This is a genomic window from Streptomyces sp. NPDC048182, from assembly GCF_043202555.1.
In the GTDB taxonomy this organism is placed as follows: domain Bacteria; phylum Actinomycetota; class Actinomycetes; order Streptomycetales; family Streptomycetaceae; genus Streptomyces.
The window spans coordinates 477,859-533,342 of record NZ_JBIDAQ010000004.1; the positions used below are offsets into that span (position 1 = coordinate 477,859).

General features: G+C 72.6%; 53 protein-coding genes and 6 pseudogenes (2 of these 59 only partly in view). 34 read left to right on the forward strand and 25 right to left on the reverse strand.

Annotation, left to right across the window (positions count from 1 at the left end):
• From ACGFZL_RS10915 to ACGFZL_RS10935, 5 genes are all read left to right on the forward strand, one after another.
• On the forward strand, positions 1–835 hold the 3' portion of the coding sequence (locus ACGFZL_RS10915; RefSeq protein WP_393690532.1) for an acyl-CoA dehydrogenase family protein. It extends 314 nt beyond the left edge of the window; the window shows 835 of its 1,149 coding nt (coding positions 315–1,149); the start codon falls outside the window, past its left edge; its stop codon occupies positions 833–835.
• Positions 832–1,911: an enoyl-CoA hydratase/isomerase family protein gene (locus ACGFZL_RS10920; RefSeq protein WP_393690533.1), complete on the forward strand. Its 1,080-nt coding sequence runs from the start codon at positions 832–834 to the stop codon at positions 1,909–1,911. Before ACGFZL_RS10915 ends, ACGFZL_RS10920 begins: the two co-directional genes overlap by 4 nt.
• Complete coding sequence (gene mmsB / locus ACGFZL_RS10925; RefSeq protein ID WP_393690534.1) at positions 1,908–2,804, forward strand: 3-hydroxyisobutyrate dehydrogenase; 897 nt, start codon at positions 1,908–1,910, stop codon at positions 2,802–2,804. Before ACGFZL_RS10920 ends, mmsB begins: the two co-directional genes overlap by 4 nt.
• Entirely contained in the window at positions 2,801–3,592 is a 792-nt protein-coding gene (locus ACGFZL_RS10930; protein ID WP_393690535.1) for an enoyl-CoA hydratase, read from the forward strand. The genes mmsB and ACGFZL_RS10930 overlap by 4 nt, the downstream gene beginning before the upstream one ends.
• 90 nt (positions 3,593–3,682) lie before the next feature.
• Positions 3,683–3,952 carry a hypothetical protein gene (locus ACGFZL_RS10935; protein WP_393690536.1) on the forward strand — a complete coding sequence of 90 codons (270 nt, stop codon included), beginning with the start codon at positions 3,683–3,685 and terminating at the stop codon, positions 3,950–3,952.
• A 13-nt stretch (positions 3,953–3,965) separates the two neighbouring features.
• Here the strand turns inward: ACGFZL_RS10935 and ACGFZL_RS10940 are convergent, their stop codons facing one another.
• Positions 3,966–5,408 carry a short-chain fatty acyl-CoA regulator family protein gene (locus ACGFZL_RS10940; protein WP_393690537.1) on the reverse strand — a complete coding sequence of 481 codons (1,443 nt, stop codon included), beginning with the start codon at positions 5,406–5,408 and terminating at the stop codon, positions 3,966–3,968.
• Positions 5,409–5,611: 203 nt separating this feature from the next.
• On the opposite strand from ACGFZL_RS10940, the gene ACGFZL_RS10945 reads away from it, so the two are divergent.
• From ACGFZL_RS10945 to ACGFZL_RS10955, 3 genes are read left to right on the forward strand one after another with little or no spacing between them, the layout of a single operon-like run.
• Positions 5,612–7,120: an MmgE/PrpD family protein gene (locus tag ACGFZL_RS10945; protein WP_393690538.1), complete on the forward strand. Its 1,509-nt coding sequence runs from the start codon at positions 5,612–5,614 to the stop codon at positions 7,118–7,120.
• A complete protein-coding gene (gene prpB / locus ACGFZL_RS10950) occupies positions 7,120–8,028 on the forward strand; it encodes a methylisocitrate lyase (protein WP_393690539.1) in 909 nt (302 codons plus the stop codon). Before ACGFZL_RS10945 ends, prpB begins: the two co-directional genes overlap by 1 nt.
• Positions 8,029–8,060: 32 nt before the next feature.
• Positions 8,061–9,194, forward strand: coding sequence for a bifunctional 2-methylcitrate synthase/citrate synthase (locus tag ACGFZL_RS10955; RefSeq protein WP_393690540.1), 1,134 nt, complete (start codon positions 8,061–8,063; stop codon positions 9,192–9,194).
• Positions 9,195–9,557: 363 nt separating this feature from the next.
• Here the strand turns inward: ACGFZL_RS10955 and ACGFZL_RS10960 are convergent, their stop codons facing one another.
• The 3 genes from ACGFZL_RS10960 to aceA are packed head-to-tail and all read right to left on the reverse strand — an operon-like array spanning position 9,558 to position 13,337.
• Positions 9,558–10,427 (reverse strand): 3-hydroxybutyryl-CoA dehydrogenase, encoded by an 870-nt coding sequence (locus ACGFZL_RS10960; RefSeq protein ID WP_393690541.1) that lies wholly within the window; start codon positions 10,425–10,427, stop codon positions 9,558–9,560.
• Complete coding sequence (gene aceB, locus ACGFZL_RS10965) at positions 10,424–12,016, reverse strand: malate synthase A (RefSeq protein ID WP_393690542.1); 1,593 nt, start codon at positions 12,014–12,016, stop codon at positions 10,424–10,426. Before aceB ends, ACGFZL_RS10960 begins: the two co-directional genes overlap by 4 nt.
• Before the next feature lie 37 nt (positions 12,017–12,053).
• A complete protein-coding gene (gene aceA, locus ACGFZL_RS10970) occupies positions 12,054–13,337 on the reverse strand; it encodes an isocitrate lyase (protein WP_393690543.1) in 1,284 nt (427 codons plus the stop codon).
• A gap of 382 nt (positions 13,338–13,719) precedes the next feature.
• Here aceA and ACGFZL_RS10975 point away from each other — a divergent pair, with 382 nt between their 5' ends.
• The 3 genes from ACGFZL_RS10975 (at position 13,720) to ACGFZL_RS10985 (ending at position 16,060) form a co-directional block, all read left to right on the forward strand.
• Positions 13,720–15,132: a short-chain fatty acyl-CoA regulator family protein gene (locus ACGFZL_RS10975; protein ID WP_393690544.1), complete on the forward strand. Its 1,413-nt coding sequence runs from the start codon at positions 13,720–13,722 to the stop codon at positions 15,130–15,132.
• A gap of 308 nt (positions 15,133–15,440) precedes the next feature.
• Entirely contained in the window at positions 15,441–15,626 is a 186-nt protein-coding gene (locus ACGFZL_RS10980) for a hypothetical protein (protein WP_393690545.1), read from the forward strand.
• Positions 15,627–15,685: 59 nt separating this feature from the next.
• A complete protein-coding gene (locus ACGFZL_RS10985) occupies positions 15,686–16,060 on the forward strand; it encodes a hypothetical protein (RefSeq protein ID WP_393690546.1) in 375 nt (124 codons plus the stop codon).
• Positions 16,061–16,119: 59 nt separating this feature from the next.
• Here the strand turns inward: ACGFZL_RS10985 and ACGFZL_RS10990 are convergent, their stop codons facing one another.
• From ACGFZL_RS10990 to ACGFZL_RS11000, 3 genes and pseudogenes are all read right to left on the reverse strand, one after another.
• Positions 16,120–16,950 (reverse strand): S1 RNA-binding domain-containing protein, encoded by an 831-nt coding sequence (locus ACGFZL_RS10990; protein ID WP_393690547.1) that lies wholly within the window; start codon positions 16,948–16,950, stop codon positions 16,120–16,122.
• 286 nt (positions 16,951–17,236) lie between these two features.
• Positions 17,237–17,377 (reverse strand): hypothetical protein, encoded by a 141-nt coding sequence (locus tag ACGFZL_RS10995; protein ID WP_393690548.1) that lies wholly within the window; start codon positions 17,375–17,377, stop codon positions 17,237–17,239.
• A 221-nt stretch (positions 17,378–17,598) separates the two neighbouring features.
• Positions 17,599–17,997: pseudogene (locus ACGFZL_RS11000) on the reverse strand (YibE/F family protein); the annotation flags it as partial.
• Between the two features lie 252 nt (positions 17,998–18,249).
• Here ACGFZL_RS11000 and ACGFZL_RS11005 point away from each other — a divergent pair.
• The 5 genes from ACGFZL_RS11005 to ACGFZL_RS11025 all read left to right on the forward strand — a co-directional run bounded on the left by ACGFZL_RS11005 (position 18,250) and on the right by ACGFZL_RS11025 (position 24,428).
• Positions 18,250–19,824, forward strand: coding sequence for an anchored repeat ABC transporter, substrate-binding protein (locus ACGFZL_RS11005; protein ID WP_393690549.1), 1,575 nt, complete (start codon positions 18,250–18,252; stop codon positions 19,822–19,824).
• Entirely contained in the window at positions 19,821–20,738 is a 918-nt protein-coding gene (locus ACGFZL_RS11010) for a TIGR03773 family transporter-associated surface protein (RefSeq protein WP_393690550.1), read from the forward strand. Before ACGFZL_RS11005 ends, ACGFZL_RS11010 begins: the two co-directional genes overlap by 4 nt.
• A complete protein-coding gene (locus tag ACGFZL_RS11015; protein ID WP_393690551.1) occupies positions 20,735–21,505 on the forward strand; it encodes an anchored repeat-type ABC transporter ATP-binding subunit in 771 nt (256 codons plus the stop codon). Before ACGFZL_RS11010 ends, ACGFZL_RS11015 begins: the two co-directional genes overlap by 4 nt.
• Complete coding sequence (locus tag ACGFZL_RS11020) at positions 21,502–22,455, forward strand: anchored repeat-type ABC transporter permease subunit (RefSeq protein ID WP_393690552.1); 954 nt, start codon at positions 21,502–21,504, stop codon at positions 22,453–22,455. The genes ACGFZL_RS11015 and ACGFZL_RS11020 overlap by 4 nt, the downstream gene beginning before the upstream one ends.
• A gap of 203 nt (positions 22,456–22,658) precedes the next feature.
• On the forward strand, positions 22,659–24,428 hold the full coding sequence (locus tag ACGFZL_RS11025; RefSeq protein ID WP_393690553.1) for a choice-of-anchor M domain-containing protein: 1,770 nt from the start codon (positions 22,659–22,661) through the stop codon (positions 24,426–24,428).
• Between the two features lie 89 nt (positions 24,429–24,517).
• Here the strand turns inward: ACGFZL_RS11025 and ACGFZL_RS11030 are convergent, their stop codons facing one another.
• The 10 genes and pseudogenes from ACGFZL_RS11030 to rpmG form a co-directional block, all read right to left on the reverse strand.
• On the reverse strand, positions 24,518–25,438 hold the full coding sequence (locus ACGFZL_RS11030) for a metal ABC transporter permease (protein ID WP_393690554.1): 921 nt from the start codon (positions 25,436–25,438) through the stop codon (positions 24,518–24,520).
• Positions 25,435–26,301: a metal ABC transporter ATP-binding protein gene (locus tag ACGFZL_RS11035; RefSeq protein WP_393690555.1), complete on the reverse strand. Its 867-nt coding sequence runs from the start codon at positions 26,299–26,301 to the stop codon at positions 25,435–25,437. The genes ACGFZL_RS11030 and ACGFZL_RS11035 overlap by 4 nt, the downstream gene beginning before the upstream one ends.
• A gap of 11 nt (positions 26,302–26,312) precedes the next feature.
• The gene (locus ACGFZL_RS11040; protein ID WP_393690556.1) at positions 26,313–27,245 is read right to left on the reverse strand and encodes a metal ABC transporter solute-binding protein, Zn/Mn family; all 933 of its coding nucleotides are present in this window, start codon (positions 27,243–27,245) and stop codon (positions 26,313–26,315) included.
• A 185-nt stretch (positions 27,246–27,430) separates the two neighbouring features.
• Positions 27,431–27,856, reverse strand: coding sequence for a Fur family transcriptional regulator (locus tag ACGFZL_RS11045; protein ID WP_393690557.1), 426 nt, complete (start codon positions 27,854–27,856; stop codon positions 27,431–27,433).
• Positions 27,857–27,941: 85 nt separating this feature from the next.
• Positions 27,942–28,376, reverse strand: a pseudogene (locus tag ACGFZL_RS11050) (GTP-binding protein); the annotation flags it as partial.
• 6 nt (positions 28,377–28,382) lie between these two features.
• Positions 28,383–28,553, reverse strand: a complete 171-nt coding sequence (gene rpmF, locus ACGFZL_RS11055; protein ID WP_355168771.1) for a 50S ribosomal protein L32 — start codon at positions 28,551–28,553, stop codon at positions 28,383–28,385.
• A 43-nt stretch (positions 28,554–28,596) separates the two neighbouring features.
• The gene (gene rpsR, locus ACGFZL_RS11060) at positions 28,597–28,833 is read right to left on the reverse strand and encodes a 30S ribosomal protein S18 (protein ID WP_355168769.1); all 237 of its coding nucleotides are present in this window, start codon (positions 28,831–28,833) and stop codon (positions 28,597–28,599) included.
• Positions 28,834–28,863: 30 nt separating this feature from the next.
• On the reverse strand, positions 28,864–30,015 hold the full coding sequence (locus tag ACGFZL_RS11065; protein ID WP_393690558.1) for a GTP-binding protein: 1,152 nt from the start codon (positions 30,013–30,015) through the stop codon (positions 28,864–28,866).
• Positions 30,012–30,269 (reverse strand): type B 50S ribosomal protein L31, encoded by a 258-nt coding sequence (locus tag ACGFZL_RS11070; RefSeq protein ID WP_393690559.1) that lies wholly within the window; start codon positions 30,267–30,269, stop codon positions 30,012–30,014. The genes ACGFZL_RS11065 and ACGFZL_RS11070 overlap by 4 nt, the downstream gene beginning before the upstream one ends.
• Positions 30,270–30,313: 44 nt before the next feature.
• The gene (gene rpmG, locus ACGFZL_RS11075) at positions 30,314–30,478 is read right to left on the reverse strand and encodes a 50S ribosomal protein L33 (protein WP_393690560.1); all 165 of its coding nucleotides are present in this window, start codon (positions 30,476–30,478) and stop codon (positions 30,314–30,316) included.
• A gap of 65 nt (positions 30,479–30,543) precedes the next feature.
• On the opposite strand from rpmG, the gene rpmB reads away from it, so the two are divergent.
• The 4 genes and pseudogenes from rpmB to ACGFZL_RS11095 all read left to right on the forward strand — a co-directional run.
• Positions 30,544–30,780, forward strand: a complete 237-nt coding sequence (rpmB, locus tag ACGFZL_RS11080) for a 50S ribosomal protein L28 (protein ID WP_393690561.1) — start codon at positions 30,544–30,546, stop codon at positions 30,778–30,780.
• The gene (gene rpsN / locus ACGFZL_RS11085; RefSeq protein WP_393690562.1) at positions 30,780–31,085 is read left to right on the forward strand and encodes a 30S ribosomal protein S14; all 306 of its coding nucleotides are present in this window, start codon (positions 30,780–30,782) and stop codon (positions 31,083–31,085) included. Before rpmB ends, rpsN begins: the two co-directional genes overlap by 1 nt.
• A 64-nt stretch (positions 31,086–31,149) precedes the next feature.
• A pseudogene (locus ACGFZL_RS11090) lies at positions 31,150–31,545 on the forward strand (rhodanese-like domain-containing protein); the annotation flags it as partial.
• A 22-nt stretch (positions 31,546–31,567) separates the two neighbouring features.
• Positions 31,568–32,404, forward strand: a pseudogene (locus ACGFZL_RS11095) (aminotransferase class V-fold PLP-dependent enzyme); the annotation flags it as partial.
• A 51-nt stretch (positions 32,405–32,455) separates the two neighbouring features.
• Here ACGFZL_RS11095 and ACGFZL_RS11100 read toward each other — a convergent pair.
• Together ACGFZL_RS11100 and ACGFZL_RS11105 are read right to left on the reverse strand one after the other, a co-directional pair.
• Positions 32,456–32,629: pseudogene (locus tag ACGFZL_RS11100) on the reverse strand (class I SAM-dependent methyltransferase); the annotation flags it as partial.
• Entirely contained in the window at positions 32,608–33,810 is a 1,203-nt protein-coding gene (locus ACGFZL_RS11105; protein ID WP_393690563.1) for a choice-of-anchor M domain-containing protein, read from the reverse strand. The pseudogene ACGFZL_RS11100 and the gene ACGFZL_RS11105, both read right to left, overlap by 22 nt.
• A 160-nt stretch (positions 33,811–33,970) precedes the next feature.
• Here ACGFZL_RS11105 and ACGFZL_RS11110 point away from each other — a divergent pair, with 160 nt between their 5' ends.
• Together ACGFZL_RS11110 and ACGFZL_RS11115 are read left to right on the forward strand one after the other, a co-directional pair.
• Positions 33,971–34,627: a choice-of-anchor M domain-containing protein gene (locus ACGFZL_RS11110; protein WP_393690564.1), complete on the forward strand. Its 657-nt coding sequence runs from the start codon at positions 33,971–33,973 to the stop codon at positions 34,625–34,627.
• Positions 34,624–35,289: a choice-of-anchor M domain-containing protein gene (locus ACGFZL_RS11115; RefSeq protein ID WP_393690565.1), complete on the forward strand. Its 666-nt coding sequence runs from the start codon at positions 34,624–34,626 to the stop codon at positions 35,287–35,289. The genes ACGFZL_RS11110 and ACGFZL_RS11115 overlap by 4 nt, the downstream gene beginning before the upstream one ends.
• A gap of 256 nt (positions 35,290–35,545) precedes the next feature.
• On the opposite strand, the pseudogene ACGFZL_RS11120 reads toward ACGFZL_RS11115, so the two are convergent.
• Positions 35,546–35,820, reverse strand: a pseudogene (locus ACGFZL_RS11120) (GNAT family N-acetyltransferase); the annotation flags it as partial.
• A gap of 102 nt (positions 35,821–35,922) precedes the next feature.
• Here ACGFZL_RS11120 and panD point away from each other — a divergent pair.
• A complete protein-coding gene (gene panD / locus ACGFZL_RS11125) occupies positions 35,923–36,342 on the forward strand; it encodes an aspartate 1-decarboxylase (protein WP_393690566.1) in 420 nt (139 codons plus the stop codon).
• A 28-nt stretch (positions 36,343–36,370) separates the two neighbouring features.
• Positions 36,371–36,715: a GNAT family N-acetyltransferase gene (locus ACGFZL_RS11130; protein WP_355168750.1), complete on the forward strand. Its 345-nt coding sequence runs from the start codon at positions 36,371–36,373 to the stop codon at positions 36,713–36,715.
• Between the two features lie 792 nt (positions 36,716–37,507).
• On the opposite strand, the gene ACGFZL_RS11135 is transcribed toward ACGFZL_RS11130, so the two are convergent.
• Together ACGFZL_RS11135 and ACGFZL_RS11140 are read right to left on the reverse strand one after the other, a co-directional pair.
• Positions 37,508–38,680: a flotillin family protein gene (locus ACGFZL_RS11135; protein ID WP_393690567.1), complete on the reverse strand. Its 1,173-nt coding sequence runs from the start codon at positions 38,678–38,680 to the stop codon at positions 37,508–37,510.
• Between the two features lie 13 nt (positions 38,681–38,693).
• Positions 38,694–38,951 carry a hypothetical protein gene (locus ACGFZL_RS11140; RefSeq protein ID WP_393690568.1) on the reverse strand — a complete coding sequence of 86 codons (258 nt, stop codon included), beginning with the start codon at positions 38,949–38,951 and terminating at the stop codon, positions 38,694–38,696.
• 236 nt (positions 38,952–39,187) lie between these two features.
• Between ACGFZL_RS11140 and ACGFZL_RS11145 the strand changes: the two genes are divergently transcribed.
• On the forward strand, positions 39,188–40,522 hold the full coding sequence (locus ACGFZL_RS11145) for a glycoside hydrolase family 18 protein (RefSeq protein ID WP_393690569.1): 1,335 nt from the start codon (positions 39,188–39,190) through the stop codon (positions 40,520–40,522).
• A 65-nt stretch (positions 40,523–40,587) separates the two neighbouring features.
• Positions 40,588–41,493, forward strand: coding sequence for a squalene/phytoene synthase family protein (locus tag ACGFZL_RS11150; protein ID WP_393690570.1), 906 nt, complete (start codon positions 40,588–40,590; stop codon positions 41,491–41,493).
• Positions 41,494–41,701: 208 nt separating this feature from the next.
• On the opposite strand, the gene ACGFZL_RS11155 is transcribed toward ACGFZL_RS11150, so the two are convergent.
• Positions 41,702–42,703 carry a LacI family DNA-binding transcriptional regulator gene (locus tag ACGFZL_RS11155; protein WP_393690571.1) on the reverse strand — a complete coding sequence of 334 codons (1,002 nt, stop codon included), beginning with the start codon at positions 42,701–42,703 and terminating at the stop codon, positions 41,702–41,704.
• A 439-nt stretch (positions 42,704–43,142) separates the two neighbouring features.
• Here ACGFZL_RS11155 and ACGFZL_RS11160 point away from each other — a divergent pair, with 439 nt between their 5' ends.
• From ACGFZL_RS11160 to ACGFZL_RS11175, 4 genes are all read left to right on the forward strand, one after another.
• Positions 43,143–44,291 carry an ABC transporter substrate-binding protein gene (locus ACGFZL_RS11160; protein WP_393690572.1) on the forward strand — a complete coding sequence of 383 codons (1,149 nt, stop codon included), beginning with the start codon at positions 43,143–43,145 and terminating at the stop codon, positions 44,289–44,291.
• A gap of 108 nt (positions 44,292–44,399) precedes the next feature.
• On the forward strand, positions 44,400–45,377 hold the full coding sequence (locus ACGFZL_RS11165; protein ID WP_393690573.1) for a carbohydrate ABC transporter permease: 978 nt from the start codon (positions 44,400–44,402) through the stop codon (positions 45,375–45,377).
• The gene (locus ACGFZL_RS11170) at positions 45,374–46,342 is read left to right on the forward strand and encodes a carbohydrate ABC transporter permease (protein WP_393690574.1); all 969 of its coding nucleotides are present in this window, start codon (positions 45,374–45,376) and stop codon (positions 46,340–46,342) included. Before ACGFZL_RS11165 ends, ACGFZL_RS11170 begins: the two co-directional genes overlap by 4 nt.
• A gap of 126 nt (positions 46,343–46,468) precedes the next feature.
• Positions 46,469–48,676 carry an RICIN domain-containing protein gene (locus ACGFZL_RS11175; protein ID WP_393690575.1) on the forward strand — a complete coding sequence of 736 codons (2,208 nt, stop codon included), beginning with the start codon at positions 46,469–46,471 and terminating at the stop codon, positions 48,674–48,676.
• Positions 48,677–48,766: 90 nt separating this feature from the next.
• Here the strand turns inward: ACGFZL_RS11175 and gndA are convergent, their stop codons facing one another.
• On the reverse strand, positions 48,767–50,206 hold the full coding sequence (gene gndA / locus ACGFZL_RS11180) for an NADP-dependent phosphogluconate dehydrogenase (RefSeq protein ID WP_393690576.1): 1,440 nt from the start codon (positions 50,204–50,206) through the stop codon (positions 48,767–48,769).
• 284 nt (positions 50,207–50,490) lie between these two features.
• On the opposite strand from gndA, the gene ACGFZL_RS11185 reads away from it, so the two are divergent.
• Positions 50,491–51,726 (forward strand): transglycosylase family protein, encoded by a 1,236-nt coding sequence (locus ACGFZL_RS11185; protein ID WP_393690577.1) that lies wholly within the window; start codon positions 50,491–50,493, stop codon positions 51,724–51,726.
• Here ACGFZL_RS11185 and ACGFZL_RS11190 read toward each other — a convergent pair.
• The gene (locus tag ACGFZL_RS11190; RefSeq protein WP_393690578.1) at positions 51,716–52,867 is read right to left on the reverse strand and encodes a DMT family transporter; all 1,152 of its coding nucleotides are present in this window, start codon (positions 52,865–52,867) and stop codon (positions 51,716–51,718) included. The genes ACGFZL_RS11185 and ACGFZL_RS11190 overlap by 11 nt on opposite strands.
• A gap of 193 nt (positions 52,868–53,060) precedes the next feature.
• On the opposite strand from ACGFZL_RS11190, the gene ACGFZL_RS11195 reads away from it, so the two are divergent.
• The 3 genes from ACGFZL_RS11195 to glgC all read left to right on the forward strand — a co-directional run.
• Entirely contained in the window at positions 53,061–53,828 is a 768-nt protein-coding gene (locus ACGFZL_RS11195; RefSeq protein WP_393690579.1) for a (2Fe-2S)-binding protein, read from the forward strand.
• Between the two features lie 133 nt (positions 53,829–53,961).
• Positions 53,962–55,113: a glycogen synthase gene (gene glgA, locus ACGFZL_RS11200; protein WP_393690580.1), complete on the forward strand. Its 1,152-nt coding sequence runs from the start codon at positions 53,962–53,964 to the stop codon at positions 55,111–55,113.
• Positions 55,114–55,178: 65 nt separating this feature from the next.
• Positions 55,179–55,484: the 5' end (the start) of a glucose-1-phosphate adenylyltransferase gene (gene glgC, locus ACGFZL_RS11205; protein ID WP_355168720.1), read on the forward strand. The gene runs 915 nt beyond the window's last position; the window shows 306 of its 1,221 coding nt (coding positions 1–306); the start codon lies at positions 55,179–55,181; its stop codon lies beyond the right edge, outside the window.

Sequence of the window (55,484 nt, forward strand, 5' to 3'; positions counted from 1 at the left end):
CCAGCGCGAGCGCTGGCTGCCCCGGCTCTGCGCGATGGAGGACCTCGGCAGCTACTGCCTCACCGAGCCGGGCGCCGGCTCCGACGCGGCGGCCCTCACCACCCGGGCGGTCCGCGACGGCGACGACTGGCTGCTGACCGGCGTCAAGCAGTTCATCTCCGGAGCGGGAGCCGCCCAGCTGTACGTCGTGATGGCCCGCACCGGGGGCTCCGGACCCGACGGGATCTCCGCGTTCGTCGTCGCCAAGGACGACCCGGGCCTCTCCTTCGGCCCGAACGAGCGGAAGATGGGCTGGAACGCCCAGCCCACCCGGCAGGTCGTCCTGGACGGCGTGCGGCTGCCCGGCGACCGGCTCCTCGGCGGCGTCGGCCAAGGCTTCCGCATCGCCATGAGCGGCCTCAACGGCGGTCGGCTCGGCATCGCCGCCTGCTCCCTGGGCGGCGCCCGCAGCGCCCTCGACCGCAGCCTGGCCCACCTCGCCGACCGCGAGGCCTTCGGCCGGCGGCTGCTCGACGCGCAAGCCCTGCGCTTCCGCCTCGCCGACATGGCCACCGAGCTGGCCGCCGCCCGCGCACTCGTCCAGCAGGCGGCCGAGGCACTCGACCGGGGTGATCCACAGGCCCCGTACCTCTGCGCGATGGCCAAGCGGTTCGCGACGGACACCGGCTACTCGGTGGCCGACCGGGCGCTCCAGCTGCACGGCGGCTACGGCTACCTCAGCGAGTACGGCATAGAGAAGATCGTCCGCGATCTCCGGGTGCACCAGATCCTCGAAGGGACCAACGAGATCATGCGCGTCATCGTGGCCCGCGGCCTGACGGAGGCGTTCGGATGAGCGACGTCCTCTTCCACACGGCGGGGCGAGCCGCCCACATCACCCTCGACCGGCCCAGGGCCCTCAACGCGCTCACCCATGACATGGTGCTCCGCATCGACGAGGCCCTCACCGCCTGGGAGCACGACCCGTCCGTGGAGACCGTCGTGATCACCGGGGCCGGCGATCGGGGCCTGTGCGCCGGCGGTGACATCCGGGCCATCCACGACGACGCCCGCGACGGCGACGGCACCGCCTCCGCCGCCTTCTGGCGCGACGAGTACCGCCTCGACGCCCGCATCGCCCGCTACCCCAAGCCGTACGTCGCCGTCATGGACGGCATCGTGATGGGCGGCGGCGTCGGCGTCTCCGCGCACGGCCGGGTCAGGATCGTCACCGAGCGCTCCCGGATCGCGATGCCGGAGACCGGGATCGGCTTCGTGCCCGACGTCGGCGGCACCTATCTGCTCGCCCTGGCCCCCGGCGAACTCGGCACCCACCTCGGGCTGACCGGCGCGGGGATCGGCGCCGGGGACGCGTTGCTGTGCGGGCTGGCCGACCACTACGTACCGTCGTCCGCGCTGCCCGGCCTCGTGGACGACCTGGCGGAGGCGCCCGTGCGCGATGTCATCGCCCGTCATGTCCAGCCCCCACCGGACGCCGCCCTGGCGGCACACCGCGACTGGATCGACGCCTGCTACGCCGCCGACGACGTCGAGGAGATCGTGCACAGACTGCTGGCGCGCGGCGAACCCGCCGCACAGGAGGCCGCCGAGACGCTCCTCACCAAGTCGCCGACCGCGCTCAAGGTCACCCTGGCCGCCCTGCGTCGGGCACGCCGGCTCGGCCCGCTGGAGCGCGTGCTCGACCAGGAGTACCGGGTCTCCCGCGCCGCCCTGACCGCGCCCGACCTGGTCGAGGGCATCCGGGCCCAGGTCATCGACAAGGACCGCGCCCCGCGCTGGTCACCGGAGACCCTGGCCGAGGTCACCGAGGCGGACGTCGAGCGCTTCTTCCTTCCCCTCGGCGGGCACGAACTCGGGCTCGAACCCGGACTCGCCGAGACGACCGGCACCGCAGCGGAGGTGGTGTGGTGAGCAGGACCGTCGCCTTCATCGGACTCGGGCACATGGGCGGCCCGATGGCCGCCAACCTGGTCGAGGCCGGCCACCGGGTGCTCGGCCACGACCTCGTCCCCGCGGCCCTGAACGCCGCCGCCGGGGCAGGCGTGGAGGCCGAGGCATCGGCGGCCTCGGCGGTGGCCGGCGCCGAGATGGTCGTCAGCATGCTGCCCGCCGGACGGCACGTCCTCGGGCTCTACGACGACATCCTGGCCGCCGCCCGCCCGGGCACCCTGTTCGTCGACTGCTCCACGATCGACGTGGCCGACGCACGCACCGCCCACGAGCGGGCCGGCGCGGCCGGGATGCGCGCCCTGGACGCGCCCGTCTCGGGCGGGGTGGTCGGCGCCGAGGCCGCCACGCTCACCTTCATGGCCGGCGGGGGCGAGGACGCGTTCGCCGAGGCACGCCCGCTCCTTGAGGCCATGGGCAGGAAGGTCGTCCACTGCGGCGGCCCTGGGGCCGGGCAGGCGGCCAAGATCTGCAACAACATGATCCTTGGCGTCTCCATGATCGCCGTCAGCGAGGCATTCGTGCTCGGGGAGAGCCTCGGCCTGTCCCACCAGGCGCTGTACGACGTGGCGTCCACCGCTTCGGGCCAGTGCTGGGCGCTGAGCGTCAACTGCCCCGTCCCCGGGCCGGTCCCGGCCAGCCCCGCCAACCGCGACTACCGCCCCGGCTTCGCCGCCTCCCTGATGGCCAAGGACCTGGGGCTCGCGGCCAACGCCCTGCGGGAGGGCGGGGTTCGCGCGGAACTCGGTCTGCGGGCGGCCGAGTTGTACGCGGACTACGCCGAGCGCGTCGGCGCCACGGAGGACTTCTCCGGCATCGTGCGCACCATCAGGGACCAGAACGGAGAGCAGAAGTGACCACCGATCCGGCCATCGCGTACGAGACCGTCCGGGTCGAGCGCAAGGGCCGCACGGCCCTGCTCACCCTCGACCGCCCCAAGGCCCTCAACGCCCTGAACCTCCAGGTCATGAACGAGGTCGTGGCCGCCACCGAGGCCCTGGACCGGGACCCGGAGTGCGGCTGCGTCGTCATCACCGGCTCGGCCAAAGGGTTCGCGGCCGGCGCCGACATCAAGGAGATGCAGCCCCAGGGATACCTGGACATGTACCTCGCCGACTGGTTCGCCGCCTGGGACCGCCTCGGACAGCTGCGCACGCCGACGATCGCCGCCGTTGCCGGCTACGCCCTCGGCGGCGGCTGCGAACTCGCCATGCTGTGCGACATCCTGCTCGCCGCCGACACGGCCGTGTTCGGCCAGCCCGAGATCAAGCTCGGTGTGATCCCCGGCATCGGCGGCTCGCAGCGGCTGACCCGCGCCGTCGGCAAGGCCAAGGCCATGGAGATGTGCCTGACCGGCCGCACCATGGACGCGGCCGAGGCCGAACGCGCCGGCCTGGTCTCCCGCGTCGTGCCCGCCGACGAGCTGCTGGGCGAGGCCCTGTCCGTCGCCGAGACCGTCGCCGGCATGTCGCTGCCGGTGGCGATGATGGCGAAGGAGGCGGTGGCGCGGGCCTTCGAGACCACCCTCGCCGAAGGCGTCCGATTCGAACGGCGCCTGTTCCACGCCGTGTTCGCCACCGCCGACCAGAAGGAGGGCATGGCGGCCTTCGCGGGCAAGCGTCCGCCCGAGTTCCGCCACCGCTGACCCGACCGGACCGTGCGGCCCCGGAACCGTCTCGGGGCCACACGCGTTTCTCAGGGCACGACCCAGAAGACGGCGAACGGGAGGGCCCAGTTGGCCAGACGCCCAGAGCCGCCGCGGATCACCGTGGACGGCCAGGACGTGGTCGCTCTGACGGTGGAGGAGTACGAGCGGCTGCTCGCCAGCCGACGGCAGACCGGCGCGCAAAGCGCCCGCGTGCGCGCCCTGACCGAGCGGGTCCGCAGGGCCGACCACCTCGTGCGCGACCTGGAGGGTCTGATCGCGGCCCCCGACGGCCGCGCCGTCGATCTCCGCGACGCCGTCGCCGAACTGCTGCGCCGCCACGGGACGGCACCCATCTGAGCGCCGGCCGGCGTCAGGAGCCGGCGCTCTCCACCGGGTACGGCACATAGGTGCGCCGGTTGGGGTCCAGGGCCAGTCGCCCGCCGGCCGGGGGGCGGGCGCGCTGCGCGCAGTCGCGGCGTTCGCAGATGCGGCAGCCCAGGCCGATCGGGGTCGAGGCCCGGGGGTCGTCCAGGGCGACGCCCTCGGCGTAGACGAGCCGGTGGGCGTGGCGCAGTTCGCAGCCGAGGGCGACGGCGAATTCGGCGCGCGGCGCGTGGTGGCCGTGACCACCCCGGATGACGACCCGTGCGACCCAGAAGTACCGCTTGCCGTCCGGCATCTCGGCGACCTGGGTGAGGATGCGCCCGGGCGCGGAGAACGCCTCGTACACCGTCCACAGCGGGCAGGTGCCGCCCAGCCGGGAGAAGTGGAAGTCGGTGGCCGACTGCCGCTTGGAGATGTTGCCGGCCCGGTCGACCCGCAGGAAGGAGAAGGGCACTCCGCGCCGCCCGGTGCGCTGCAGGGTGCTCAGCCGGTGGCAGACCGTCTCGAATCCGACGCCGAAGCGGGCGGAGAGCAGCTCGATGTCGTACCGCACCTCCTCGGCCGCCGCGTGGAAGGCGTCGTACGGCATCAGCAGGGCGCCCGCGAAGTAGTTGGCCAGGCCGATGCGGGCCAGGGCGGGGGACTCGGGTGAGGCCAGTCCGGGTCCGCCGCACGTCAGCTGGTCGAGGAGCGGGCCGTGTTCCAGCAGGGCCAGCTGCGTCGCCAGCTGGAAGGCGCGCCGGCCGTCGCTGAGCCAGGGGGAGAGGAACAGCAGCCCGGTCTCGGGCATGAAGCGCCGCGCGTCGCCGGACCGGCCGGGAGCGGCCTCGATGACGCGGACGCCGTGGCGCTCGGCGAGCAGCGCCGTGAGCGGGTCGGCGGCCCGGCCGGGACGCAGGTCGAGGACGCCGGCGATCCGCTCGGCCTCGGTGTCGAGGGGCTCGAAGTGGTTGTGGTGGGCGTAGAAGAAGTCGCGCACCTCGTCGTGCGGCTCGGCAGCGGGCAGCAGGCCGTCGGACTGGCCCGGGGACCCGAGGGCGGCGGCCTGTTCGACCGTGTCGCGGTAGCGCCGGTGCAGGGCGACCAGGGCGCGGGCCACCTCGGGGTGGTCGCGGGCGGCCTCGGCGACCTCCTCTGCGGCGGGCAGCGGCTCCCCGCACGCCTCGTCGGCGAGCGCGGTCCGCAGGTCGGTGGCGAGCCGGTCCTCGGCGGCCTCGGAGAAGAACTCCGCGTCGACCCCGAAGACCTCGGCGATCCCCAGCAGCACTGACGCCGTCAGCGGGCGCTGGCTCTGCTCGAGCTGGTTGGCGTAGCTGGTCGAGATGCCCAGGGCGCGAGCCATGTCGACCTGGTTCATACCGTGCTCGCGGCGCAGCCGGCGCAGCTTGGCGTGCGCGTAGACCTTCCGGTCGGCCGGTCGCCGGGCCATGGGCGCTCCTGGGGCTCGTCACGAAGGCTGCTTGCGAACATAACATCCGCCTTCTTCGCAGATTCCGCGGATTCGCAGCCCCGGGCTGTAGGGATTCCGCAGATTGGAGAGGTGGCCGAGCACCTGCCGAGCGGGAAGGGTCGATCCTGTCCGCACCGACAGGACCGCTGCACCGCCGCACCGCTGCACCCGCGAGGAGTCCCGTGATCGAGCACCACGTCCGAGTCCGTCCCAGCGCCGACCGGCTTCCCCGGGAGGACCAGCTGGCCTGGAAGCTCGCCACCGTCGCCACCGCCACCGAGGACCTGGACCCGGACAGCGCCGCGATGGCCGTCAACCGCGTCATCGACAACGCCTCGGTCGCCGTCGCCTCCCTGCTGCGCCGCCCGGTCGCCGTGGCCCGCGCCCAGGCCACCGCCCACGGCACCGCCACGCCGGGCGCCTCGGTGTTCGGCTCCGCCGTCCGGGTCTCCCCGGAGTGGGCCGCCTGGGCCAACGGCACGGCCGTGCGCGAGCTGGACTTCCACGACACCTACCTGGCCGCCGACTACTCCCACCCCGGCGACAACATCCCCCCGCTGCTCACGGTCGCCCAGCACACCGGGAGCGCCGGCGCCGACCTGCTGCGCGGTATCGTCGCCGCGTACGAGGTGCATGTCGCCCTGGTCAAGGGCATCTGCCTGCACGAGTACCGCATCGACCACGTCGCCCACCTCAGCGCCGCGACGGCCTGCGGTCTGGGCGCGATGCTGCGGCTGCCCACCGAGACGGTGTACCAGGCGGTCCAGCAGGCCGTGCACACCACGACCGCGACCCGGCAGTCCCGCAAGGGCGAGATCTCCAGCTGGAAGGCGTTCGCCCCCGCCTTCGCCGGCAAGGCCGCCATCGAGGCCGTGGACCGGGCCATGCGCGGCGAGACGTCGCCGTCGCCGATCTACGAGGGCGAGGACGGCTTCCTGGCCTGGATGCTGAACGGGACGCAGACCGAGTACACCGTCCCGCTCCCCGGCCCCGGCGAGCCCCGCCGCGCGATCCTGGACACGTACACCAAGGAGCACTCCGCCGAGTACCAGGCTCAGGCGATCATCGACCTGGCACGGCGGCTGCGCGAGAAGACCGGGCCCCTCCGGAACGTCCGGTCGATCGTGCTGCACACCAGCCACCACACGCACCATGTGATCGGCTCGGGTGCGAACGATCCGCAGAAGTACGACCCCGCGGCCAGCCGCGAGACGCTCGACCACTCGGTGCCGTACATCCTCGCGGTCGCCCTGGAGGACGGCACCTGGCACCACGAGCGCTCCTACGCCCCCGAGCGCGCCCAGCGCCCCGAGACGGTCGCGCTGTGGCGGAAGATCACCACGGTCGAGGACCCCGAGTGGACCCGCCGCTATCACCACCCGGACCCCGTCGAGCGCGCCTTCGGCGGACGCGCGGTCATCACCCTGGAGGACGGCTCGGTCGTCGAGGACGAACTGGCCCGCGCCGACGCCCACCCGGCCGGCGCCCGCCCCTTCGACCGGCCTGCCTACGAGGCCAAGTTCCGCACCCTCGCCGAGGGCGTCGTCACCGCGTCCGCGCAGGACGCGTTCCTGGGCACGGCCGCCCGCCTCGCCGACCTGCCGGCACCGGAGCTGCACGGCCTGTTCCCGGCCGTCGACACCGAGGCCGTCGCCGCGTACGACGCGCGCTTGCCGAAGGGCCTGTTTTGATGGTGCTGCACACCCGGACCACACCCGCCGAGCGCCGCCGGACCCTCCGCGAGCAGCTCGCCTCGGGCCGCCTGCTCCGCATGCCCGGCGCGATCAACCCGCTCTCGGCCCGGCTGATCCAGGACACCGGCTTCGAGGCCGTCTACCTGTCGGGCGCGGTGCTCGCCGCCGACCTCGGCCTGCCCGACATCGGCCTGACCACCTCCACCGAGATCGCGGCCCGCGCCCAGCAGACCACACGGGTCACCGACCTCCCCGTCCTCATCGACGCCGACACCGGCTTCGGCGAACCGATGAACGCCGCACGCACCGTCCAGCTCCTGGAGGACGCGGGCCTCGCCGGGCTCCACCTGGAGGACCAGGTCAACCCCAAGCGCTGCGGCCACCTCGACGGCAAGACCCTCACTCCTCGCGAGGAGATGGTCCGCCGCGTCCGAGCCGCCGTCGACGCCCGCCGCGACCCCGACTTCCTGCTCATGGCCCGCACCGACGCCCGCTCGGTGGAGGGCCTGGAAGCGGCGATCGACCGGGCGAAGGCGTACGTCGACGCCGGCGCCGACGCGATCTTCCCCGAGGCCCTCGCCGACCTCGCCGAGTACGAGGCGTTCCGCAAGGCGGTCGACGTGCCGCTGCTCGCGAACCTCACCGAGTTCGGCAAGACGCCCCTCCTCGACACGGCCACGCTGGAGGACCTCGGCTACAACATCGCCCTCTACCCGGTGACCCTGCTGCGCATCGCCATGGGCGCCGTCGAGGACGGGCTGCGCACCCTCGCCGCCGAGGGCACCCAGGAGTCCCTGCTGCCCCGCATGCAGACCCGCTCCCGCCTGTACGAGCTCCTCGGCTACGAGGAGTACGCGGCCTACGACTCGGCCGTCTTCGACTTCACGCTCCCGCCCGGCGACTGACCCGGCACCTGACCAACGAAGGCAGGCACCCCATGACCACCACCGTGCCCGAGATCCACCGCGGCCTGGCCGGCGTCGTCGTCGACACCACGGAGATCTCCACCGTCATCCAGGAGAGCAACTCCCTCACCTACCGCGGCTACCCGGTCCAGGACCTCGCCGCCCACCGCTCCTTCGAGGAGGTCGCCCACCTGCTCTGGCACGGCGAACTCCCCGACGAGGGCCAGCTCCGCGACTTCCGGGCCCGCGAACGCGCCCTGCGCCCCCTGGACCGCACGACGCTGGAGCTGCTGACCCGGCTGCCGGAGACCTGTCACCCGATGGACGTGCTGCGCACGGCTGTCAGCTTCTTCGGTGCCGAGGACCCCACGGAGGACGACGGCAGCCTCGCCGCGAACCGCGCCAAGTCGCTCACGCTGCTGGCCAAGCTGCCCACCGTGGTGGCGGCCGACCAGCGCCGCCGCCGGGGCCTGGCCCCCATCCCGCCGGACCCCTCCCTCGGGTACGCGGAGAACTTCTTCCACATGTGCTTCGGCAGCATCCCGGACCCGGACGTGGTCCGCTGCTTCGAGATCTCCCTCGTCCTCTACGCCGAACACAGTTTCAACGCCTCGACGTTCACCGCCCGGGTGGTCACCTCCACCCTCTCCGACCTGTACAGCGCGGTCACCGCCGCGATCGGCGCCCTCAAGGGCCCGCTGCACGGCGGCGCCAACGAGGCGGTGATGCACATGCTCCAGGAGATCGGCGACCCGCAGCGGGCCGAGGGGTGGCTGGACGAGGCGCTGGCGACCAAACGGAAGATCATGGGCTTCGGGCACCGCGTCTACAAGCACGGCGACTCGCGCGTCCCGATCATGCAGGACGCCCTCGACCGCCTGGTGGCCCGCGCCGCGGACCCCGAGACGACCCGCCTGGCCACCCTGCACGCGGCCCTGCGGCACGCCATGATCAGCCGCAAGGGCATCCACCCCAACCTGGACTACCCGGCCGGCCTCGCCTACCACCTCATGGGCTTCGACATCCCGCTCTTCACCCCGATCTTCGTGATGAGCCGCATCACCGGCTGGACCGCCCACATCACCGAACAGCTCGCCCACAACGCCCTCATCCGCCCCCTGGCCTCCTACGACGGCCAGGCCCAGCGCGCCGTGCCGACCGCCTAGCGGACACCGTCAGCCGGCCGGCGCGCACGCGCGCCTCGTCCACCTCGTCCAGGTCTCTTCGCGAAGCCGTCGAAAGCGGTTCCGCGGTCCGGTGAGGCCCTGGCCGTGGCGATGTTCAGCGAGCCCGGGTTGCAGGAGATGTCCCGTCCGACGGTCTCGTAGCCGAGCGAGGCGTCGTAGGTGCTGGGGGCGTTGACCTGGAGGAAGCGGTCGTTCCCACTCACCGCTGCGGGGAGTCCCGGTCTTGCACCGGGTTCCCTCTTGCGACGCCGGACACGGCAGTGCAGGGCCCGCACCGCCGCCCGGGACGAGGGTCCCGAGCGGCCCGTGACGAGGGGCGGGAGCCCGCGTCGTACCAGGCCCTCAGCCCTGGTCGTAGACGTGGAACCCCCGGCCGGTCTTGCGGCCGAGGAGTCCGGCCTCCACCATCCGCTGGAGCAGCGGAGGAGGGGAGTACAGCTGCTCGCGGAACTCGCCGTACAGGGACTCCGCGATGGAGGCGACGGTGTCCAGGCCGATAAGGTCCGCGAGCCTGAGCGGCCCCATGGGGTGGGCGCAGCCCAGTTCCATGCCGGCGTCGATGTCGGCCGCGGAGGCGAACCCGGACTCGGCCATCCGGACGGCCGCGAGCAGGTAGGGGATGAGCAGGGCGTTGACGACGAAGCCGGCCCGGTCCTTGGAGCGGACGACCGTCTTGCCGAGCGTGCCGGCGGCGAAGTTCTCGGCCGCGGCGGTGGTCTCGGCGGAGGTGTGCAGCGAGGTCACCACCTCGACCAGCGGCAGTACGGGAACGGGGTTGAAGAAGTGCAGGCCGACGACGCGATCGGCGCGCTGGGTGGCCATGCCGAGCCGCATGACCGGGAGCGAGGAGGTGTTCGTGGCCAGGACCGCCGCGGGGTCCTCGACGATCTTGTCCAGCGCGGCGAAGACCTCGGTCTTGGCCTCGGGATGCTCGACGACGGCCTCGACGACGAGCTGGCGGTCGGCCAGGTCGTCGAGGCTGCCGGTGAACGCCGTCCGGGCGAGCGCGTCCCGCGCGGCCTCCCGCTCCAGCTTGCCGCGGCGCACCGCGCGGTCGAGGGAGGAGGCGATCCGGTCCCGGGCCGCCCGGGCGGCGACCGCGTCCACCTCGCTGACGACGGTGTCGAGCCCGGCCCGCGCACAGACTTCGGCGATGCCGGCGCCCATCTGGCCGCCCCCGACCACGCCGACGCGTGTGATGTCCGCGCTCATGCCGGGATCTCCGGCAGGCGCACCAGGTGCCTGGAGTAGGCGTCCGGGGTGAAGAACAGCGGCAGTTCGCCGGTGGTGGCCGTGCTCTCGAACAGGGCGCGGAGGTCGTCCAGGGGTGCTGAGGGGTCGTCGGCGCCGAGCGCGGCGAGCTCGTCGGCGAGGACCCGTTCGAGGTCCGCCCCGTCCAGGACCCGGTGCCGCAGCCACTGCCAGATCTGCACGCGGGCGATCTCCGCGGTGGCGGCGTCCTCCATGAGGCCATCGATGGCCACCGCGCCCTGCCCGCGGAGCCAGGCCGCGTAGTAGCGCAGGGTGACGGCGACGTTGGTGCGCACGCCCTCGGGGGTCGGCGGGCCGCTGACGCGGCGGACGGAGAGCAGGTCGGCGGGGGTGACCTCGATGTCGTCCCGGGTGCGGTCGAGCTGGTGCGGCCGGCTCCCGAGGACGCCGCCGAACACCTCGCGGCAGAGGGGGACGAGGGCGGGGTGGGCCACCCAGGAGCCGTCGAAGCCGTCCTCGGCCTCCCGCTCCTTGTCCAGGCGGACCTTCGCGAACGCGGCCTCGTTCGCCGCCGGGTCCTTGCCGGGCACCTGGGCGGCCATGCCGCCGATGGCGTGGGCGCCGCGCCGGTGGCAGGTGCGGACGAGGAGTTCGGTGTACGCCCGCATGAAGGGCGCGGTCATCGTCACCTTCGCGCGGTCCGGGAGCAGGAAGTCGGTGCGGTGGCCGAAGGTCTTGATCACGCTGAACAGGTAGTCCCAGCGGCCCGCGTTCAACCCGGCGCTGTGCTCCCGCAGTTCGTAGAGGATCTCCTCCATCTCGAACGCGGCGGTGATCGTCTCGATCAGGACCGTGGCGCGGATCGTGCCGCGCTCGATCCCGAGCAGCTCCTGGGCGAGCAGGAAGACGTCGTTCCACAGCCGGGCCTCATAGCGGTTCTCCAGCTTGGGGAGGTAGAAGTACGGGCCGTACCCGGCGTCGATCTGCCGCTGGGCGCAGTGGAAGAAGTAGAGGCCGAAGTCCACCAGCGCGGCGGGCACGGGCCGGCCGTCGCACTCCAGGTGCTCCTCGTCCAGGTGCCAGCCGCGCGGGCGGATCATGATCGTGGCCAGACGTTCGCCCAGCCGGTACTCCTTGCCCTCCGGCGTGGTGAAGTCGATCCGCCGTTCGATGGCGTCGAGCAGGGTGAGCTGCCCGCTGACGACGTTGTCCCACAGGGGAGCGGTGGCGTCCTCGAAGTCCGCCATCCACACCCGGGCGCCGGAGTTGAGGGCGTTGACGGCCATGCGGCGCTCCGGCGGCCCGGTGATCTCCACGCGTCGGTCGGTCAGGCCGGGCGCGGGCGGGGCTACCCGCCAACGGGGGTCGTCCCGCACGGCGGCGGTGACCATGGGGAAGATGAGGGGAGAGCCCGCCGCCAGTCGCAGCGCCTGTCGGCGGCGCTCCTTCATCAGCTCGCGCCGGCGGTCCGCGAACGCGTCGGCCAGCCTGCCGACGAAGTCCAGGGCGGCGGGCGTGAGGATCTCGTCGTGCCGGTGGCCGGGCGCGGCGAGGACACGGACCTGCTGGGTGAGTGCGGTGGTGGTCATCGGGCTCTCCTCTCGGTGGGGTGGGCGGCGCGGCGGCCTAGTGGAACTGCTCTTCCTCCGTGGAGCCCGACAGGGCGGTGGTGGAGGAGGCCGGGTTGACGGCGGTGGAGACGAGGTCGAAGTAGCCGGTGCCGACCTCGCGCTGGTGCTTGACCGCGGTGAAGCCGTGCGCCTGGGCGGCGAACTCCTTCTCCTGGAGGTCGACGTAGGCGGTCATGCCGTGGTCGGCGTAGCCGCGGGCCAGGTCGAACATGCCGTGGTTGAGGGAGTGGAAGCCGGCCAGGGTGATGAACTGGAACTTGTAGCCCATGGCGCCCAGTTCGCGCTGGAACTTGGCGATCTGGTCGTCGTCCAGGGCGGCCTTCCAGTTGAAGGACGGCGAGCAGTTGTAGGCGAGCATCTGGTCGGGGTGCTCGGCGTGGATCGCCTCGGCGAACTCGCGGGCCTGGGCCAGGTCGGGGGTGCCGGTCTCCACCCAGATGAGGTCGGCGTACGGCGCGTAGGCGAGGCCGCGCGCGATGACCGGCGCCATGCCGTTGCGCACCCGGTAGAAGCCCTCGGCGGTCCGCTCCCCGGTGACGAACTCGGCGTCGCGCTCGTCGACATCGCTGGTGAGCAGGTTGGCGGCCAGTGCGTCGGTGCGGGCCACGACGACGGTGGGCACGTCGGCGATGTCGGCGGCGAGGCGGGCAGCGTTCAGGGTGCGGATGTGCTGGGAGGTCGGCACCAGGACCTTGCCGCCGAGGTGGCCGCACTTCTTCTCCGAGGCGAGCTGGTCCTCGTAGTGGATGCCGGCCGCGCCCGCCGCGATCATCGCCTTGGTCAGCTCGAAGGCGTTCAGCGGGCCGCCGAAGCCGGCCTCCGCGTCGGCGACGATCGGGGCGAGCCAGTCGGTGGTGTCGCCGGCGTTCTCGGCGGTGGCGATCTGGTCGGCGCGCAGCAGCGCGTTGTTGATCCGGCGGACCACCTGCGGCACCGAGTTGGCCGGGTAGAGGCTCTGGTCCGGGTAGGTGTGTCCGGCCTGGTTGGCGTCGGCGGCGACCTGCCAGCCGGACAGGTAGACGGCCTGGAGGCCGGCCTTGATCTGCTGCACGGCCTGGCCGCCGGTCAGCGCGCCGAGCGCGTGGACGTAGTCCAGCTCGTGCAGCTGGCGCCAGAGCCGCTCGGCACCGCGCCGGGCCAGGGTGTGCTCCTCGCGGACGCTGCCGGAGAGCCGGACCACGTCCTCGGCGGAGTGGGTGCGCTCGATGCCGGCCCAGCGGGGGTCGGTGGCCCACCGCCGCGCCAGGTCCTCGGCCGCCTGCGTCCTCGCGTCTGCCATGACTGTCTCCGTCTCCTCGGTCTGCACTGGCTGCCAATCCCGCCGTCCGGATGAACAGAGGTGGCACTGCGTGTCGTGTCGTTCGGGATACGGCCCGCCGTCACCCCGAGGTGGAGCTGAGCAATGTTGCCGGTGCAAGAGGCTGCCTTGGTCGGGGTCTCCGGCGTCAGGGCAGATATCGTGCCCCGATCCCTGGCTCTTCCTGCTTGGTCCGGCGGGCCGCACTACGACCCTGGCACTGGCACTGAGTGCCATCAACTGGGGACGCATGCCAATCTCTGCGAATCTTCCCGGCCGGTTCTGCCAAGTTTGCGAAGCTTCCAGAAGCGGCTTGTTGTCCTACCCTGATCGGGTCGAGCCCTGGGCGATGAGGAGCGGTGCGGTGAGCAAGACCTACGCGGGAGCGCGGCTGCGACGGCTGCGCGAGGAGCGGCGTATGAGCCAGGCGGAGCTGGCCCGGCTGCTGGCCATCTCGCCGAGCTACCTGAACCAGATGGAGCACGACTCCCGCCCGCTCACCGTGCCTGTGCTGCTCCGGCTGACCGAGGCGTTCGGCGTGGACCCGGCGTTCTTCTCCGAGCGCGACTCGACGCGGCTGCTGGCTGACCTGCGCGAGGCGCTCGCCCCGGAGGTCGCCGACGCCAGGATCTCCGCCGCCGACCTCGCCGACCTGGCCGCCCGGCTGCCCGGCGTCGCCAAGGTTCTGCTGGACCTCGGCCGCCGCAACCAGCAGCTCTCCGAGAGCTTCGCCGGGGCGACGGACGGCCGGGGGCGGGACCACGGCGTCACCTCCACACCCCACGAGGAGATCCGCGACTTCTTCTACCGCCGGCAGAACTACCTGCACGAAACCGACCTGGCCGCCGAGCGGCTGGCCGCCGGGATCGGGGTCCGGCCGGGGGAGGTGATCGGCGCCCTCACGGCCCGGCTGGCCTCGGCGCACGGCGTCCGGCTCGCCGCCGAGCCCGGCGCCCGCCTGCACCGCTACGACGAGGGGACCCGCACCCTCCACCTCTCCGGACGGCTGCGGCCGGGCCGGCGCGCGTTCCGCATGGCCACCCAACTCGCCCTGCTGGAACAGGGCGACGACCTCGCCGCCCTGGCCGCCGAGGACTTCCCGCCCGGCTCACCCACCCACGAACTGGCCCGCATCGGCATCGCCAACTACTTCGCCGCCGCCCTGATCCTGCCCTACACCGCCTTCCACGCGGTGGCGGAGGAAGCCCGCTACGACATCGAGCGCCTCAGCGACCACTTCGGCCTCGGCTACGAGACCGTCTGCCACCGGCTGAGCACCCTGCAGCGCCCACGGCTGCGCGGCGTGCCGTTCTCCTTCGTCCGCGTCGACCGGGCCGGCAACCTCTCCAAGCGCCAGTCCGCGACCGGCTTCCACTTCTCCCGGGCCGGCGGCACCTGCCCCCTCTGGAACGTCTACGAGGCCTTCGCCACCCCCGGCCGCATCGACGTCCAGATCGCCGAGATGCCCGACGGGCAGCGCTACCTGTGGACCGCCCGCGCCGTCACCCGGCATCGCGGCGGCTGGGGCCAGCCCGGCAAGACCTACGCCATCGGCCTGGGCTGCGAGATCCGCCACGCCCACCGCCTCGTCTACTCCGACGGCCTCGACCTCGGGAACGTCTCCGCGGCCACTCCCATCGGCATGGGCTGCCGCGTCTGCGAACGCCTCGACTGCTCCCAGCGTGCCGTACCGCCCCTCGGGCGTCCGCTGCTCATCGACCGGAACAGCAGCACCTTCGTGCCCTACCCGGTCCGGGACACCGAGCCCGCCGAGTGATCCATGCCCGCCGTCCGCAGCGCGGCCTACATGGGTCGCCGGTGGCGGGTTCGGCCGGCAGACAGCCGAGGAACCGCTTGCGTGAAGCGGCCACCACCACGGGGCGACCCAGGCAGCGCCACGCGTCCAGCCCGACCAGCAGCGCCCAGTCGTCCTCACGGCTCTTGGCCCACCGAGATGTGTCGCCGGCCGATCGAAGAGGAGGTTCCGGGCCTGCACTTCATGACGATGAACGTCTCGCAGGCTACAGATGGTCCACCAACCTGCCCGGCGCCTACAAGGACACGCGGGCCTCCGACGGTTCGAGCGTGCTGGGTGTGCTGGACTTCACCGTCGGCAGCATGTTCACGTGGCTCCTCGACGGCAGCAAGACGTACACCATCGACACCTCCGTCGCCGGCGGTACCGCCGCCTCGTCCACCACCCCTATCGCCATCAAGGCGACCGGGACCTGCCGCAACTGGACCCTGGGAAGCGGTGCGGTCAACTGCTGAGAGCACTTCGATCCCCTGCCGCCACGGCCTGGGCAACGGCCACGTTCGCCGCCCAGGCCGTGGTGCTGGTCGTCGTGGCGTGGGAGTGGAACGGCGCCACCGCCCCGCCATCGTGGCTCGTCACCACCGGCCTCGCTTTCGCCGTCGCCTCCCTCGGATTCGTGGCGGCACAGCTGCGCCGCCAGCGCTGGAAGGCCGGCCTGGCGCTCTCGCTGGCCGCGTTCCTCCTCGGCTCGGCGGCCGTCCTCACGACCGGAGCGGTCGCCATGCACCGTGCACTGGATGTCTGCCTGCACCGCCAGAGCGGTACCTACGGCGGCGCTCTCACCCGCCGCTACGATCCGTTGGACGATGTCATCGACTGCCGCGTCGACGATGCCAAGGGGCGTAGCGGGACCGCTCGCATCCCGGTGTGGGAACTGCTGAACAGCTGACTCGGCAGGCGGACCGTCTCCGCCGAGGAGGTCGAGGACGCCGACCCGAGCAGGGCTGCTCAGCCCGCCGCGGCCGAACCGCGAGCCATACGCAGGCGTACCCGCTGACGCCGGCAGTCGACCTCGGCGACCTCCACCATGATCGATTCGCCCTCCTCGACGAGCTGCTCCGGGGTCTCGATCGACTCGGCGGTCAGCTCGGAGAGGTGAAGGAATCCCATTACCTCAGGTGCAAGTCGCACCAGCACCCCGAAAGGAACGATCTTGACGACCGTGCCGGTGAGGACCTGGCCGACGTGATCAGCGAACCGAATGAGCGGATTCTCGCGCAGCGCCTTCACCGAGAGCGTCACCTGTCCCGAGCGCGTTTCGGTGACGACCACCTCGCCGGTGATCCGCTGGCCGACCTCGACTGCTTCGGAGGGGTGGCTGATCCAGTCCCAGGTCAGGTCCGGCACCCGGATGAAGCCGGTGCGCAGCCCCTCCGGTTCGCCATCGACGTGCACGAAGACGCCGAAGCCGTGCACTCCGGCGACCGTTCCGGTGACGATCGTCCCTGGCTCGAGCGTCAGGAGAAAGGACCGCAGGGCCGGGATCTCGCAGGCCTTGGCGGAGAAGTAAAGCTCCGTCTCGCCCCAGTGACGGATCTCTTCGGCGTCGATCTCCTGGCCTATCTCGAACAGCTCGGAAGGATGCTCCGTCCGAAACATCGAGGCCTCATCTGGAGGGATTCGGCCGATCTCGGCCTTCTCACCCTCTTCTACGTCCACGAGTTGCACCATGACGTCCGGTCCGTCGAACCCGACGACCTTCACCCTTCTCACGACCGCCGGCTGCATGAGCTGGTTGAGCAGGAACTGATAGCGAGGGTCGGCGGTCGGCTCGGACATGAAGCTGAGCCTAGTCGGTCTCCGCTGCCGGTCTCCGACCGGTCGGCGCTGCAGAGGGGTCGGTGCGGTGGTAGGTGTGGGCGCCGAAGCAGGACACGTTCCTGCGGGCGCTGTCGAGCCTGCACCACTTCGAGGGCTGCTCGTCGGCACGCACCTTGCCGAAGGTGGCGGCCAGCGGGACGGGGAAGAGGAGGAAGAGGCAGCGGGGCGGCCGGCCGTCGGGCGGGCGCTGCGCATCGACTCTGAGGACAACGGCGCTTACGACCCGAGGTCGACGGGCCGAGCCTCAGCGCTCCTCGTACGGCTCCGACGGCCTGCCCCGGGGATGCCAGCTGCCCGTCACCGTCACCCAGGTGTCGGCCTCCGGTGCCTCCGCCTTGACGGCCGTGGCGTCGGCCGCGCAGCACGTCACCCGCAGCCGGGTCACGGACCAGGTGTCACCGCGAACCCGCCGACCAGGACGTACAGGCAGGCCCGCACGGACAGACGCACGGCGTCGGCGAGTCCGCCCCGCCCGCCGGCGTACTTGTGATCGCTCACGTCACTCGCTTCACCGTTCGGCCACCCACTGTGCCCGGCGCCGCCGATGCCCGGCACAGCGCCGCTCGCGCACTGCCGGGCCGGGGCAGTGGTCGCGCCGACTTCTGGTCAAGGCTTGCGACGACGGCCGCGTCGGCGCCCCGTCGCCCTGCCGGCGGGGCCCAGCCCCGCCTCGTCAACCGCTCGCCGGTACCCCGGCCGGTCGGCCGAGACGACCAGGGCGGCGAGTGCCGTGGTGACCGGCACCGACGCCACCAGACCGATGGAGCCGACGAGCGTGCGCACGATCTCCTCGGCGACCAGCTCGCTGTTGGCGACCGTGCCCACGCTGCTCTGTGCGATCGAGAACAGCAGCAGCAGCGGCAGTGCGGCGCCCGCGTAGGCGAGGACGAGGGTGTTGACCACCGAGGCGATGTGGTCGCGGCCGATGCGGATGCCCGCTCGGTGCAGGCCGTGGATCAGCCCCGTGTTCTCGTCGGTGTCACCGGTCAGGGCGGCCCAGTCGATCCCATGAGGCGTCAGGCGCCGGACGGGGTCAGGCCGGACCGCGCGTCGTGCCGGTGCGTGGGGCAACCCGGCAGGCCGCTGTGCTGATATTGAAAATGATTACCATCTCACCTAACCTGGTCACGCATCAGGACGACTCAGGCCGCGGTGCCGTGACGATCGGTTCCCGGTGCCGCGGACGTCCCGCTCCTGGTCGGCGCCGGCACCTTCGCGCCCGGTGCCGACCCCTTTCCTCTTGGGGGTTTGTTCGTCATGCGTGTGCCGAGACCCGTCGTACGGGCGCTAGCCACCGCCACCGTCCTCGTAGTCGCCGCCGTCGGATGCCGGGGGCACGCCGGCCCGGCGGGCGACGCCGAGAATCCGGACGCGGCGCTGCGGGTGGTGACCACCACTGAGATCCTCGCCGACCTGGTCCGGCAGGTCGGTGGCGACCGCGTGCAGGTCGACTCGATCGTACCGCCCGGCGGCGACCCGCACTCCTATGAGCCCACGCCCAGGGACGCCGACGCCGTATCCAAGGCCGACGTCACCTTCACCAACCACCTGCTCCTGGAGGAGCACGCCCTGATCAAGACGGTCGACGCCAACGCCCGCGAGGGCACGCCCAACGTCTCGCTCGCCGAGGCGTCGGAGACGTACGGCGCCAACGTCATCCCGCTGGTCGAGGACATCGGCCTCGACGTGCTCTGGCTGGGCCTGCGGGTCCGCGGCGAGGGGGAGGCTCGGGGCGCGACACGTTCCTCGGACATCCTGCTCTCCGCGACCGATGTCCAAGGCCCCGGAGACCTCGTGGCCTACCTGACGGAGTCCCTCGGCCGGCCCGAGACGTACTTCGACTCCGGCGACGGCCTCACCGCCGAGGACACCACCAGCCTGCCTCCCGCCGCCCACACGCATCTCAACTGGGCCTTCACCAAGCCCGGCGTCTACCGCCTCACCCTGGAAGCCAAGCTCAAGAACCCCGGCGGCACCGCACCGCAGCCCGTCGGCAAGGGCACCTTCACCTTCGCCGTGGGCGTCGATCCTCACACCGTCGCCGGACCCGGCGACACCGTCCTGGACGACGGCCACACCGACCTGACGGTGAACATCGACAGCGGGAAGATGTCGGCCTTCACCGACCTGCGCACCAAGGGCAGGACGCAGGAGGAGATCCCGCCGTCCGATGTGGTCGTCGACGTGCCCAACCGCGCGCTCGCGAAGGTCCCCGAGGACACGCGCTTCTCCTTCCTCGGCAAACCCGGCGCGGAGATCCACCAGTTGCCGCAGGCCGTCCTGGGCAAGCACGTGCACGGGGAGATCGACCCGCACCTGTGGCAGGACGTGCAGAACGCCAAGGCGTACGTCCAGCTGATCCGCGACACCCTCGAGAAGCAGGACCCCGAGGGTGCGAAGACCTACCAGGCCAACAGTCGTGCCTACGAGCGGGAACTGGACGACCTGGACGCCTATGTCCGTCGGCAGATCGCTCAGATCCCGCTCGAACGTCGCCAGTTGATCACCACCCACGACGCCTTCGGCTACCTCGCCGAGGCCTACGGCATGACGGTGGCCGGCTTCGTCGTGCCCAACCCGGCGCAGGAGCCCAGCGCCGACGACGTCGAGAAGCTGACCCGCACGATCCGGAACCTGAAGGTCCCTGCGGTGTTCATGGAACCGAACCTGGTCCAGCGGGCCACCGTGCTCACCCAGGTCGCCGAGGACCAGCACGTGAAGGTCTGCATGCTCTACGGCGACGCCTTCGACAAGAACACCCAGCACTACACCGACATGATGCGGCACAACGCCGACGAGCTCCGCTCCTGCCTCGGAGGCACGAAGAAGTGAACGCCACCACCATCCGCACCCGCACCGGCGTGCTCGCGGCGGGCCTCCTGCTCGCCCTGGCCCCGACGCTGCCCGCGGCGGCGGCCGGGACGCCCACCCCCGGTGCCGAGTCCGACGCCGCACCCGAGACCGGCACGGGCCGCACCGTCATCGGTGACGGCCACATCGACATGGGTCCGCGCTTCGACCACGGGCGCTGGACCGTCCAGATCCGCGACGACACCGTCAGGCCCGCGACCTGGCGCAATACCGCCGACGTCGTGCTCCAGGTGAAGGACGCCGCGAAGACGGAGGTGCCCGAGGACCGGCAGTTCGGCTTCCTCGGCGCACCGGGGGCCTCGGTGTGGCTGCTGCCGCAGGCCCAGCGGGACGGCGTGCTCTGGCCGGGCTGGAACAGCCAGGAGCCCCGGGTCGCGACCACCGTGGACCGCGAGGTCACCTGGCAGCTCACCGGTGTCGAGGGTCCCGGCGACTTCGTCCTCTTCGTCAACGGCAGCTTCGGCACCCCGAAGATCCTCTTCGACGGCAGGAAGAAGCTGCCCCAGGAGACCGGCATCGAGGTCAACAGCCACGTCCACGGCAACTGGGCGTTCACGAAGCCCGGCACCTACCTCCTCGACGTCCGCATGACCGCCAGGACGAAGGACGGCAGGAGTCGGGCGAGCGCGCGCACGCTCCAGTTCTCCGTCGGCCCGCAGGACCCCGCCAAGGCGTTCGTCGCCAAGCCGCCCGCCGACCCCGGGCCCGGGCCCGGTACGACCCCACCGGAGGCGGCGGCGCACGAGGTCTCGAGCGACGGCGGATCGTCAGCGCCCCTGTGGTGGGGCGTCGGTGCGGCCGTCGCCGTGGCGGCCGTGGCGGGCACCGTGGTGTGGCGGCGGGGCAGGCGCCGGAGTGAAGGAGAGGGCCGATGAGCGAGACGATCACAACCACGCCCCCGGCGCTGGAGCTGCGGGCCGTCTCCGTAGAACTCGGTGGCCGCCTCGCCCTCGACGGCGTCGGCCTCACCGTGCACGCCGGTGAACTCGTCGGGCTGATCGGCCCGAACGGCGCGGGCAAGACGACCCTCCTGCGGGCGATCCTCGGCCTGCTGACTCCGGGCTCCGGCACGATCCGGGTGGACGGGCGGCCGGCCGATCGGCTGCGCGGCACCGTCGGCTACGTGCCCCAGCGGCACGAGTTCGCCTGGGACTTCCCCCTCTCGGTGGAGAAGGCCGTGCTCACCGGCCGCACACACCGCATCGGCTGGTTGCGCCGCCCGGGCCGGACCGACCGGGAGGCGGTCGAAGAGGCCCTGGAACGTGTCGCCATGACGGATCTGCGCCATCGCCCCATCGGTGAGCTGTCCGGCGGCCAGCGCCAGCGCGTCCTGGTCGCCCGGGCGCTCGCCCTGCGCCCGGGGCTGCTGCTGCTCGACGAACCCTTCACCGGCCTCGACGTGCCCACCCAGGAACTCCTCACCGCGCTCTTCCGGCGTCTGCGCGACGAGGGCAAGGCCCTGCTGATGACCACGCACGACCTGCCCGCCGCCGCGGACATGGCCGACCGGCTCTGCCTGCTCAACAGGACCGTGATCGCCGACGGGTCCCCGGACGCGCTGCGCGACCCGGCGGTGTGGCTGCGCGCGTTCGGTGTGGCCAGGTCCGACCAGCTGCTGACCTCCCTGGGAGTGACCGAGTGAACGCCGTGACCGACTTCCTGACCGCCCCGTGGGAGCACCTGTTCATGCAGCGCGCCTTCGCGGTCGCCGTCATGTGCGGCGTCGTCTCCGGCGTGGTCGGCGCCCATGTCGTCCTGCGGGGCATGGCGTTCATCGGGGACGCCGTCTCGCACTCCGTCTTCCCCGGGGTGGCGATCGCCTTCGTCTTCCAGTTCAACCTGGTACTCGGAGGCGCCGTGGCTGGGCTGCTGACCGCGTTGGCCGTGGCCGTGTTCTCGCAGAACCGCCGGCTGAAGGAGGACACGGTGATCGGCGTCTTCTTCGCCGCCGCCTTCGGCCTCGGCATCGTCATCCTCAGCACCGCGCCCGGGTACAGCGGCTCGCTGGAGTCCTTCCTCTTCGGCCAGATCCTCGGCATCAGCGACGACGACGTGATGACCGTCGCCGTCATGGGCCTCGTCCTGCTCCTCGTCGCCGGCGCGGTGCACAAGGAGCTGGTCACGGTGAGCCTTGACCGGGAGACGGCCAGAGCCGCCGGGCTCCCCGTCTTCGCCCTGGACATCGTGCTGTACGCGCTGGTCACCGTCACGGTGGTGATCTCGCTGCAGGCCGTGGGGAACATCCTCGTCCTGGCCCTGCTCATCACGCCGGCCGCCTGTGCCCGGCTGCTGACCGACCGCATCGGCGTCATGATTCTGCTCGCCCCGGCCATCGGCGCGGGATCGGCGCTGGTGGGGCTGTACCTGTCGTACACCTACGCCCTGGCCGCCGGCGGGCTGATCGTGCTCGTCGTCACCGGCGTCTTCGTCCTGTGCTGGCTCCTCGCCCCCCGGCACGGGCTGCTCACCGCCGCCCGGCGGCGCCGGAAGGCGCCGGAACGGCAGACCGCCGGCGCGGCGGTCGAGCAAGGGGAGGAGGCCCCGGCAGCGGTTCCGGCAGGGGCACCGATCAGGGGGACCGCGGTCGACTGAGCGCCGCTGGGACAGCCCCTGCGGATCGCCTGTCGCGGTCTATTGAAAATGATTACCAAAGCGCACTACGGTGGGCGGGCGGTTGCGTGTGGGCCTCCGGAGGTCCACGGGCGGTACCAACGGGACCCGCACGCAACCGTGTTGAAGCCTTTCAAAGAATCCACCAGCGCCTGCCGGCGCGGTGTGGGAGGAGCAGTCACGTCATGACACCGCCGAAGAAGAGCCGGTGGATAGCCGTCGGGGCCGCCGGGTCGCTGGCGCTGGCCGCCGGCCTGGCGCCCGCGGCGTTCGCCGCCGAGCCTGAGGCGACGTCCACCGAACCGCCTCCGCGCGCTCCGGTGGTCGGCCTGTCGCTGCTGGGCGAGAACCTGTCGCTCGGCCTGACGGACGGCCAGGGCGCCGAGGCGCCCGCGGACTTCACCGTCGGCCCGGAGGCCAGGACGACCGCGCCCGCCGACGGCGCCCGTGACTTCCTCGGCGAGGCCGGCCACCAGGTCTGGGTGCTGGGGGACGGCGCCGCCTCCACGGCGCCGGAACCCGGGGCCGACCCGGCGCCGTGGTGGGACACCACGGCCGTGGACGCCGGTGCCCTCGACGGGGCCGGCACGGTCCACTGGTCCCTGACCGGCGTCGAAGGGCCGGGCGACGTCACGGTGTTCGACCCCGCCCACGCCGACGCCGACCCCGGCACGGCCGGCGGCCGACCGCAGGTGCTGTTCGACAGCTCCGACGGCCTCTCCGACACCGACAGCCACGACCTGGCCGCCGGCAGCAGCGGCCGGGTGGCGTGGGCCTTCAGCGCGCCCGGCGAGTACCGGCTGACGTCCCGGGCGAGCGCAACCCTCGAGTCGGGCGCCCCGCTGACCACGACCGCACAGTGGACGGTCCGGGTCGCCGACGCGCCCCTCACGCCTCCTGCGGACAGCCCCGCGCCGCTGCCGACGGCCCCCTCGATGCCGGAGGCCCCGAAGCGGTCCCTGACCAAGCCCTCCGCCACGACACTGGTGAAGGAGGCGCCGGGCGCCGACGGCATCGACATCCAGAACCAGCGGATCGAGATCGGCGACGGCCATGTGGACGCCATCGCCGGGCACATGGTCGGCGGACGGCTGCGCACCCTCTTCAAGGACAGCCGCGACGCCGGCCGGATCGTCTGGCGCGAGCCGTCCTCCGTCGTCGTGCGGGTCGTTCCGGGGGCCAAGGGGAAGATCCCCGACAACAGCACGTACGGCTTCCTCGGGACGCCCGGCAGCGACTTCTGGCTGATCCCGCAGGTGCAGAAGCAGGGCGTGGTGTGGGCGGGCTGGAACACCGAGGCCCTCGGCGCCGGCGACCTCAAGGGGCCGGTGAAGATGGCCATGGAGAAGGTGACCGGCCCCGGTTCGGTCGCCATCTGGGAGACGGCCGGGCTGGGCGGCGCGGACGTCCTCTACAACAGCCGGGACGGAATGCCCGACACCCGGCAGGTCGACCTCGGGGTGCACGCCCACGCCAACTGGGCGTTCAGCAAGGAGGGCACGTACAAGGTGACCTTCCGGCTCAGCGGCACCCTGCCGAACGGCACGGCCACCTCGGACGCGCAGACCTACACCTTCGTCGTCGGCGACGGCGCCCCGGACACCGGCGGGACCGGAGGAACGCGCGGCACTGGCGGCACGGGCGGGGCCGGGACCGGCCAGGACACGGGCAGTGGCGACGACGCCACCGACGGGTCGGCCGGCACCGGAGGGGGTGGGGGCGGGACGTCCGGCGGGTCCGCCGGCGCAGGTTCAGATTCCGGTTCCGGATCGACGGGAGGCACGTCTCCCGGCGGCAGCGCGGGGAGCGACGCGAGCGAGGGCAGTCTGGCCCACACCGGCTCCGGACCGGCCCTGCCGCTCGCGGCCGGTGCCGGCGCCCTGGTGGTGAGCGGTGCCGCGGCCATGGCGCTGACCCGTTCACGGCGCCGCCGCGCCGACGGGGCGACGCCGTGAGCAGCGCGCGACAGCGGGGCGCCGACCAGCCCTTCACCCTGCTCGTATGAGGGGACTGCGTGGGGACGGCGTGACGCGTCAGGACGACCTCAGGAGGCGGCGGCATCCGCGGGCTGGGCGAGGTCGGCGCGGTCGGCGTCCGCTCCCGCGACCTTCCGGCCCCAGTTCCTGCGCCGCACCGCGCCGATCGCGGCGCAGGCCCCGTAGAGCGCGAAGGACAGGGTGGTCACGTACGGGCTGATGGGGATGTCGCTCCCCAGCGCCAGCAGGATGCCGCCCTCCATCGAGACGACGGCCAGCACGACGCTGAGCACGGGCAGCATGACGGGGGACGCCGTGACCCGCGCCGCCGCGGCGGCCGGCGTGACGACCAGCGTCAGGACGAGCAGGGCCCCGACCACCTGCACGGACAGCGCGATGGTCAGTCCGAGCACCAGCATGAACGCGAGGGACAGGCCCCGCACCGGCACGCCCCGGGTGCGGGCGACCTCCGGGTCGGCGCTGGCGAACATCAGCGGCCGCCACATCACCAGCAGCGCGACGAGCACCAGCGCCGACATGCTGAGCAGGATCCTGGTCTGCGGCGTGTCCACCGCGACGATCTGGCCGGTGAGCAGCCCGAACTTGTTCGCCGCCCGGCCCTTGTAGAGGGCGAGGAAGAGCACGCCCAGGCCGAGGCCGAACGGCATGAGGATGCCGATCACGGAGTTCCGGTGACGTGCCTTCGCCCCGAGGACCCCGATCACGCCCGCGGCGACGAGGGAGCCGATGACCGAGCCCGTGACCACGTTCATGCCGAACAGCAGCGCGGCGGAGGCCCCGGCGAAGGACAGCTCGCTGATGCCGTGCACCGCGAAGGGAAGGTCGCGCATGATGACGAACACCCCCGCGAGACCGCCGACCAGGCCGAGCGCGGCACCGACGATCAGCGAGTTGTGCACGAGCTCCAGCAGCGCGCCGTAGTCCTCGAAGGTGAAGATCTGCTGCCAGAGGCTGTCGGCGGAGTTCATGTGCGCGCTCCTTGCTTCCCGCGCGCCGTGCGCTGTACGCCGTGCGGTTCCGGTTCGTGGTGGTGGTCGTGCGCGGCGGCCGGCTCGTCGGGGGCGCCGATCACCACCACCCGGTCCCGCACCCGCAGCACGTCGACGCGCGTGCCGTAGAGCTCGGACAGCGACTCCGAGGTCAGGACCTCCTCCGGCGTCCCGATCCGGTGGCGTCCCCGGGCGAGGTAGAGGACCCGGTCGGCCATGCCGAGCACGGGGTTGATCTCGTGGGTGACGAAGACCACGGCCGTGCCGTGGGACCGGCGGCGCGCGTCGACGAGTTCCGTCACCGCGCGCTGGTGACGCAGGTCGAGGGAGAGCAGCGGCTCGTCGCACAGCAGCAGTTGCGGGTCGGCGGCGAGCGCCTGCCCGACCCGGACCCGTTGCTGCTCGCCGCCGGACAGCATGTCGAGCGGGACGTCCGCGTACTCCGTCGCCCCGACGGCCGCGAGGATCTCGTCCACCCGGCGGCCCGGGCCCCGGCCCGGCAGGCCGAGGCCGAAGCGGTGCCCGTCGATCCCCAGGCGGACCAGGTCGCGGGCGCGCAGGGCGGCCTGCCCCACCAGGGTGGACTGCTGGGGTATGTAGCCGAGACGCCGACCCGCCCTTCCCGGCCGCCGGCCGAGCACCGTGAGCTGTCCGGAGGACAGCGGCACCCGGCCGAGCAGGGCCTTCATGAAGCTGGTCTTGCCGGACCCGTTCGGGCCGAGGACCGCGAGGAACTCACCGCGGCCCACCTCGATTTCGAGGGCCTGCCACACGGTCCGCGAACCGTACGCCAGCGCCGCGCCCTCGGCGTGTATCACGGGTCCGTCAGACTGTTCCGGCACGACCGGATCCCTCACTTGTCCAGCGCGCCGGCGAGGGCGTCGACGTTCGATGTCATCCAGGACAGGTAGTCCTTGCCCTGGGGGAGGGTCTCGGTGACCGGGACCACGGGGACGCCCGCCTTGTCCGCCGCGTCCTTCACCTTCTCCGTCTGGGCGCCGGCGGTCTGCTCGTTGTAGACGAGCACCTTGACCTGCTTGCCGGAGTAGAGGTCGAGGGTCTCCTTGAGGACCTGCGGCGAGACGTCGTCGCCCTCCTCGATCGCCTCGCTGAAGTTCTCGGGCGTCTTGTTCTCCAGTCCGGCGGCCTCCGTCATGTACAGCGGGACCGGCTCGGTGATGCCCACGCCCTCGCCGGCGTGGTTCTTCTTGATGGCGGCTTCCTTCTGCGTCAGCGGCTTGAGCTTCGCCGTGAAGGCGTCGGCGTTCTTCTCGAAGATCGCGGCATCGCCGGGGGACGCCTTGCCCAGCTCCTGGGCGATGCGGGCGGCGACCTTCTCCACGGTGGGGAAGTCGTACCAGACGTGCTCGTTGAGCTCGCCGCCGGCCGGGGCCTTGTGGCCGGAGACCTGCACCGCGTCGATCTTCGCCGCGGAGGTGTTGCTCTTCGTCATGCGGGCGACGAAGTCGTCGTAGCCGCCGCCGTTGGCGATGACGAGCCTGGCCTTGGAGAGCGTCAGCTGGTTGCGGGTGCTGGCCTCGAAGGAGTGCGGGTCCTGGTCGGGGTTGCTGATGATCGACGTCACGTCGACCTTGTCGCCGCCGACCTGCTTGGCGACGTCCCCCCAGACGTTGGTCGACGCGACGACGGGGATCTTCGCCGAGTCCGTCGTCGCTCCGCCCTTGGCGTCGTCGTCCGAGTCCGAGGACCCGCCGCAGCCGGCCAGCAGCGCGGCGGCGGCCACCCCGGATATGAGCGCCAGGGAACGGGAGAGGGGCGTGGGCATGGGTCCTCCATTGTGCGGAATCTCAGGGGTGCGCGAACGCGCGATGTATGGGCAGCTCAAGGGCCTGATGCCCAGTTTAGTTGAAAACGAATGTCGAAACGATGTTCGTGAGGGCATGCGGAAGCAAATTTTGCGGAGCTTTGGCGTGCGACGTACGGCGAGCCCCGTGTCCCCGCCGCCGACGGTCAGCGCGGCCCGGGCCGCGCCTCGTCGGTGCAGTCCCCGCAGACGCCGGTCAGCTCCACGACATGGTCGATGCCGGTGAAACCGGTGGTGGCGGCGACGCCCTGCGCCCAGCGCTCGACCTGCTCCGCCTCCACGGCGCGGCTCAGACCGCACTCCCGGCACACGACGTAGTGCTGATGCCCCTCGTCCGGGCGCGGGCGGTACAGCCGTTCGCCGTTGACGTCGCGGATCACGTCCGCGCCGCCGTCCGCCTCCAGGATGCGGAGGGTGCGGTAGACGGTGGTCAGGCCGATCTCGATGCCGGCGGACTCCGCCGCCGAGTGCAGGGATCGCGCGGAGACGAAGTCGTCGCACGTCTGGAACAGGGTCAGCAGCTCGCGGCGCTGCCGTGTCGAGCGCTGGTTCCCGAGAGCGGAGCCGTGCATGGTCACCTTCCGGTGGATGACGCCGATACCGGGCCGACCGGACCGGGTGATGCCGTGGCTGCGACCACCACCCGGCCCGGGGTCTTCAGACGGGCAGCACCGTCCCGTGCTGCTCGTGGACGCAGACCTCGTGGGCCTCGGGGACGTCCCAGGCGGGGAAGGGGTCCTCGCCGCCGTTCCGCTCGCCGTCCAGGAGGCACTCCTCCAGCGCCGAGTGCAGGGCCGCCGGCTCCAGGTCGGTGCCGATGAACACCAGCTCCTGGGCTCGCTGCCCGGGCGCCCCTGGCTCGTTGATCCCGGCGGGCTCGAAACGGGCGACAGACACGGCCTGGGACCACAGGCCGGTCCCGAGCACGTCGGTGGCGCGCACCCGCCCGCGGACCGTCTCGACCAGCAGGTCGCTCACGGTGCGCTCGTCGTCCTCGTCGTCCTCGAAGGGTGCGAGGCCCCGCTCGGCGAGTTCGTCGCCGGTGCCCAGCTCGGCCGGGAAGTTGGCCGCGTCCACCACGGTCACCATGGTGACGCGTCAGTCCTCCGGGCGGAGGAGGCCGCGCTCGTAGGCCTTGCGCAGGTGCTGGGGGACCAGGTAGGTGCTGCCGTCGATGGTGACGGGGGCGAGCGGCGGGGTGGTCGCGCGCCACTGGGCGCGGCGGTGGCGGGTGTTGCTGCGGGACATCTTGCGCTTGGGGACGGCCATGACGGTCCTTTCGGTGGGAGTCGGTCGGCGGTGGTCGGTGTGGTCAGCGGCTGGAGTAGGGGAGCAGGGCCATCTCGCGGGCGTTTTTGACGGCCGTGGCGAGTTGGCGCTGCTGCTGCCGGGTGACGCGGGTGACCCGGCGGCTGCGGATCTTGCCGCGGTCGGAGATGAACTTCCGCAGCAGGTCGGTGTCCTTGTAGTCGATGTACGTGATGCCGGCGACGTCGAGCGGGTTGGGCCGGTTCTTCCGGGCCAGGGCGGCCTTGTTCGGGCGGGGCATGTGACTTCCTCGGTCGTTCGGTGGGGCGGGTCAGGCGGCGGTGTCGAGCAGCTGGTCGAAGCCGGTGGGCCGGGGCCAGGCGTCGGGTCCGGAGGTCAGCTCGGCGTCGGTGAGCAGGCAGGAGTCGAGGAGCGCGAGCAGACCCGCGCGGTCCAGGTCGGGCGAGGTGAAGACGAGGTGCTGGCAGCGGTCGCCGTGCTCGGGGTGCCAGTCGAGGGCGGCGGCGGTGCGGCGCTCGGCCGGCATCAACTCCCAGGCGGCGTCCGGCAGGGAGGCCATCCAGGGCCCGGCGTACTCCACGCACAGCGCGCCGCCCGCGGCGTCCCAGGCGAGCAGGCTGTCGGGCCGGTCCGCGAGCCAGAACCGCCCCCGGCTGCGGGCCGCCGCGCAGCACAGGTCCTCCAGGGCCTCGTAGAGGCGGCCGGCGTGGAAGGGCCGGCGGCGCTGCCAGACGAGGGTGCTGATGCCCTCCTCGTCGCAGTCGTGGGGGAGACGGGCGCAGGCCGGGTGCTGGGCGGCAGCCGCCGCGGCCACGTCGAAGCCGGCGACGGCGGCGGCGCCCAAGTCCCCCGAGGCGACCCGGACCTGGCGGGCAGCCGGATGCAACTGCCGCAGCAGCGCGAGGTCGTCGAGTCCGGTCCCGGGACTGTCCGAGACGGCGAGGACCGGGGCGTACTCCAACTGCCGTGCGAAGGTGTCGCCGACGGTGCGCTGGTCCGTCGGGGCGGCGGCGAGCCCGGCCTCGGCGAGGTCGTCGCCGTTGGAGAGGCAGGGCAGTACGAGCGCGGGGTCGACGGCGGTCAGCACGTTGGTCAGCCGGAAGGTGCCGTCGCCGTGGGCGGCGACGACCTCGGCCATGCCCCGCGGTTCCACGGAATCCCATAGCTCCACGACCGCGAGCCGGGTGAGCCCGGCGTCGGCCAGCCGCTCCAGTTCGGGCACGAGGTTCTCGCGCAGGGCGCAGCAGGCGCAGTCGTTGACGAGGGGCGCCTCGCCCGAGGAGAGGGTCTCCGTGGCGTCGCGGACGCTGCGGCGCACGGTGCCCGCCGGGCCGGCGGACAGGTCGTGGTGCAGGGCGACGCTGCCGGGGACCTCGCGCAGCAACTGCGCGACCGTCTCGCGGCGGGCGTCGGCGTGCATGCCTGCGACGATCACCACGGGCATCGGCCCTTCGAAGATCATCGGCGGCCCCCGCCCTGTCCGTAGCGGCGCTCGAAGCGCTCCACCCGGCCGGCGGTGTCCAGCACCCGGGCGGTACCGGTGTAGAAGGGGTGGCTGGCGGAGGAGATCTCGACGTCGACCACGGGGTACGTGTGGCCGTCCTCCCATTCGACGGTCTTCTCACTGGTCATGGTGGAGCGGGTCAGGATGGCGAAGCCGCCTGCCTTGTCGCGGAAGACGACGGGGCGGTAGGCGGGGTGGATTCCGGGCTTCATGGAGTGTCCCTGGTTCAGAGGGTGGACGGTCGGAGCCGGTGCGGTCAGCGCTCTTCGCGGAAGTCGACGTGGCGGCGGGCGATGGGGTCGAACTTCTTGAGGACCAGCCGGTCCGGGTTGTTCCGGCGGTTCTTGCGGGTCACGTAGGTGTAGCCGGTCCCGGCGGTGGAGCGCAGCTTGACGATCGGGCGTAGTTCGTTGCGAGCCATGGGGGTAGCATACGACAATGATTTCCATTACCGGTACGCCGGTGGAGAGAAAGGCAGCAACCCGTATGTCCGCCCACTGCCAGCTGACCGGCGCCGAGCCGGTCTTCGGCAAGAAGATCTCCCACTCGCACCGGCGCACCTCGCGCCGGTTCGACCCGAACATCCAGAACAAGCGCTACTGGCTGCCCGGCGAGGGCCGCCACGTCCGCCTGCGCCTGAGCGCGCGGGCCATCAAGACCGTGGACGTGATCGGCGTCGAGGCCGCCGTCGCCCGCATCCGAGCCCGTGGGGAGCGTGTCTGATGGCGAAGAAGAGCAAGATCGCGAAGAACGAGCAGCGGAAGCTGGTCGTCGCCCGCCATGCGAAGCGGCGCGCCGAACTCAAGGCCGTCCTGGCGTCCCCGCACACCACGGCCGACGAGAAGACGGCCGCGCGGACGGAGCTGGACCGCCAGCCCCGGAACGCCAACGCGACCCGGGTCCGCAACCGCGACAGCGTCGACGGCCGCCCCCGAGGCCACCTGCGCAAGTTCGGCCTCTCCCGCGTCAACCTCCGCGAGCAGGCCCACGCCGGATTCCTCCCCGGGGTGACCAAGTCGTCTTGGTGACAGCCGAGTAGGAGGGGCGGCACGGCCGTGCCGCCCCCTCTCCGTGTCCGCCGGTCCCTCACCCGTCTGCGACCGGGCCGAGAGCTACCTGAGTTACGTCCGCGACCGCCGCCCCGAGCTGTTGGGCAGGGCGCGGCTCGGCCACTCGGCCTCGTCGCTCACCGAGGCCGAGGTCAGCGCCGAGGCCAGGACGGTGGCCGTCGAGGAAGCCCGGCACTGGGTGGCGCGGGGAGAACCCCGCCCACTGGTGATCGATCTGCGCGGTCCGCACGCCTACGCCGCCCTGCACATCGAGGGCTCCGCCAACATCGTCGACGAGGTCTTCGAGGAACTGGTGCGCACCGGGCTGCCGTTCAGCAAGAGCACCCCGGTCCTGCCGGCCTGCCCGGTGGGGGAGAAGTCGCTGCGCTACGCCGCGCTCCTGACCTGTATGAGGCACCCGGACGTCCGGAGCCTCGCCCGGCGGCGACGGGGACTGGCAGGTGCGGGCCCGCGCCGAGTTCCCCATCCTCACCGCCAACCCCGAGCTGGTGTACCTCGACAGCGCGGCGACATCGCAGAAGCCCCGTGCCGTCCTGGACGCCGTGCAGGAGTACTTGACGACGACGACGACGAACGCCAACGCGGGCCGCGGCACGCACCCCTGGGCCAACCGGACCACGGACCTGGTCGAACAGGTCCGCGAGCGGGTCAAGTCCGTCCTCGGAGACCCCGCCCCGGACCGTTCCACCGTGCACTTCACCGGCGGGACGACCGAGGGCCTGCGGACCGTCGCCCGCGACTGGCTCGCGCGGTACCTCGGCGACGGCGACGAGATCCTGGTCCCCTTCGCCGATCACCGGGCCAACCTCGAACCGTGGCTGGAGGCCCAGCGCCTGCTCGCCGAGCGCGGCACCGAGGTGCGGGTCCGCGCCTTGCCCCGGCAGGTCTCCGGCGACTACGACCACCGCGCCCTCGCCGACGCCGTCGGCCCCCGTACCCCCTTCGTCGCCGCGACCCACGTCCACCACGTGTACGGCGGGGACATGAACGTCCACCGCGTCCGCGCCGCTGTCGGACCGGACGTGCCGATCTGCCTGGACGCGGCGCAGAGCGTCGGCCACCTGCCCCTCCGGCTCGGTGACCCGGCGCTCGACGTCGACTTCGTCGCCTTCTCCGGTCACAAGGCCCTGGCGCTGCCCGGCGCGGGAGCGGTGTGGGCGCGCAACACCCGGGGGCCGGCCCTGCGGCCTCCGGGCTGGCAGGGCACCCCCAACACCGTGGGCGCCGCGTCGCTGCTGGCGGCGTTCGACTGGTTGGACGCGGTCGGCGTCGACCGGCCCCTGGCTCCGGGCCGGCGCGGCCACCCGCGCCACCGCGGTGGCGGAGATGTCCACGGCCGTGACCCGCCGGCCGCGGCGGGCCAGCCACACGGCGTCCCCGCCGGTTCCGCATCCGAGGTCAAGGGCATCGCCAGGGGACAGCCCGGCTACGGCCTCCTCGAGCACGGGATCGACCCGTGTTCCCCAGAGCCCCGTAGTGGCTACTGCTGACGCCTCCGCCACCTGGCGCGCACCACGACGAGCCCCGTGCCCCCGGCGACGAGCCCGCCGGCCACGAGGGCGGTCTCAGTGGGTTCCAGGGCCGCGCCGGTGCTGGCGAGTGCGCCGGAGGTGGAGCCGGTCGGCGCGGAGTCGCCGCCCCCTGATGGCGGCGGTACGGCGGCGGGGGCCTCGGCGGACGGCGTCTCCGCCGCGGACGGGGAGCCGTCCTCGGGGGGTGCGGGAGCGGCGGTCGTCGGAGCGCAGGGGGTGCCGGCGGAGCAGGGAGAGGCGAAGGGGGAGGACGCCGAGGCGGACGGCCGGGTGGACTCCGAGGGCGTGGCCCCGCCGCTGGGCGAGGGCGTCCCGGAGGGGCTCGTCTCGGAGGGGGTGGGCGTGGGCGTGGTCGGGTCCGGTGACGGCGTGGAGTCGCCGGTGGGGAGCTCGACGGTGGAGGTGTCCACGTCTCCGACGGCGAAGGTGTACTTCGAGGCGTCCTCAACGTGGCTCCCGTCGGGGAGTTCGGCTGACCAGCGGAACGTGAGCCGGTAGACGCCGGGTTGGGTGAAGCCCCAGTTGGCGTGCTGGTGGGTGCCGGGCGGTACCGGGTAGGTCGCCGGCAGTCCCTGCCGCCCGTCGAGGATCATCTCGGGCTCGCCGAACGGGGACCACTCCCAGAGCACGACGTCGCCGGGCCCTTCGGCGATGTCCAGGCTCAGCCCCATGTCGCCGACCACGTCGGCCGAGGTGAAGGACTGCGTGCTCCAACCCGCCCAGACCAGGGCGGGGTCCTGCGTCTGCGGGATCGTGTAGACCGTGTCGCCCGGCGCTCCGAGGAACAGGAATCCCGGGTTGTCATCGGAGAGTTGCACGGCGCCGGCGGGCGTCAGGTGCAGGATCACGGACTCGGGCGTCCGCCACACCGGGTCGAGGGCGTCGCGGTCATCGAGCAGCAGGCTGCGGAAGGTCCCGTCCACCATCCGGGGCGACACCGCGTCGACATGACCCACGTCGATCACCGTGCGCTCGCTGACGACGGGCGGCTCGCCCACCGCTGCCCGAGTCGTGCCGGCCGCGGCGTGAGCGGAGGTGTCCGTCGCCAGTACGGCGACGCCTCCCGCGCAGGTCGTCAGAACGACCGTCACCGCCACCGCGGCCGCCGCCACGAATCTGCGCCTGTGGCCGCGGTGTTCGATGGCCCCCATGAAAGCTCCCTCCTGAGTGGTGACCCGCAGGTTATCGACTGCGATTGTCATGTTCAACTCTCTCACCCAGGGGGCACGTCTCTTGCATCTCTTATATGAACATGATTATCGTTCGCAGCCTTGGTGGTGCCCGTGTGGGCACCCTCGAAGGGAGTTCGCTGTGCGCAACACCTCTCTCCGCCTCCTCATCGGGGCCACCGCCGCGACAGGCGTCCTGATGACCGGCGGGCCCGCCCAGGCGGCCTGCCTGGTGACGCTGGATCACGGCCACGTGGACGTCGTCGGCCTCGCCTACGAGGACGGCGCGCTGGAGATAGCCGTGCATGACGAGAGCGGCGCGGAGGAAGTCGAGTACGCGCCCGAGGACGTGCGACTGCGCGCCTTGCCCGGCGCGAAGACCACCATCCCCGCCGACCCCTCGTACGCCTTCCTCGGGACCGCCGGCAAGCCCGTCTGGATCCTTCCGGAGGTGCAGGACCCCGACCTCCTGTGGGCCGGGTTCGGTGCCGAGGAACTGGAGTCGGGCGTCCTCCAGAACGACGAGGTCGACGTCTCCTTCCTGTCGGTGAAGGGCCCCGGCCGGCTGGCCGTGTACACGGACGACGTCTTCGGTGCGCCGGAGACCGTTCTGGTCGACAGCGGTGACGGACTGCCCGACACCGTGGACCTGCACGCCGGTGAGCACACCCACGCCAACTGGGCCTTCACCAAGGCCGGTACGTACACCGTCAAGGTCAAGGCCGCCGCCCACCTGGCCGCGAACGGCTCGCCCGTCTCCTCCCGCGTCGTGACCTACACCTTCGAGGTGCAGAAGTGAGCAACAGCGCCATCCGGGTCCGCGTCCGCACCGCCGGCCTCCTCACAGCCGCCGCCGCACTCCTCGTCTCGGTCGCCTCGCCCGCCGAGGCCGCCCCCGTCACCCTCACCAGCGGCCACGTCGACGTCCTGGACGTCGACTACGCCTCCGGCGCCCTCACCCTCGACCTCCGGGACGAGACGACCGGCACCGCCGTGGACCGCGCACCGGCCGACGTCACGCTGAACGTGCCGGTGGCGGCCAAGCACACCAACGTCCCCTCGACCGCGCCCTGGGCGTTCCTGGGCACGGGCGGGACGGCGTGGATCCTGCCGCAGAGCCAGACCAGCGGACTGCTGTGGGCCGGCTGGAACACCACCGACGTCCCTAGCGGGACCTTCAAGGACAACAAGCTGACGTTCTCCCTGACCGGGGTGACCGGCCCGGCCGGCTTCAGCATCTACACCGCCTCGGGCGGCAGTCCGACCGTCCTCTTCGACAGCGGCAACGGCCTCCCCGACACCCTCGCGGTGAACGCGGGTGCCCACACCCACGCCAACTGGGGCTTCGACGCCGCGGGTACCTACAAGGTCACCTTCAGCGTGAGCGGTGTCCTCGCCTCGACCGGCCAGACCGTCAATACCGGCGCGAAGACCTACACCTTCCAGGTCACCAACAGCTGACCGCCCGCCCCGGGCCCGGGGGGGGGGGGGGGGGGGGCGGGCCCGGGGGGGGGGGCCCCGCCCCCCGGGGGGGGCCGGGGGGGGGCGGGGGGGCGGGCCCCCCGGGCAGCGCCCGCCCGCGCCGGGGCGCCGCCCCGCCGCAGCCGGCCACCCCCCCCCCCCCCCCCGCCCCCCCCCCCGCGGCCCCCCCCCCCCCCCCCCCGGGCCCCCCCCCCCCCCCGCGGCTGTTTCCGGTCCGGGCGCTCAGGCGGCGGCCTCACAGCCTCAGGCCCTTGAGGATCTCGTCGCGGTCGTCGCCCGGGCCACGCGCAGGGCGCCCGGCCAGCGGCCCACCTCGACCCAGCCGGCTCTGCCGTAGAAGTCCTCCAGCCTCAGGCCGGCCCGCACCGTCAGTTTGAGGCGCTCGAGGCCCATCTCCTCCCGGGCGACGTGATGGACGTGACGCATCAGTGCGGCGCCGACCCCCGATCCCCGGAAGCGGACCTGCGTCTGGACGTGGTTCACCACGCCGCAGTGCGCTTCGAGCGGATGCCCTGGGGACAGCTGCCCGAACAGGCGACGCGTTGTAGGGTGTGGGGACAGCCCTTGACCTGCAAAAACGCAGGCAGGGAGCCTATGTCCAGGAGTGCCTCCATGATACGAACGATGTTCAAGTCCAAGATCCATCGCGCCACCGTCACCCAGGCCGACCTGCACTACGTCGGGTCCGTCACGATCGACGCCGAGCTGCTGGACGCCGCCGATCTGCTGCCCGGCGAGCTGGTGCACATCGTCGACGTGACCAACGGGGCCCGTCTGGAGACCTACGTCATCGAGGGCGAGCGGGGCTCCGGCGTGGTCGGGATCAACGGGGCCGCCGCCCACCTCGTGCACCCTGGCGACCTCGTGATCATCATCAGCTATGCCCAGGTCACCGATGCCGAGGCCCGGTCGCTGGTGCCACGCGTGGTGCACGTGGACGCCGAGAACCGTATCGTCGGCCTCGGTGCCGACCCGTCGGAGCCGGTGCCCGGTACGGACCAGGCGCGCGGCCCGCACGCCGTGCCGGCCTGACCGACCCGTACCGACGAGGAGCGTGCCCGTGGGCGACATCGAGATCCGCGACGACCGGGCGGCCGGCCTGCTCCGGGCGCTGGAGGCCGGCGAAGTGGTCGGCCGGATCGAGTACTTCACGCTCGACGCGCCGGAACCGGCCCTCGTCCCCGTCCACACGGTCGTCGAACCGGCCCACGAGGGCCGGGGCATCGCCGGCCGACTGACCCGCGAGCTGTACGCCGCCGCCGAACGGGAGGGCGTCGCGGTCGCCCCGCTCTGCCCGTACGTCGCGAAATGGGCCGAGCGCCACGCCGACGAGGCCCCCGCGGCCACCCCGGAACTGCTGCGCGCGGCCCGGGAGCGGCTGGCGGATCACCCCGAGCGCTTCTGACGGGGCGCTCCCCGGTGCGGCGACCGGGCGGTCCGGCCGCCCGTCCGGGCCCCGTCCGTTCACGCCTCGGGGTGACTGGGACGCCGCACCTCGGGTAGGCGGGGCAGTAGTCCAGAGCCGGCGGAGCGCCCGTCGGTCGACTGGCCGGAGGACCGCACCATGACCGAACCGTATCCGGACCCCGTACCCCCCGCGCCCACCCCGGGCCCCGGCCCGCAGCCGGACCCGGTGCCGACCCCGCAGCCGCCGGGCCCCGGCCCGGTGCCCACTCCGCAGCCGCCCGGGCCCGGCCCGGAACCGGGCCCGCAGCCGACGCCGGCGCCGCCCCAGCCGGGCCCGCCCGAGCCCGCGCCGTCCCCGGTCCCGCCGGGCCCCGAGCCTGTCCCGAGCCCGGAACCGGGACCGCCGCTCAGCTGACGCCCTGCCGCGAGCGCCGAGGGGGCGGCCGTCGAACCGGCCGCCCCCTCGTGCCGCGCCGCGACCGGCCCGAAGGCTCGCCGCACCACCGCGACCTGCTCGGCGGCGGACCGTCGGACAGGGCGGCAGCGTGCCGGCGGGGTACGACACCCCGAAGACCTGGTTGTCACGAGGGAGCCAGGCCGGGCACCGCGGCGGCCAGGTGGCTGCGGGCGGCGATGCGCACACCGGCGATGCCCGCGCCGAGGCGGCAGACGTTCGGAGACGTCCTCGCTGGTCGGGACGGGCGGGGTCGGGCGACGGTGTCGAGCGGCTGGCACTCCACCACCGCGCCCGGGCCCGGCTCCGACCGACCCGGGCCCGGGCGCCGGTGGGTCAGCGGATGTCGACGGGTCCGTCGTCGTCCGAGGGTCGGCCGCGGCCCGCGTACGGTTCGAGCGCCGCCCCGGACCCGGCGACGGCCCCGTCCTTCCCGCCCAGGTTCTTGCGGACGGAGTCGAGGATCGTCAGCCCCTGCCCGACGAGTCCGGCCGCGATCTCGCCGAGCCCGTCCGTCCCGTTCAGCACGTTCACGTTGGCCCCGGCAAGACCCGCCGACGCCTCCTTCACGATCTGCGGCAACTGGTCGATGAGCATCCGGTCGAGCGCGACCCGGTCGTACGAGGCCGCGGCCTCGGCCTGGATCTTCATCCGCTCGGCCTCGGCCATGGCCAGTACGCGGATGCGCTCCGCCTCGGCCTGGGCCGGTTTCACGACCTCCGCGATCAGTTCCTTCTCCCGCAACTCGGCCTGCCTGAGAGCGAGTTCGGTCTGCGCCGCGAGCACTTCCCGGCGGGCGTGCGCCTGGGCGAGCGGGCCCGCCTGGTCGGCCTGTGCCTTGGCCCGGTCGACCTCGGCATCGAACTCGGCCCGCACGATCGCGGTCTGCCGCGCGTACTCGGCCTGTTTGCGCGCGGCCACCTGCTCGGCCTCCACCGACGCCTGGTCGGCCTGCGCCTGCGCGATCTTCGCCTGCCGCTGGATGGCCGCCTTGTGCGGCCGGGACATGGCCTCGATGTAGCCGGTGTCCCCGTCGTCGATGGACTGGATCTGCAGCGAGTCGACATGCAGCCCGATCTTCGCCATCTCGGCCTTCGACGTGTCGAGGACCTCGGTCGCGAGCTTCTGCCGCTCGGTGACGATCTCCTCGACGGTCATCGACCCGATGATGGACCGCAGATGACCGGCGAAGATCCGGCCGGTGAGCACGGACATCTGGTCCTGGTCCGACAGGAACCGCTGACCCGCGTTGACGATCGACTCGCGGTCGTTGCCGACCTTGAAGGCGATGACGGCCCGCACCGTCAGCGCGATGCCCTGCCTGGTCACGCACTTCTCCATGACCTCGGCCTCGCTCATGGCCAGGGACAGGAAGCGGGTCTTGCGGAACACCGGCAGCACGAACGCCCCGTGCCCGGTGACCACGCGGAACGGCGCTCCCCCTAGCCCCCGCCTGCCGCCCGAGACCAGCATCGCCTCGTCGGGTGCGGGAACGCGATATCCGAACATTCCTCACGTCTCCTTAGCGGGCGCCGCGCGTGTCGCCGCCGGACGGCGGGTCGAGCAAGGGGTCGCTCCAGACGATGACGGACACCTCGCGGTGTCCCAGGGACTCGATGACGAGCACGGTCGTCCCGCGCTCCAGCGGCTCGTCCGAGTACGCGAAGAACGTCTCGGTACCGCCCCTGACCCGGACCAACACCTCGCCGGGCCCCTCGATCCCGCGCGTTGCCAGGGTCAGTCTCCCCGTACAGCCGACCACGGCCTCGTCCGGCGCCATCGGCGGACGCCCCCCTTGTCGTTCCAGCTCGCAAGAGCTCTTGGAAGCCAGACCATACGCCTCTGACCTCGGCCGGACCATCCACGGGCGGCAAAGGTCCGCGGCGCGCGGCGCGGCCGGCGCAGAGGGCGGCCTACGAGCCCTTGACCCCGCTGGTCCAGACCAATAGTTTCGTGCAGCCAAGTCCACCGCTCCGTACGGCACGTGCACCACGCCTCACAGGAATGAGCTCTGCCATGCGCCTGCGCCCGCGTCCCCGTCCGCGCCGAAGACTCCTCACCCGGGCGGCCGTCGCCGTCACCTCGCTCTCCCTGATCGGCGCGTTCGCGCCGTCCGCCGCCGCCCACGGCGGTCACCACGACACCGCGCGTCGCGTCGGCTACTTCACCCAATGGGGCGTCTACGGGCGCGACTTCCAGGTCCAGGACCTGGAGCGCAGCGGTGCCGCCGCCCGGCTCACGCACGTCAACTACGCGTTCGGCAACATCGGCACCGACGGAAAGTGCCTGATGGGCAACGTCCCCGGCGAGTCCGACCCGTGGGCCGACTACCAACGGCCGCTGGACGCCGAGAACTCCGTGGACGGCGTCGCCGACACCGACACCCAGGCGCTCGCCGGCAACTTCAACCAGCTGCGGGAACTCAAGGCCGCCCACCCCGGCCTCAAGGCGATGATCTCGCTGGGCGGCTGGTCCTGGTCGACCCACTTCTCGGACTCCGTCCGCACGCCCGCCGCCCGCAAGGCGCTGGTCGCGTCCTGCGTCGACCTCTACCTCAAGGGCAACCTGCCGCAGGACGGCGCCCGTGGCGGCGCCGGTGCCGCGGCCGGCGTCTTCGACGGCATCGACCTGGACTGGGAGTGGCCCGGCTCCGAGGGCGACACCGACACCGTGTACCGGCCGGAGGACAAGCGGAACTACACCGCGCTGGTCGCGGAGTTCCGCCGCCAGCTCGACGACTACGGTCGCACCCGCCACCGCCACTACGAGCTGTCCGCGTTCGTTCCGACCGCACCCGCAAAGATCGACGCCGGATTCGACGTCCGCAAGATCATGAAGGACTTCGACTTCGTCAACCTCCAGGGCTACGACTTCCACGTCAGTGGCGAGAAGACGACGGCCCAGCAGTCCGCCCTGTACGCCCGCGACGACTTCAGCGTCGACGGCACGGTGGACGCCTGGCTGCGGCGCGGCGCCCCCGCCCGCAAGCTCGTCGTCGGCATGCCCTTCTACGGGCAGGGCTGGACCGGAGTCACCGGCGGCGGCGACGGCCTGAACCAGCCGGCCACCGCCCCCGCCCCGGCCAAGTGGGCCAACGGCAACGCGGACTACAAGGAACTGAAGTCCCTGGCGGACTCCGGAACGTACCGACTGCACCGCGACTGGCGCGGCGGCCACGCCTGGCTCTTCGACGGAACCACCCTGTGGACCTACGACGATCCCCAGGTACTCGCGCTCAAGTCCCTCTACGTCCGGGCCAAGGGACTCGGCGGTGCGATGTTCTGGTCCCTGGACGGCGACACCCCCGACGGCGAACTCGTCCGGACCGTCGACCGCGCCCTCGGCCACTGAGCCCGGCGCGGGTTCGGTACCGGCCGCCCCCGTAGGCTCGCAGCCGACGAGGACAGGGGATCGGCATGTGGAAGCGCGCCCTCGACGGGGCCGGTGTCAGGGAGTCGCGGCTGCGGCGGGACTACACGGAGCAGCGCAGGGCGGTGCGGAGGTTCGCGGCAGCCGAGTACGCCGCCGCGCGGCTGCTGCTCCCCGCCGCGCTGCTCCCGCACGTGGTGGCCGCCGTGGCGTTCATGCACGACACCGACGACCGCGTCGACCGCGGCACACCGGACGAACGGCAGGCCGCCGCCAAGACCTGGCAGGAGCTGGTGCGGACAGCCTTCGCCGAAGGCGACTCGGCCCTGCCCGTCCTGCGCTGCCTGGTGCGCACCGCCGAGCGCCACCCGGAAGTCCGCTCCCACGCGGAGGAGTTCCTCCGGGGCTGCGAGCAGGAGGCCGCCTGGCGGACCATCGCGGACGAGGAGGCGATGGAGCGGTACGTGCGGGAGTACTCCCGGCCGGCGCTGATGCTCACGGCCTGCCTGGTGGCGCCCGCGGACGCCGCGGCCCGCGCGGCGTTCGTGGACGGCTGCCACCGGCTGATCCGCGCCATGCAGCGTGTCGACTTCCTGGCGGACCTGTCCGAGGACGTGCGAGACGGCCGGCCGGGCATTCCCGCCGACGCGGTGGCCCGTCACGGCGCGGACCTGACCCGGCCCGACGCGGCGCTGGGACGGCTCGTCGCGGATCAGGCGGACCTCGCGGCAACCGACCTGGCGGCGGCCTCCTCCTTCACCGTCCTGGTGGACCCGGCGTACCGGCCGTTCCTGCGGGCCCTCCTCGGAGTGCAGTGCCTGCGTCTCGACGCGGTGCGCCGCGCGGGCCGGTCCCTGGCGACGCACGGCGCCGGACCTCCGGCACCGGCAGCCGCCGTGCTGCTGCTGCGGGAAGCGGCGGCGCGGGTCCGGCGGCCCCGCACCCGGTTGTAAAACGAATCGCGGCGCACCCGGGCGCGGAGGCGCATCCGGGCCCTGAAAGAGCCCGCCGTGGAACGCCCCGACAAAGCCGCCCGGCAAAGCCGCCCGGGCGACCACCGCGCGCCGCCGTTCGGACGCCACCGCCCTCCGGCTCGCCCCTGCGGCCCGAGACCGGCCGCGCCGCGTCCGGAGCCTCAGCTGAGTGGATATGGCATCGATATCAGCCCTCACCAAGCTCCCGTCCGGGAGGGGCCGTGCTGCCTCGGACGACGAGCTGCGGTTCGACGGTCTCGGGGATGGCCACCGCGTCGGGGGCGGTGAGATGGCGCAGCAGGTGGGCGACGGCGAGTTCGCCGGTACGGGTGAAGGGCTGGGCGACGGTGGTCAGCGGCGGGCTGCAGTAGGCGGCGAGGTCGATGTCGTCGACGCTGACCAGGGAGACGTCGTCGGGGACCCGGCGGCCGAGTTCGGCCAGGGCGCGGATGACGCCGAAGGCCATCTCGTCGCTGGCGACGAAGACGGCGGTGGCGTCGGGGATGCGTCCGAGGATGAGTCCGGCCCGGTATCCGGAGGCGGGCGACCAGTCGCCCTCCAGCGGGGGCGGTACGGGCCGGCCCGCTTCCTCCAACGCCGCGCGCCAGCCCTCGCGCCGGTTGCCGGCCTCCAGCCACTGTTCGGGGCCGGCGATGTGCCAGACGGTCTCGTGGCCGAGGTCGAGCAGGTGCCGGGTGGCCAGGCGCGCGGCGAGGGCCTGGTCGACGGCGACGACCTCGGTGGTGTCGGTGCGGGAGCCGTCGATGGTGATCGTGGGGACGGCGCGGGTGAAGTGCTCGATGCGCGGGCTGCTGTGGAGCAGGGGCACCGAGAGGATGACGCCTTCGACGTCCTGGTCGGCGAGGCGGGACAGCGCGGCCTCGATCGCGGAGGTGTCCAGGGAGGTGGTGGTGGCGGTGCTCACCGCGTACCCGGCGGCCTTCGCCGCGTTCTCGATGCCGGAGGTGACCGCGGCGCGGGAGTAGAAGGTGGTCTGGAGCGTGACCACGCCGATGGTGCGGCTGCGCCCCGAGGACAGCATCCGCGCCGCGTTGTTGCGCCGGTAGCCGAGCTGCTCCACCGCCGCCAGCACCCTGGCGCGGGTGTGGTCCTGCACATGGGGATGGCCCGACAGCACCCGCGACACCGTCTGCGCCGACACCCCGGCCGCACGCGCCACATCCGCCATGCCCGGCGGCCGTTCCCCGGCCTGGGCACCCCGTTTCCCCATGAGTTCCTTCCCCGGTCGCGATCCCTCGATGGTAGCGCTCCCCTCTGCCTGTGGATCTCTCCTGGGGAGGGCGATCAGGTCTCCAGGAAACACTGCCGCCGCCTCTATTGGCATCGATAACACTCTCTGCCATAGTGTCGGCCATCGAAGCGCGTCGTCCATCGGCTCGACAGCGCACCATCTCTTCCCGCGGTCTCTTCAGAGCTCTCCGCTCGGTCCCCCGCGGTGGGCAGGAGGCGTCATGAAACGGACTTGTACCCGCGTACTGGGTGCCTGTGGAGCCTTGATGCTCGCCCTGGCGGCAACCGGCTGCTCCGGATCGGACGGGTCGAAGGAGACGGCGTCCGGCAAGGCATCGATCACATTCTGGGGTTGGGCCCCGGGGTACGCGGACGCCGTGAAGGCGTTCAACGCCTCCCACCCGAACACCCAGGTCACCTACCAGACGGTGCAGCCGGGCGCCAAGGGCGGCTACCAGAAGATGCTGAACGCGGTGAAGGCCGGCAACGCGCCGTGCCTGGCCCAGGTCGGCTACGAGACGCTGCCCAGCTTCGCCGCCCAGGGAGCCCTGAAGAACGTGGCCGACCAGGTCACCGCGGCGGACCAGGGCGACTTCCAGGAAGCGGCCTGGAAGTCGGTGACGCTGGGCGACCAGGTCTACGGAGCCCCGGTGGACAGCGGTCCCATGGCGCTGTTCTACAACAAGAAGGTCTTCGACTCCCTCGGTCTGAAACCGCCCGCCACCTGGGCCGAGTACCGCACCGCGGCCAAGAAGATCCACGCCTCCGATCCCCAGCGGTACATCTCCTCCCCGTACCTCGACTACGACTACGCGGGCCTGGCCTGGCAGACGGACGCCGGCTGGTTCGGCGTCAAGGACGACGCCTGGCAGGTCACCATGGACTCACCGGCCAACCGGAAGGTCGCCGACTACTGGCAGGGCCTGGCCGACGACAAGCTGATCAGCTCGGCTCCCATGTACGACCAGGCGTGGTACACGGGGCTCGGCGACGGGAGCATCGCCACGGTGGTCGGCGCGGTCTGGCAGGCCGGAGTCATCAAGGGCGGCGCGAAGAAGGGCGCCGGCCAGTGGGCGGTGGCGCCGATGCCGCAGTGGGCAGCCGGTACGCCGCCGCAGGCCGGCAACGCCGGGGGCTCCGCGACCGCCGTCCTGAAGGGGTGCGAACAGCCGAAGGCCGCCTGGGAGTTCGCGCACTGGCTGGCCACCGACCGCACGGCGTTCGGTGACCTCGTGGAGAAGGCCGCCCTCTACCCGGCCGCCACGCAGCTGCTCGACCTGCCCCAGCTGAACAAGGCCGACCCGTACTTCGGGGGCCAGAAGATCTACGACGTGTTCGCCCGGTCCGCCCCGCGGGTGGGATCGCAGTGGGTCTGGGGTCCGCTGATGACCAAGACGGCCGCCGACCTCGACGACGGCCTCGGCAAGGCGTGGGCCGGCAAGGAGACCATCGCCGGCGCCCTGCGCACCGCCCAGGAGAAGACGGTCGCCGAGATGCAGAAGCAGGGGCTCCGGACCGCCGACTAGCCCCCCGCGGACGGTGCGCTGCCGGGCGCACACCCTGACCCGGCGTCCGGCAGCGCGCCCCACCCTCCACCTGCCTCGGCCTCCGTGCCCCGACGAAGGAATCCGCACGTGTCCCACGACACCGCCACCGCACACCGCGCCTCCCAGCGTCCGGCGGACCCGCAGACAGCCCTTCCGCCACTGCGTGCCGTACGGGCCGGAACGCCGCGCGGCAAGGGCCGGACACCGCTGATGTTCTGCGCGCCGTTCCTGGTCCTGTTCGCGGGCATGTACCTGGCCCCGATCGTCTACGCGGCGGTCAGCAGCCTGTACTCGGTGCACCGGTCCGGACTCGGGCTCACCGCCCCGACCCGGGTGTTCGACCCGGGGGCCAACTACCTGCGGGCGTTCGAGGACAGCGCCTTCATCGGGTCGCTCGGCCGGGTCGCCCTGTTCGGTCTGGTGCAGGTGCCCCTCATGCTGGGACTGGCCCTCGGCCTCGCCCTGCTCATCGACGCGAAGTCGGCCCGCGGCAAGGGCTTCTTCCGGCTCTCCGGCTTCGTCCCGTACGCCGTTCCCGGCGTGAGCGCGGCGCTGATCTGGTCGTTCATGTACTCCACCCAGTCCAGCCCGGTGAACCGGCTGCTGGCACCGCTCGGGTTCACCGTCCCGTTCTTCGACGCGGACCTGGTGCTCTGGTCGGTCGCCAACATCGTCACCTGGAGCTGGGCCGGCTACAACATGATCATCATCTACGCGGCCCTCCAGTCCATCCCCGCCGAGACGCTGGAGGCCGCCCGGATGGACGGGGCCTCGGCGTTCCGGATCGCCTGGAGCATCAAGATCCCGGCGGTGCGCGGCGCCCTGGTGCTCACCGCCGTCTTCTCGGTGATCGGCTCCGCCCAGCTCTTCAACGAACCGGCCGTGCTGCAACCCGTCTCCTCGGGCGCCATCCCCTCGACGTTCACGCCGATCATGTCCGCCCAGAGCGCCGTCGCCGCCGGCAACTACCCGTACGCGGCGGCCCAGTCGGTCGTCCTCGCGCTGCTCGTCGCCGTCGTCTCCTTCACCTTCTTCAAGCTCACCAGCCGGGGAGAGTCCGCATGAGCGCCATCGACACCACCGGGCTCGGGCGGCGGGCGGAGGCGGCCGGCAGCACCGCCGTGCCCGCGCCGAAGGGGCCGCGCCACCGGGCGCGGGACGGGGCCCGGTCACGGCGACTGCCACCCTCCGCCGGCCGCGAGACGACGTTCACCAGCCGGGCCACCGTGACCGCGCTGCTGGGCCTGTCCGCCTGCTACTTCCTGTTCCCGCTGTGGTGGCTGCTGGTGTCGGCGACCAAGCCGTTCGGCGAGCAGTTCAGCGGCAGCGGCCTGTGGTTCGACGGCTTCGGCCTGTTCGACAACGTCGCCCGGCTCGGCCGCCAGGACGGCGGGATCTTCTGGCGCTGGATGCTCAACAGCCTGCTGTACTGCGGGACCGGGGCGCTGCTGGGGACCCTGTTCTCCGCACTCGCCGGGTACGCGCTGGCGAAGTTCGACTTCCGCGGTCGCGGCGCCGTCTTCGGCCTGGTGCTGGCCGCCGTGCTGGTGCCGAAGGTGCTGTTCACCCTGCCGCTGTATCTGATGTTCTCCGGCGCCGGCCTCATCGACAACCCGCTGGCGGTGCTGCTGCCCAGCGTGGTGAGCCCGTTCGGGGTCTACCTGGCCCGGGTGTTCGCCGCCCAGTCCGTCCCCGACGAGGTGCTGGAGGCCGGCCGCCTCGACGGCGCGAGCGAGCTGCGGATCTTCCGCTCCGTCGGGGTGCGGATGATGCTGCCCGCGCTGGTCACCATCTTCCTCTTCCAGTTCGTGGAGATCTGGAACAACTACCTGCTGCCCGCGATGGTCCTCGGCGACGACCGGCTCCAGCCCGTGACGGTCGGCCTGGTGGGGTGGAACGCCAGCCATGTCGCGGTGCCGCCGCCGCTGGTCGTCATCGGCTCGCTGGTGTCGGTCGTCCCGCTGCTGATCGCCTTCCTCGCCCTCCAGCGCTTCTGGCGCGCGGGCATGACCGCAGGAGCCGTCAAGTGACCTTCCAGGCCGAGCCGCCCGCCTGACCGCCCCCGTCAGCCCACCGCAGTCCGCCCCCTCCATCGGCCCCCCCACACCGCCGACCCCACGCCCCCCGTGAGGACGGAAGACCGGAAGGAACCGCTCGTGTCCATTTCCCGCAGAAGAAGGATCAGCGGCGCGCTCGTCGCCGCCGCGCTCGTCGCGGCCGGCGGCGCCGCGCTCGCCACCCCGCCGGCCGCCGATGCCGCGGCGCCCACCTACCGGGTGAACGTCGGCGCCAAGGGCACCTGGAACCGCCCCGACGACACCCCCGCCGCCCCCTACATCGACAAGGACGGCACCTTCTACTACGAGCAGGCGCACGCGCTCTACGGCGCCGACGACGGCCGTGCGTGGTCGTTCTACTCGGGGCCGGACTTCGACAACACGACCAAGCACGCGATCAGCAGCGCGGTCAACCCGGCCAACAGCAACGACAAGAACAACGACACCACCTGGCGCTGCAACAACAGCCCCACCGGCAAGGAGGCGACCAACGCCCCCTCCGGGTCGGGCTACGCGCACCGCAACTACTGCGACCCGGCCGGCGGCATGTGGGTGGACCCCGACACCGGTGACTGGTACAGCCTGATCCACAACGAGTTCACCCCGCAGCCCTTCGGCGACGGCGTCCACTACGACGCCATCGACCGGGCCGTCTCCACCGACCAGGGCAGGACGTGGACCATCAAGGACCACGTCATCACCAGCCCCTACAGCACCAAGCGGGGCGACACCGCCGCGTTCCCGCAGAAGACGTACCACTATGGCGACGGTGACCAGCGGCTCTTCGTCGACACCGCCTCCGGCTACTTCTACGCCTTCTACGGCTCCCGGATCGTGGACAAGAACGGCGGCTGGAAGGCGTTCCACGCCCATGTCGCCCGCGCCCCCATCTCGGGCAAGATGGCGCCGAGTTCCTGGCAGAAGTGGTACGACGGCGCCTGGACGCAGCCCGGCACCGGCGGCAAGGAGAGCAACATGGTGCCGGTCGACTCCGCCGGCAACGGCACCGGCTACACCCCCGCCGGCAAGGAGTACAACCCGGCCAACACCGGCACCACCGCCGAGCAGGTCGCGGCCGGGACCACCCCCGCCACCTCGCCCCTGTTCGTCATGGACATCACCTGGAACGCCTACCTCGGCCTCTACATCGGCGAACCTCAGGCGGTCGACCAGTCGGGCAAGGCGCCCCAGCAGATCTACGCCACCGACAACCTGGCCACCCAGAAGTGGAAGCTGATCGGCGACACCGGCAGCCACACCAACGCCTCCTGGTACCGCTGGTTCCTCGACAGCGCCAACAAGACCAGTACCACCATCGTCGGCCGCAGCTTCCGCTCCTACTGCTCCTTCGGCTGCTCCGGCGACGCCTCCGCCGAGTACCTCAACCTGTCGATCGACACCAGCGCCCCCGCCGCCCCGGTCGACACCACCAAGACCTACCGCATAGCCGGCGCGGGCAGCCGTGTCCTGGCCCAGGTCTCCGGCAGCTCCGCCACCACCTCCCAGACGGCCGGCGCCGCCAACCCCGACGTGTGGTCCTTCGCCGCCAACGGCGACGGCTCCTACCGCATCGCCAACACCACCACCGGCGCCCTGCTGGGCGTCGACTCCACCACGACCGGCCAGCGCGCCTGGGGCACCAAGCCCACCGTCACCGCCGCCGGGACCGGCGGCCCGAGCGTCGGTCAGCAGTGGTGGGTCGTCCGCAACACCAGCGGCGGCACCTACCGCCTCGTCAACCGCTACAGCGGCCTGGCCCTCGGCATATCCGCCGACTCCTCCCGGCCCGCGGAGACCACCCCGGCCCGTTTCTGGACCGGCTCCGGCGGCGTCGGCGGCTCCCGCACCGCGGCCGAGCAGACCCTCGGCCTCACCGCGGCGGGCACCGCCCCCGGCAACCTCGACGGCGTCCACACCCTCGCCGCCGGAGGCAAGGCCCTCGACGTGCCCGACCACAGCACCACCGCCGGCACCCAGCTCATCACCTACACCCCCAACAGCGGCGCCAACCAGCAGTGGCGCTTCACCCGGCAGAGCGACGGCTCCTACGAGATGGCCAACGTCGAGTCCGGCCTGTGCGCCGACGTCAGCGACGGCTCCACCACCGCCGGCGCCAAGGTCGTCCAGTGGACGTGCAACCAGGGCGCCAACCAGCACTGGAAGGCCACCCGCCGCTCCGACGGCACCTACACCCTGGCCTCCGTCAAGAGCGGCCTCGCCCTGACCACCGCCTCCACCGCCAACGGCGCCCTGGTCACCCAGCAGACCGACACCGGCACCGCCCGGCAGCGGTGGACCCTCGGCTGACCCACCGGATCACCGGTTCCCGGTATGCCGCGGAACGGCCTGCCGGGAACCGGTAGCGGGCCTTGCCCAACCCCGCGCGCCTGGTCGGTGTCAGCTGCTGGTCTCGGTGCGGTCGCCGCCCCAGAGGGTGTGGAAGGTGCCGTCACGGTCGGTGCGGCGGTAGGTGTGGGCGCCGAAGTAGTCGCGCTGGCCCTGGGTGAGGGCGGCGGGCAGGCGGGGGGCGCGCAGGGAGTCGTAGTAGGCGAGGGTGGCGGAGAAGGCGGGGGTGGGGACGCCCTGGGTGACGGCGGTGGCGATGACGCCGCGCCAGTCGTCCTGGGCGGCGGCGATCTCGTCGGCGAAGCCCTTGTCGGCCAGCAGGCTGGGGAGGTGGGGCTGGGCCTCGTAGGCGCCGGTGATGCGGTCGAGGAAGGCGGCGCGGATGATGCAGCCGCCGCGCCAGATCGCGGCGACCTTGCCGAGGTCGATGTCCCAGTCGTAGCTCTCGCTGCCGGCGGCGATCTGGTGGAAGCCCTGGGTGTAGGAGACGATCTTCGAGGCGTAGAGCGCCTGCTCGACCCGGTCGGCGAAGGCCGCCGCCTCGTCCTTGCCGAGGGCGCGGGCGGCGGGGCCGGCCAGGTGGCGGGAGGCTTCGCGCAGGTCGGCGTGGCCGGAGACGGAGCGGGCGAAGACGGCCTCGGCGATGGCGGAGACCGGGACGCCGAGGTCGAGGGCGATCTGCACGGTCCAGCGGCCGGTGCCCTTCTGCTCGGCCTGGTCCAGGACGACGTCCACGAACGGCTTGCCGCTCGCCTCGTCCACATGGGCGAGGACCTCGGCGGTGATCTCGATGAGGTAGGAGTCCAGGCGGCCGGTGTTCCAGGTGCGGAAGATGTCGGCGATCTCGGCGGGGGAGTAGCCGGCGACGTCGCGCAGCAGCTGGTACGCCTCGCCGATCAGCTGCATGTCGGCGTACTCGATGCCGTTGTGCACCATCTTCACGAAGTGCCCGGCGCCGTCCGCCCCCACGTGCGTCACGCAGGGCGCCCCGTCCTTCGCCTTCGCGGAGATCTTCTCCAGCATCGGGCCGAGGGAGTCGTAGGACTCCTTCGAGCCGCCCGGCATGATGCTGGGGCCGTTCAGCGCGCCCTCCTCGCCGCCGGAGATGCCGGTGCCGACGAAGTGGATGCCCTGCTCGCGCAGCTCCTTCTCCCGGCGCCGGGTGTCGGCGAAGTGGGCGTTGCCCCCGTCGATGATCATGTCGCCGGGCTCCAGGAGCGGCGCGAACTCCTTGATCACCGCGTCCGTCGGGTCGCCCGCCTTCACCATGACCACCAGCCGGCGGGGCCGCTCCAGGGCCGCCACGAACTCCTCCGCCGTCTCGGTCGCCACGAAGTCGCCCTCGCCCCCGAACTCCTCCACCAGCGCGTGCGTCTTCGACGCGGTCCGGTTGTGCAACGCGACCGTGTAGCCGTTGCGGGCGAAATTGCGGGCCAGGTTGCGGCCCATGACCGCGAGACCCGTGACGCCGATCTGCGCTGTAGTGCTCATTGCGTTGACTCCCAGTTGCCTCGGTGTCCGTGATGCTGGTCGTACCGGCCAGTATCGCCGCCTGCCCATCCTGACGTGCCGCTACGCCCGTCGCATCTCCTGACCCGGCCCGCCCCGGTGCGACGGAAAGGGGTCCCGGTACTCGGCGGAGGGCCCGCAAGATCCCTCAACAACCGTACATTCCAGGCCACTTGAACCGGCCATGCGGCCGGTAGCCGTCTTGTCGTGGCCGGTTCGGCGCGCTTACTTTTGCCGCTCCTGACGCAATGTCGAAGGGGTCCCCCATGGCCGTACGCGGCCGGCACCGCCGGTATCAGCCGAACAGGATCAACCGCGCCTCCCTCACCGTCACGGCCGGCGGCGCCGGCATGGCGCTCCCGCTCATCGGCGCCGGCACCGCGCACGCGGCCGACGTGGCGACCTGGGACAAGGTGGCCGCCTGCGAGTCCACGGGCAACTGGGACATCAACACCGGCAACGGCTACTACGGCGGCCTCCAGTTCACCCGGTCCACCTGGGCGGCCTACGGCGGCACCGCGTACGCACCGCGCGCGGACCTGGCGAGCAGGGACCAGCAGATCGCCGTGGCCGAGAAGGTGCTCGACGCACAGGGGCCCGGCGCCTGGCCGGTGTGCTCGGGACGGGCCGGACTGACCCGGGGCGGCGGCAGCCCCGACATCCGGCCGGCCGGCGGACGCGAGGCGGCCCAGGGCGGTGAACGGGTCGCCCGGAAGTCCACCGGGACGCCGCGCGCGAAGGCCCCGGCCAAGGGCTCCGTCAAGGACGTCCGGCCGCAGACCACTCCGCAGTCCCGGGCCGGCCAGGCCCGCAGCATGTACACCGTGGTCACCGGCGACACCCTGTCCGGCATCGCCGACACCCAGCGGGTCCCGGGCGGCTGGCAGCGCCTGTACCGGGCCAACCGCGCCGAGATCGGCGCCGACCCGGACCTGATCCTGCCCGGTCAGCACCTCGCCCTGCGCGGCTCCGGCGCGGCGGTGGCGGCGCCGGCGAGACCCGCGGCACCCCGGAAGGCGGAGCCGAAGCCCAAGGCCCGCCCCGAGCAGCCGAAGAAGACGTCCACGCACACCCAGAAGCCGAGGACGACCACCCACCACGCCCTGGTGGCACCCGTGGACGCCCCGACCGGCACCCCGTACCACAAGAGCGGCTCCTCCTGGTCCAAGGGCTACCACACCGGCGTCGACTTCCCCGTCCCCACCGGCACGTCCGTCAAGGCCGTCGCGGCCGGCCGGGTGGTCAGCGCGGGCTGGGGCGGGTCCTTCGGGTACGAGGTGGTCGTCCGGCACGGCGACGGCCGCTACTCGCAGTACGCCCACCTCTCGGCGATCTCCGTACGGAGCGGCCAGCAGGTGGGCGCCGGGCAGCGGCTCGGCCGGTCGGGGACCACCGGCAACAGCACGGGCCCGCATCTGCACTTCGAGGTGCGGACCGGGCCCGGCTTCGGTTCCGACGTGGACCCGGTGGCGTACCTCCGGGCCGGCGGCGTCAGGATCTGATCCGCACGCGGTGTCGGTCGACGACCGGCAGCGGGACGAAGAGGCCGCCGAACACGGGGGCCGCCACGAGCGGCGGCGCGCCGGGCTCCGTCGCCGGGGAGGGCAGGACGACCCGGCCGGTCAGGGCGTCCGGCACCGGTGCCGGCGAGTCCGCGGACCCGCGCGGCGCGGCCACGGGGGTCACCGCCGGGGCCGCGCGGCGCGACGAAGCGGGGGTCGAGCGGTCGGACGACGGCGGGGCCGGGCGGTCCGACGACGGCGAGGCCGCGGCCGGGACGGCGGCCGGAGTCTCCTCGTCGCCCCCGCTCGCGGCCTCCCGCGCGATGCGCTCGGTCGTCAGCAGGATCAGGCCGCCCGCCGCCACCACGCCGCAGCCCAGGGCGAGGACGGTGCCCGTCGTGCCGTACCGGAAGGTCTCGCCGAACATCGTGATGCCCACCGCGGCGGCCACCACCGGGTTGACCACGGTCAGCGTGGCCAGCGGCGCGGCGAGACCGGCGCCCCGGTAGGCGGCCTGCGACAGCAGCATGCCGGCCGTGGCCAGCACGGCGATCACCGCGAGGGAGGGCAGGTCGGTGGCCGAGACGCCGTCGGCCCAGTCCACCGCGACCGTCTTGGTGAAGACCGAGGACATGCCGAAGGCGATGCCGGACGCGGTGGCCAGCAGCATGCTGCGCACCGCGGGATGCCGGTGCGCGGCGCGGCCGGCCACCATCAGGGCGACCACCGTACCGGCGGTCACCGCCGCCGCGCCCACCCGCTGCGCGGTGCCGAGCGACTGCGCCTCGGAGGAGCCGACCAGGGAGAGCAGGCCCGCGAGTCCGACCGTCGCCATGATCGCGCCGCGCCAGGCCGTCGCGCCGGCCCGGCGGCCGACGAACAGCGCCGCCATCGGCAGGGCGACGACGATGGTGAGCGCGCCCAGCGGCTGGACCAGGCTGAGCGGACCGAAGGCGAGCGCCACGACGTGCAGCACGCCGCCGAGGCCGTTGAGCGCGACCGCCGCCCACCAGGCGGGGCGGCGCAGCGGGGCGTAGTGCGCGGCGGAGGACGCCGCCACCTGCTCCTGCACGATCGCCCCGCCCGCGTAGGCGACGGCGGAGACGAGCGACAGCACCACGGACAACGCGAGGGCGCTCATCTGCTGCTCCTCTGCGAGAGGCGGGGCCCCTGGGCCCGGCGGGGCGAACGGTCGTCATCCATGGACAACAGCATGACGTCCCCGTATCTTCCCGTCGTCGTCCCTGAGCACCGATCGAGTCCTACTACCGATGGAGTATCCCGGCGCGGCAGTCCTCCCCAGGGTGGGCGTGTCACGGGCTCGGGGGCAGGGCTTGATATCACTGGACGCCGTGGACCTCGACCCGGGCCTCGACGCCCTCCGCGCCCTCGGCGGCTTCTCCGTGCTCCACGCCTCGTGCCCCCTGCCCCGCCCGCTGCCCGCCCTCGCCCGGGCCTACGCCCCCGCACCCGCGTCCGACGCCGGTCCGCCCGACGCCCACCGGGACCCGCTGGGCTTCCGCGTCTCCGCGGTCGCCGGCGCGATCGGCGCCCCCGAGCCGCGGGTCGCCGCCTCCGTGGCCCAGCAGGGGCTCGCCGCCCGGCTCTGGTCCGTGGCGCTGGGCTGCGCCGTCCACTACGGCCGGGTCCCCGACCTCGACCCGGCCCTGCTGCACTGGGACCCGGGCGCCGGCGCCCCCGACGACCTCTGGCTCCCCGAGGTGCGGGCGCTGCCGGGCGACGCGGCGACCGTGGCCGCCGTCGTGCTCGACGGCCATCTGGTGCCGCTGGCGGACGCGCTGCGCACGCGGCACCGGGTGGCGGCCGGACTCCTGTGGGGCAACGCGGCCTCCGCGCTGGCCGGCGCGGGCCGCGAGCTGGAGCGCCGCTCCGGCGGGACGGACGCCGCCGACCGGGCCCGCCGGCTGACCGCCGACCTGCTGGCGCACCCGCTGCTGGCCGGCGCCGGCACCCTGACCGGCACGGCCTACCGGCGCCGCAGCTGCTGCCTGTACTACCGGGTCCCGGGCGGCGGCGTCTGCGGCGACTGCTGCTTCCCACAGCCGCCCCGCGCCCCCGCACGGCCTCCAGGTGCCCCGTGAACGGCCCGGAGCAGCCCCATGAACCCCAGCCGTCTCGCGGCCCTCACGCGTTTCACCTGCCCCAAACCCTTCCCCACGGGCCCCGTCTGGGTGACCATGAGGGCAACGACCGGCGAGATCAGGAGGTTTCCGGGTGCGTGTGGGACTGCTGACCCGGGAGTATCCGCCGGACGTGTACGGCGGCGCGGGCGTCCACGTGGAGTTCCTCGCCCGCGAACTGGGCCGCCTCGTCGACCTGGACGTGCACTGCTGGGGCGAGGGCCACGCCGACAACGTGCGGCGCCACCGCTCCTGGTCCGCCCTCGACGGCGCCAACGACGCCCTGCGCACCTTCTCCGTGGACCTCGCCATGACCGCCGCCCTCCAGGGCCGCGACCTGGTCCACTCCCACACCTGGTACGCCAACCTCGGCGGCCACCTCGCCAAGCTGCTGTACGGCGTACCGCACGTGGTGACCGCCCACTCCCTGGAGCCGCTGCGCCCCTGGAAGGCCGAGCAGCTCGGCGGCGGCTACGCCCTGTCGAGCTGGGCCGAGCGCACCGCGATCGAGGCCGCCGACGCGGTCGTCGCCGTCTCCGGCGCCATGCGCGAGGACATCCTGCGCTGCTATCCCGCACTGGAGGAGTCCCGCGTCCACGTCGTGCACAACGGCATCGACACCGACCTCTACCGACCCGACCACGGCACCGACGCCCTCGACCGCGTCGGCCTGGACCGCACCCGGCCCTACGTCCTCTTCGTCGGCCGCATCACCCGCCAGAAGGGCGTGCCCCATCTGCTGCGCGCCGTACGGGACATCGACCCTGGGGTGCAGGTGGTGCTGTGCGCCGGGGCGCCCGACACCCCGGAGATCGACCGGGAGTTCCGCGAGCTGTTCGCAGAACTGAGCGCGGCCCGCGAGGGCGTGCACTGGATCCCGAAGATGCTGCCCCGTCCCGAGGTGATCCAACTCCTCACGCACGCGGCCGTGTTCGTATGCCCCTCGGTGTACGAGCCGCTGGGCATCGTCAACCTGGAGGCGATGGCCTGCGGCACGCCGGTGGTGGCCTCCCGGGTGGGCGGCATCCCCGAGGTGGTGGCCGACGGCGAGACCGGGGTGCTGGTCGACCTGGACGACGACTTCGAGGCGGGCCTCACCCGGGCCCTGGACGCGGTCGTCGGCGACACCGCCGCCGCCCGCCGGATGGGCGAGGCCGGACGGGAGCGCGCCGTGGGCGAGTTCGGCTGGGACGCGGTGGCCCGCCGCACGGTCCGCCTCTACGAGGGGATCCTCGGACAGGCTTAGGTGGCTCGGGCCGGGGCAGGGATGGGCCAATCGCAGATGCGCGGAGTTGGGGGAGGGGAGCGGCCATGCGTCGTGGGGGTCCGTCGGTGCTCGGAATAGTCCTGGCGGGCGGGGAGGGCAAGCGCCTGATGCCGCTCACCACCGACCGCGCCAAACCCGCGGTCACCTTCGGCGGCACGTACCGCCTGGTCGACTTCGTGCTGTCCAACCTGGTCAACGCGGACGTGCTGCGGATCTGCGTGCTCACGCAGTACAAGTCGCACTCCCTGGACCGGCACGTCACCACCACCTGGCGGATGTCCAGCCTGCTCGGCAACTACGTCACCCCCGTCCCCGCCCAGCAGCGCCTCGGCCCCCGCTGGTACTCGGGC

Excerpts from the sequence above, each read along its gene's own strand:
- aceB (WP_393690542.1), bottom strand. The coding sequence starts at position 12,016 with ATGACCACCACCGCACTCACCCAGCAGGTCCGTGTCCTCGCCGCGCCC.
- ACGFZL_RS11015 (WP_393690551.1), top strand. The coding sequence starts at position 20,735 with ATGAGCGAGACGATCACAACCACGCCCCCGGCGCTGGAGCTGCGGGCC.
- ACGFZL_RS11190 (WP_393690578.1), bottom strand. The coding sequence starts at position 52,867 with ATGAGCGCCCTCGCGTTGTCCGTGGTGCTGTCGCTCGTCTCCGCCGTC.
- ACGFZL_RS10990 (WP_393690547.1), bottom strand. The coding sequence starts at position 16,950 with ATGTCCGAGCCGACCGCCGACCCTCGCTATCAGTTCCTGCTCAACCAG.
- ACGFZL_RS11045 (WP_393690557.1), bottom strand. The coding sequence starts at position 27,856 with ATGCACGGCTCCGCTCTCGGGAACCAGCGCTCGACACGGCAGCGCCGC.
- rpsN (WP_393690562.1), top strand. The coding sequence starts at position 30,780 with ATGGCGAAGAAGAGCAAGATCGCGAAGAACGAGCAGCGGAAGCTGGTC.
- ACGFZL_RS11105 (WP_393690563.1), bottom strand. The coding sequence starts at position 33,810 with ATGGGGGCCATCGAACACCGCGGCCACAGGCGCAGATTCGTGGCGGCG.
- ACGFZL_RS11005 (WP_393690549.1), top strand. The coding sequence starts at position 18,250 with ATGCGTGTGCCGAGACCCGTCGTACGGGCGCTAGCCACCGCCACCGTC.
- aceA (WP_393690543.1), bottom strand. The coding sequence starts at position 13,337 with ATGGCAGACGCGAGGACGCAGGCGGCCGAGGACCTGGCGCGGCGGTGG.
- ACGFZL_RS11025 (WP_393690553.1), top strand. The coding sequence starts at position 22,659 with ATGACACCGCCGAAGAAGAGCCGGTGGATAGCCGTCGGGGCCGCCGGG.
- panD (WP_393690566.1), top strand. The coding sequence starts at position 35,923 with ATGATACGAACGATGTTCAAGTCCAAGATCCATCGCGCCACCGTCACC.
- rpmF (WP_355168771.1), bottom strand. The coding sequence starts at position 28,553 with ATGGCCGTCCCCAAGCGCAAGATGTCCCGCAGCAACACCCGCCACCGC.
- ACGFZL_RS10940 (WP_393690537.1), bottom strand. The coding sequence starts at position 5,408 with ATGGCCCGGCGACCGGCCGACCGGAAGGTCTACGCGCACGCCAAGCTG.
- rpsR (WP_355168769.1), bottom strand. The coding sequence starts at position 28,833 with ATGCCCCGCCCGAACAAGGCCGCCCTGGCCCGGAAGAACCGGCCCAAC.
- prpB (WP_393690539.1), top strand. The coding sequence starts at position 7,120 with ATGGTGCTGCACACCCGGACCACACCCGCCGAGCGCCGCCGGACCCTC.
- ACGFZL_RS11135 (WP_393690567.1), bottom strand. The coding sequence starts at position 38,680 with ATGTTCGGATATCGCGTTCCCGCACCCGACGAGGCGATGCTGGTCTCG.
- ACGFZL_RS11185 (WP_393690577.1), top strand. The coding sequence starts at position 50,491 with ATGGCCGTACGCGGCCGGCACCGCCGGTATCAGCCGAACAGGATCAAC.
- rpmG (WP_393690560.1), bottom strand. The coding sequence starts at position 30,478 with ATGGCTCGCAACGAACTACGCCCGATCGTCAAGCTGCGCTCCACCGCC.
- ACGFZL_RS11150 (WP_393690570.1), top strand. The coding sequence starts at position 40,588 with ATGTGGAAGCGCGCCCTCGACGGGGCCGGTGTCAGGGAGTCGCGGCTG.
- ACGFZL_RS11155 (WP_393690571.1), bottom strand. The coding sequence starts at position 42,703 with ATGGCGGATGTGGCGCGTGCGGCCGGGGTGTCGGCGCAGACGGTGTCG.
- ACGFZL_RS11030 (WP_393690554.1), bottom strand. The coding sequence starts at position 25,438 with ATGAACTCCGCCGACAGCCTCTGGCAGCAGATCTTCACCTTCGAGGAC.
- ACGFZL_RS10920 (WP_393690533.1), top strand. The coding sequence starts at position 832 with ATGAGCGACGTCCTCTTCCACACGGCGGGGCGAGCCGCCCACATCACC.
- gndA (WP_393690576.1), bottom strand. The coding sequence starts at position 50,206 with ATGAGCACTACAGCGCAGATCGGCGTCACGGGTCTCGCGGTCATGGGC.
- ACGFZL_RS11070 (WP_393690559.1), bottom strand. The coding sequence starts at position 30,269 with ATGAAGCCCGGAATCCACCCCGCCTACCGCCCCGTCGTCTTCCGCGAC.
- ACGFZL_RS11140 (WP_393690568.1), bottom strand. The coding sequence starts at position 38,951 with ATGGCGCCGGACGAGGCCGTGGTCGGCTGTACGGGGAGACTGACCCTG.
- ACGFZL_RS10955 (WP_393690540.1), top strand. The coding sequence starts at position 8,061 with ATGACCACCACCGTGCCCGAGATCCACCGCGGCCTGGCCGGCGTCGTC.
- rpmB (WP_393690561.1), top strand. The coding sequence starts at position 30,544 with ATGTCCGCCCACTGCCAGCTGACCGGCGCCGAGCCGGTCTTCGGCAAG.
- ACGFZL_RS11145 (WP_393690569.1), top strand. The coding sequence starts at position 39,188 with ATGCGCCTGCGCCCGCGTCCCCGTCCGCGCCGAAGACTCCTCACCCGG.
- ACGFZL_RS11170 (WP_393690574.1), top strand. The coding sequence starts at position 45,374 with ATGAGCGCCATCGACACCACCGGGCTCGGGCGGCGGGCGGAGGCGGCC.
- ACGFZL_RS11040 (WP_393690556.1), bottom strand. The coding sequence starts at position 27,245 with ATGCCCACGCCCCTCTCCCGTTCCCTGGCGCTCATATCCGGGGTGGCC.
- ACGFZL_RS10960 (WP_393690541.1), bottom strand. The coding sequence starts at position 10,427 with ATGAGCGCGGACATCACACGCGTCGGCGTGGTCGGGGGCGGCCAGATG.
- ACGFZL_RS11065 (WP_393690558.1), bottom strand. The coding sequence starts at position 30,015 with ATGATCTTCGAAGGGCCGATGCCCGTGGTGATCGTCGCAGGCATGCAC.